This window comes from Halanaerobium saccharolyticum, assembly GCF_003259895.1.
Classification (GTDB): Bacteria; Bacillota; Halanaerobiia; order Halanaerobiales; family Halanaerobiaceae; genus Halanaerobium; species Halanaerobium saccharolyticum_A.
The window spans coordinates 1-57671 of sequence record NZ_QLME01000020.1; the positions used below are offsets into that span (position 1 = coordinate 1).

At 34.1% G+C, this 57671-nt stretch carries 50 protein-coding genes, 9 tRNA genes, 1 pseudogene, 1 riboswitch and 2 other annotated features (1 of these 63 running past the window's edge); of the genes and pseudogenes, 52 read left to right on the forward strand and 8 right to left on the reverse strand.

The window, feature by feature from the left end; all coding sequences use genetic code 11:
- Nucleotides 1-152 precede the first annotated feature (152 nt).
- Both C7958_RS11465 and C7958_RS11470 read left to right on the forward strand, forming a co-directional pair.
- On the forward strand, nt 153-1370 hold the full coding sequence (locus C7958_RS11465; RefSeq protein WP_111572821.1) for a TetM/TetW/TetO/TetS family tetracycline resistance ribosomal protection protein: 1218 nt from the start codon (nt 153-155) through the stop codon (nt 1368-1370).
- A gap of 43 nt (nt 1371-1413) precedes the next feature.
- Nucleotides 1414-2181: a nitroreductase family protein gene (locus tag C7958_RS11470; protein ID WP_166668534.1), complete on the forward strand. Its 768-nt coding sequence runs from the start codon at nt 1414-1416 to the stop codon at nt 2179-2181.
- A gap of 67 nt (nt 2182-2248) precedes the next feature.
- Here C7958_RS11470 and C7958_RS11475 read toward each other — a convergent pair.
- Nucleotides 2249-2336 (reverse strand) — tRNA-Leu (locus C7958_RS11475).
- Between the two features lie 183 nt (nt 2337-2519).
- Here C7958_RS11475 and C7958_RS11480 point away from each other — a divergent pair.
- From C7958_RS11480 to C7958_RS11575, 20 genes are all read left to right on the forward strand, one after another.
- Complete coding sequence (locus tag C7958_RS11480; RefSeq protein ID WP_243834336.1) at nt 2520-4028, forward strand: LCP family glycopolymer transferase; 1509 nt, start codon at nt 2520-2522, stop codon at nt 4026-4028.
- Nucleotides 4029-4213: 185 nt separating this feature from the next.
- A tRNA-Val gene (locus C7958_RS11485) sits at nt 4214-4289 on the forward strand.
- Between the two features lie 79 nt (nt 4290-4368).
- A tRNA-Asp gene (locus C7958_RS11490) sits at nt 4369-4445 on the forward strand.
- Nucleotides 4446-4449: 4 nt separating this feature from the next.
- Nucleotides 4450-4525, forward strand: a tRNA-Phe gene (locus C7958_RS11495).
- Nucleotides 4526-4531: 6 nt separating this feature from the next.
- Nucleotides 4532-4606 (forward strand) — tRNA-Gly (locus tag C7958_RS11500).
- 15 nt (nt 4607-4621) lie between these two features.
- Nucleotides 4622-4696: transfer RNA gene (locus C7958_RS11505), tRNA-Cys, on the forward strand.
- 218 nt (nt 4697-4914) lie between these two features.
- Nucleotides 4915-5003, forward strand: a tRNA-Leu gene (locus C7958_RS11510).
- A 62-nt stretch (nt 5004-5065) separates the two neighbouring features.
- A tRNA-Val gene (locus tag C7958_RS11515) sits at nt 5066-5142 on the forward strand.
- 14 nt (nt 5143-5156) lie between these two features.
- A tRNA-Leu gene (locus C7958_RS11520) sits at nt 5157-5245 on the forward strand.
- Nucleotides 5246-5362: 117 nt separating this feature from the next.
- Nucleotides 5363-5611 (forward strand) — a binding site (T-box leader).
- 61 nt (nt 5612-5672) lie between these two features.
- A complete protein-coding gene (gene thrS / locus C7958_RS11525; protein ID WP_111572823.1) occupies nt 5673-7601 on the forward strand; it encodes a threonine--tRNA ligase in 1929 nt (642 codons plus the stop codon).
- A 263-nt stretch (nt 7602-7864) separates the two neighbouring features.
- A complete protein-coding gene (gene infC, locus C7958_RS11530) occupies nt 7865-8419 on the forward strand; it encodes a translation initiation factor IF-3 (protein WP_111572870.1) in 555 nt (184 codons plus the stop codon).
- A 97-nt stretch (nt 8420-8516) separates the two neighbouring features.
- Nucleotides 8517-8711: a 50S ribosomal protein L35 gene (gene rpmI, locus C7958_RS11535; protein ID WP_111572824.1), complete on the forward strand. Its 195-nt coding sequence runs from the start codon at nt 8517-8519 to the stop codon at nt 8709-8711.
- A gap of 65 nt (nt 8712-8776) precedes the next feature.
- The gene (gene rplT, locus C7958_RS11540; protein WP_111572825.1) at nt 8777-9136 is read left to right on the forward strand and encodes a 50S ribosomal protein L20; all 360 of its coding nucleotides are present in this window, start codon (nt 8777-8779) and stop codon (nt 9134-9136) included.
- Nucleotides 9137-9140: 4 nt separating this feature from the next.
- Complete coding sequence (locus tag C7958_RS11545) at nt 9141-9944, forward strand: TrmH family RNA methyltransferase (RefSeq protein ID WP_111572826.1); 804 nt, start codon at nt 9141-9143, stop codon at nt 9942-9944.
- A gap of 112 nt (nt 9945-10056) precedes the next feature.
- Nucleotides 10057-10277 (forward strand) — a binding site (T-box leader).
- A gap of 64 nt (nt 10278-10341) precedes the next feature.
- Nucleotides 10342-11367: a phenylalanine--tRNA ligase subunit alpha gene (pheS, locus tag C7958_RS11550; protein WP_111572827.1), complete on the forward strand. Its 1026-nt coding sequence runs from the start codon at nt 10342-10344 to the stop codon at nt 11365-11367.
- 99 nt (nt 11368-11466) lie between these two features.
- Nucleotides 11467-13908: a phenylalanine--tRNA ligase subunit beta gene (pheT, locus tag C7958_RS11555; protein WP_243834339.1), complete on the forward strand. Its 2442-nt coding sequence runs from the start codon at nt 11467-11469 to the stop codon at nt 13906-13908.
- Nucleotides 13909-13980: 72 nt separating this feature from the next.
- Nucleotides 13981-14331 carry a cell division protein ZapA gene (locus tag C7958_RS11560; protein WP_111572829.1) on the forward strand — a complete coding sequence of 117 codons (351 nt, stop codon included), beginning with the start codon at nt 13981-13983 and terminating at the stop codon, nt 14329-14331.
- Nucleotides 14332-14823: a CvpA family protein gene (locus C7958_RS11565; protein WP_111572830.1), complete on the forward strand. Its 492-nt coding sequence runs from the start codon at nt 14332-14334 to the stop codon at nt 14821-14823.
- Nucleotides 14824-14886: 63 nt separating this feature from the next.
- Nucleotides 14887-16623 carry a DNA polymerase/3'-5' exonuclease PolX gene (gene polX, locus C7958_RS11570; protein ID WP_111572831.1) on the forward strand — a complete coding sequence of 579 codons (1737 nt, stop codon included), beginning with the start codon at nt 14887-14889 and terminating at the stop codon, nt 16621-16623.
- 102 nt (nt 16624-16725) lie between these two features.
- A complete protein-coding gene (locus tag C7958_RS11575; protein ID WP_111572832.1) occupies nt 16726-19101 on the forward strand; it encodes an endonuclease MutS2 in 2376 nt (791 codons plus the stop codon).
- 145 nt (nt 19102-19246) lie between these two features.
- Here C7958_RS11575 and C7958_RS11580 read toward each other — a convergent pair whose 3' ends face one another.
- Nucleotides 19247-21664 carry a penicillin-binding protein 1A gene (locus C7958_RS11580; protein ID WP_111572833.1) on the reverse strand — a complete coding sequence of 806 codons (2418 nt, stop codon included), beginning with the start codon at nt 21662-21664 and terminating at the stop codon, nt 19247-19249.
- Between the two features lie 89 nt (nt 21665-21753).
- On the opposite strand from C7958_RS11580, the gene tyrS reads away from it, so the two are divergent.
- The 4 genes from tyrS (at nt 21754) to C7958_RS11600 (ending at nt 28102) form a co-directional block, all read left to right on the forward strand.
- The gene (gene tyrS, locus C7958_RS11585; protein WP_243834337.1) at nt 21754-23034 is read left to right on the forward strand and encodes a tyrosine--tRNA ligase; all 1281 of its coding nucleotides are present in this window, start codon (nt 21754-21756) and stop codon (nt 23032-23034) included.
- Nucleotides 23035-23643: 609 nt separating this feature from the next.
- Nucleotides 23644-26280, forward strand: coding sequence for an alanine--tRNA ligase (gene alaS / locus C7958_RS11590; protein ID WP_111572835.1), 2637 nt, complete (start codon nt 23644-23646; stop codon nt 26278-26280).
- A 117-nt stretch (nt 26281-26397) separates the two neighbouring features.
- The gene (locus tag C7958_RS11595; protein WP_111572836.1) at nt 26398-26658 is read left to right on the forward strand and encodes an IreB family regulatory phosphoprotein; all 261 of its coding nucleotides are present in this window, start codon (nt 26398-26400) and stop codon (nt 26656-26658) included.
- Nucleotides 26659-26827: 169 nt separating this feature from the next.
- Nucleotides 26828-28102: a Gfo/Idh/MocA family protein gene (locus tag C7958_RS11600; protein WP_111572837.1), complete on the forward strand. Its 1275-nt coding sequence runs from the start codon at nt 26828-26830 to the stop codon at nt 28100-28102.
- Nucleotides 28103-28221: 119 nt separating this feature from the next.
- Here C7958_RS11600 and C7958_RS11605 read toward each other — a convergent pair whose 3' ends face one another.
- Nucleotides 28222-29055 carry an AraC family transcriptional regulator gene (locus C7958_RS11605; RefSeq protein ID WP_111572838.1) on the reverse strand — a complete coding sequence of 278 codons (834 nt, stop codon included), beginning with the start codon at nt 29053-29055 and terminating at the stop codon, nt 28222-28224.
- Between the two features lie 123 nt (nt 29056-29178).
- Between C7958_RS11605 and ruvX the strand changes: the two genes are divergently transcribed.
- The 6 genes from ruvX to C7958_RS11635 all read left to right on the forward strand — a co-directional run bounded on the left by ruvX (nt 29179) and on the right by C7958_RS11635 (nt 33194).
- The gene (ruvX, locus tag C7958_RS11610) at nt 29179-29586 is read left to right on the forward strand and encodes a Holliday junction resolvase RuvX (protein ID WP_111572839.1); all 408 of its coding nucleotides are present in this window, start codon (nt 29179-29181) and stop codon (nt 29584-29586) included.
- Nucleotides 29587-29676: 90 nt separating this feature from the next.
- Nucleotides 29677-29943: a DUF1292 domain-containing protein gene (locus tag C7958_RS11615; RefSeq protein ID WP_111572840.1), complete on the forward strand. Its 267-nt coding sequence runs from the start codon at nt 29677-29679 to the stop codon at nt 29941-29943.
- Between the two features lie 79 nt (nt 29944-30022).
- A complete protein-coding gene (gene mltG / locus C7958_RS11620) occupies nt 30023-31036 on the forward strand; it encodes an endolytic transglycosylase MltG (protein WP_111572841.1) in 1014 nt (337 codons plus the stop codon).
- 62 nt (nt 31037-31098) lie between these two features.
- Nucleotides 31099-31743, forward strand: a complete 645-nt coding sequence (locus tag C7958_RS11625) for an O-methyltransferase (protein ID WP_111572842.1) — start codon at nt 31099-31101, stop codon at nt 31741-31743.
- A complete protein-coding gene (locus C7958_RS11630) occupies nt 31736-32965 on the forward strand; it encodes a peptidase U32 family protein (RefSeq protein WP_111572843.1) in 1230 nt (409 codons plus the stop codon). Before C7958_RS11625 ends, C7958_RS11630 begins: the two co-directional genes overlap by 8 nt.
- 1 nt (nt 32966) lies before the next feature.
- Nucleotides 32967-33194, forward strand: coding sequence for a DUF4911 domain-containing protein (locus C7958_RS11635; RefSeq protein WP_111572844.1), 228 nt, complete (start codon nt 32967-32969; stop codon nt 33192-33194).
- Between the two features lie 95 nt (nt 33195-33289).
- Here the strand turns inward: C7958_RS11635 and C7958_RS11640 are convergent, their stop codons facing one another.
- Nucleotides 33290-35020 (reverse strand): methyl-accepting chemotaxis protein, encoded by a 1731-nt coding sequence (locus C7958_RS11640; protein ID WP_111572845.1) that lies wholly within the window; start codon nt 35018-35020, stop codon nt 33290-33292.
- A gap of 389 nt (nt 35021-35409) precedes the next feature.
- On the opposite strand from C7958_RS11640, the gene C7958_RS11645 reads away from it, so the two are divergent.
- On the forward strand, nt 35410-36102 hold the full coding sequence (locus C7958_RS11645; protein WP_243834338.1) for a cell wall hydrolase: 693 nt from the start codon (nt 35410-35412) through the stop codon (nt 36100-36102).
- A gap of 129 nt (nt 36103-36231) precedes the next feature.
- Here C7958_RS11645 and C7958_RS11650 read toward each other — a convergent pair whose 3' ends face one another.
- On the reverse strand, nt 36232-36486 hold the full coding sequence (locus C7958_RS11650) for an AbrB/MazE/SpoVT family DNA-binding domain-containing protein (RefSeq protein ID WP_108139784.1): 255 nt from the start codon (nt 36484-36486) through the stop codon (nt 36232-36234).
- A 202-nt stretch (nt 36487-36688) separates the two neighbouring features.
- Between C7958_RS11650 and C7958_RS11655 the strand changes: the two genes are divergently transcribed.
- The 18 genes from C7958_RS11655 to C7958_RS11740 all read left to right on the forward strand — a co-directional run bounded on the left by C7958_RS11655 (nt 36689) and on the right by C7958_RS11740 (nt 54967).
- Entirely contained in the window at nt 36689-37126 is a 438-nt protein-coding gene (locus C7958_RS11655; RefSeq protein WP_111572846.1) for a Fur family transcriptional regulator, read from the forward strand.
- 68 nt (nt 37127-37194) lie between these two features.
- A complete protein-coding gene (locus C7958_RS11660) occupies nt 37195-37887 on the forward strand; it encodes a Crp/Fnr family transcriptional regulator (RefSeq protein ID WP_111572847.1) in 693 nt (230 codons plus the stop codon).
- A 120-nt stretch (nt 37888-38007) separates the two neighbouring features.
- Nucleotides 38008-38910: a shikimate dehydrogenase gene (locus C7958_RS11665; protein ID WP_111572848.1), complete on the forward strand. Its 903-nt coding sequence runs from the start codon at nt 38008-38010 to the stop codon at nt 38908-38910.
- A gap of 32 nt (nt 38911-38942) precedes the next feature.
- Nucleotides 38943-39027, forward strand: a riboswitch (cyclic di-GMP riboswitch).
- Between the two features lie 170 nt (nt 39028-39197).
- Nucleotides 39198-40898, forward strand: a complete 1701-nt coding sequence (locus tag C7958_RS11670; protein WP_111572849.1) for a GspE/PulE family protein — start codon at nt 39198-39200, stop codon at nt 40896-40898.
- A gap of 23 nt (nt 40899-40921) precedes the next feature.
- On the forward strand, nt 40922-41983 hold the full coding sequence (locus C7958_RS11675) for a type IV pilus twitching motility protein PilT (RefSeq protein WP_111572850.1): 1062 nt from the start codon (nt 40922-40924) through the stop codon (nt 41981-41983).
- A 30-nt stretch (nt 41984-42013) separates the two neighbouring features.
- The gene (locus C7958_RS11680; RefSeq protein WP_111572851.1) at nt 42014-43261 is read left to right on the forward strand and encodes a type II secretion system F family protein; all 1248 of its coding nucleotides are present in this window, start codon (nt 42014-42016) and stop codon (nt 43259-43261) included.
- A 188-nt stretch (nt 43262-43449) separates the two neighbouring features.
- Complete coding sequence (locus C7958_RS16025) at nt 43450-43872, forward strand: prepilin-type N-terminal cleavage/methylation domain-containing protein (protein WP_111572852.1); 423 nt, start codon at nt 43450-43452, stop codon at nt 43870-43872.
- Between the two features lie 356 nt (nt 43873-44228).
- A complete protein-coding gene (locus C7958_RS11690; protein WP_111572853.1) occupies nt 44229-44972 on the forward strand; it encodes a prepilin peptidase in 744 nt (247 codons plus the stop codon).
- Between the two features lie 17 nt (nt 44973-44989).
- The gene (locus tag C7958_RS11695) at nt 44990-45487 is read left to right on the forward strand and encodes a type II secretion system protein (RefSeq protein ID WP_111572854.1); all 498 of its coding nucleotides are present in this window, start codon (nt 44990-44992) and stop codon (nt 45485-45487) included.
- 1 nt (nt 45488) lies between these two features.
- Entirely contained in the window at nt 45489-46262 is a 774-nt protein-coding gene (locus C7958_RS11700; protein WP_111572855.1) for a PilW family protein, read from the forward strand.
- A gap of 5 nt (nt 46263-46267) precedes the next feature.
- The gene (locus C7958_RS11705; RefSeq protein ID WP_111572856.1) at nt 46268-47965 is read left to right on the forward strand and encodes a pilus assembly PilX N-terminal domain-containing protein; all 1698 of its coding nucleotides are present in this window, start codon (nt 46268-46270) and stop codon (nt 47963-47965) included.
- A gap of 24 nt (nt 47966-47989) precedes the next feature.
- Nucleotides 47990-49081, forward strand: coding sequence for a pilus assembly protein PilM (pilM, locus tag C7958_RS11710; protein ID WP_111572857.1), 1092 nt, complete (start codon nt 47990-47992; stop codon nt 49079-49081).
- Nucleotides 49071-49598 carry a PilN domain-containing protein gene (locus C7958_RS11715; protein ID WP_111572858.1) on the forward strand — a complete coding sequence of 176 codons (528 nt, stop codon included), beginning with the start codon at nt 49071-49073 and terminating at the stop codon, nt 49596-49598. The genes pilM and C7958_RS11715 overlap by 11 nt, the downstream gene beginning before the upstream one ends.
- On the forward strand, nt 49591-50139 hold the full coding sequence (locus tag C7958_RS11720; protein WP_111572859.1) for a type 4a pilus biogenesis protein PilO: 549 nt from the start codon (nt 49591-49593) through the stop codon (nt 50137-50139). Before C7958_RS11715 ends, C7958_RS11720 begins: the two co-directional genes overlap by 8 nt.
- A 4-nt stretch (nt 50140-50143) precedes the next feature.
- Nucleotides 50144-50584 (forward strand): hypothetical protein, encoded by a 441-nt coding sequence (locus C7958_RS11725; RefSeq protein WP_111572860.1) that lies wholly within the window; start codon nt 50144-50146, stop codon nt 50582-50584.
- A gap of 32 nt (nt 50585-50616) precedes the next feature.
- Nucleotides 50617-52491 (forward strand): type II and III secretion system protein, encoded by a 1875-nt coding sequence (locus C7958_RS11730; protein ID WP_111572861.1) that lies wholly within the window; start codon nt 50617-50619, stop codon nt 52489-52491.
- Nucleotides 52492-52548: 57 nt separating this feature from the next.
- Entirely contained in the window at nt 52549-53766 is a 1218-nt protein-coding gene (locus C7958_RS11735) for an EAL and HDOD domain-containing protein (protein WP_111572862.1), read from the forward strand.
- Between the two features lie 109 nt (nt 53767-53875).
- On the forward strand, nt 53876-54967 hold the full coding sequence (locus C7958_RS11740) for a hypothetical protein (RefSeq protein WP_111572863.1): 1092 nt from the start codon (nt 53876-53878) through the stop codon (nt 54965-54967).
- 70 nt (nt 54968-55037) lie between these two features.
- Here C7958_RS11740 and C7958_RS11745 read toward each other — a convergent pair whose 3' ends face one another.
- A complete protein-coding gene (locus tag C7958_RS11745; RefSeq protein ID WP_111572864.1) occupies nt 55038-55811 on the reverse strand; it encodes a response regulator transcription factor in 774 nt (257 codons plus the stop codon).
- Between the two features lie 122 nt (nt 55812-55933).
- Between C7958_RS11745 and C7958_RS11750 the strand changes: the two genes are divergently transcribed.
- Nucleotides 55934-56512: a hypothetical protein gene (locus tag C7958_RS11750; RefSeq protein ID WP_111572865.1), complete on the forward strand. Its 579-nt coding sequence runs from the start codon at nt 55934-55936 to the stop codon at nt 56510-56512.
- Between the two features lie 122 nt (nt 56513-56634).
- On the opposite strand, the pseudogene C7958_RS11755 reads toward C7958_RS11750, so the two are convergent.
- Nucleotides 56635-57366: pseudogene (locus tag C7958_RS11755) on the reverse strand (IS3 family transposase); the annotation flags it as partial.
- A 146-nt stretch (nt 57367-57512) separates the two neighbouring features.
- Nucleotides 57513-57671 carry the end of a helix-turn-helix domain-containing protein gene (locus C7958_RS11760; protein ID WP_111572867.1) on the reverse strand. The gene runs 546 nt beyond the window's last position, so only the last 159 of its 705 coding nucleotides appear in the window; its start codon lies off the right edge, out of view; its stop codon occupies nt 57513-57515.

Consider the following 57671-nt stretch of genomic DNA (forward strand, 5'->3'; position numbering starts at 1 on the left):
TCCAAATGAAGCTTTTGAAGATCAACTAAAACAAATTCTATACAATTAAAATTATTACAGTTTGAAATTAGTTCAATTTAACATTGCAATTTAAGGATTTATATTTAAAAGAAAAAATTAATAAAAAAATATTTTTGGAAGAGATAAAGAAGATGATAATAAAGCGAAAAATTTTCATAGCCGGATCTGGTTCAGCCTTAAATGATCAGGGGGTAAAAGAATTTTTTGATCAACTGGCACTGCTGACTGATAGAGTTTGTTCGGCTCAGAATGGGCAGAAACTGCAGGCACTTTTATATAAAATTTCTCATGATCAGGATAATAACCGTGTGTCCCATATTAAAGTTGTAAATGGTAGTTTAAAAGTGAGAGAAGAGCTAGAATATGAGATAGATCAGAAATATATAACAGAAAAAATTACAGAATTAAGGATCTATAATGGACAAGATTATCATAATGTTAATCAGGTTAAAGCGGGAGAAATAGCAGGAGTTCTAGGGTTATCAAAGGTAGGAGCGGGAACTGCTTTTGGTGAATTAGATAGTTTAAAATCAGACCAGCATCAGACTGCTTTAAAATCAAAAGTAATTTATGATAAAGAAGTTAACACCCGAAGCTTGCTGAAATCTTTTAAAATTCTAGATGCAGAAGATCCTTCTCTAGAGGTGGGCTGGAATTCTAAAACAGAAGAAATTCAGATCAATGTAATAGGTACAATTCAGCTTGAAATTTTAAAAAGTTTAATTAAAGAGAGGTTTAATTTTGAGAATAGAGCCAGTACAGATGATTTAAACAGGGGACTACAGAATCTGGTTAAACAACATATTTTAGAAAGAGAACATAGAGGAATTTTAACAGGAAGTCCGCTAACAGATCTAAAGATAATTTTATTAACCGGCAAATCACATAATAAACATACAAGTGGTGGTGATTTTAAAGAAGCTACCTACAGAGCTTTAAGGCAGGGCTTAGAAAAGTCAAAAAATATACTTTTAGAACCTTTTTATGAGTTTAAGATCAAAATTAATTTGGATTATCTGGGAAGAGTTATTTCTGATATTGAAAAAGCAAAAGGAAGTTTTGAGCCACCTGATGTTAGTGGTGAACAGGCAGTAATCCGTGGCCAGGCTCCTGCTGCTACTTTTATGGATTATCCGCTTGAACTGAGAGCTTTTACCGGTGGTAAAGGAATTATAAATTTTAAATTTGGTGGTTATGATTTATGTCATAATAGTGAGCAGATCATTAAGGAAAGTAATTATAATAAGAATAAAGATGGAGAGTATTCTTCTTCCTCAATTTTTTGCAGCAGAGGAAAAGGTTATACCGTTCCCTGGGATCAGGCTGAATCAAAAATGCACTGTTTATAAATGATTAAGTTAGATTTAAAATTTTTAAGTGGAGGAATAGATAATGAATGAAACAATAAAACTGATAAATAAAAGAGCTTCTTTGCGTAAATATGCTGATAAAGAGATTAGTCAGCAAGACAAAGATACTATAATTAATAGTGCTTTAAGGGCTCCTACGGCTGGTAACATGATGCTTTACTCAATAATTGTAATTGAGGACCAGGAAAAAAAGAAGCTGCTGAGTAAAAGCTGTGATCATCAACCTTTTATTGCAAAGGCTCCGCTGGTTATGGTGTTTTTGGCAGATTATCAGCGCTGGTATGATTATTATAACTTATCTGCGGTTAAGGAATTTTGTTTAAGAGAAGATATTAATTATAGTAGTCCAAGCGAGGCTGACTTGATGTTGGCCTGCAGTGATGCCTTAATTGCTGCTCAAAATTCTGTTATTGCAGCAGAATCACTGGGGATTGGTTCCTGTTATATTGGTGATATTATGGAGAATTATGAAAAACATCAGGAAATTTTATCTCTGCCGGAATTTGTTTTTCCTATTTCGATGCTGGTAATGGGGCATTATCCAGAAAAAAGGCCTGGAATCAAATCTCGTTTTGATAAAAAGTATTTAGTTTTTGAAAATGAATATAGATCTTTGAATGAGGAAGAGTTAGACAATATGTTTGCTGAACGGAGTCAAAAATTTAACCCTGATAACTCATTTAATGCAGATAATTATGGTCAGCTAATGTATGCCAGGAAAACTGGAGCCGGATTCAGCAAAGAAATGGCCCGTTCTGTCCGAACTATGTTAAAAAAATGGCAGAAATAGAAAAACCCCCAAGAAACCTGCACTACCAGGGTAAACTTAGGGGTAAATTATCGTATTAAATTTAAAATGGTGCCGAGGGCGGGATTCGAACCCGCACGGTCTATTAGACCACTAGCCCCTCAAGCTAGCGCGTCTGCCAGTTCCGCCACCTCGGCATCACAATTATAAATTATACCATAAAAATTTACTTTGTCAATAAAAATCAGCAAATAAGTTTGGTAGATAAAAAATAAATAAAATTTAGATTTTTTAAAATAGACAAAGAAATTTCTTTCATGCAGGAATTGAGCCTATAATCACGAATATTATGAATATAAGGGAATAGGGAGGCAATAACATTGGCAGAAAAAAATACACAAGATAATCAAAAATCAAAAAAGAAACATAAATGGATAGGAGTTTTTCTGATAGCACTACTCTTATTATTTATTGGACTGGCTGGTTATTACTTAGAAAGAGATTTAGAACCAGTACCAGATAATCAGGTTGAGGAAAATGAAGTTATGGAGCCGAGTAAAGATAGTATTGATGAAGAGCCGGCTATGAATGGTGAAGAAGGCGAAACCCAGGTAACTGAAGAAACAGCTCCTACTGAAGAAAGTACAGATAGTGCTAAAAAAATAGAAACTGGAACAGAAACTGAAAAAGTTACTGAAAGTGAAGATACAGCGGCTACTTCAGATAGAGAAACCGAAAAAGATGAGGGGGATACAGAAAAGCCAGCCGAACAGACTGAAGAAAGTGATGCTCCTCCTGCAGAAGATGAAGATATAGTTGAAACTGAAACTGCGATAGAGTCTGAAAGTGATACAGCTGATGAAATAACTGATACCGGGAAAACCTCTGCTGTAGAGAGTGAAGAAGCAGTAAGAGATACTGCAGCAGAAGATGGTTCAGTGGAGACTGAAGAAAAAACAGCTAATGGTGATCAGAGTCAGAAAGCAACTCCAGAAACAGAGGATTCAATCCGATCAGATATTGAGCCGGAGAGTGAGGATGCTGTTGAAGAGGATGAGGCAGAAATAACTGCTGAGTCTGAGCCGGAAGAGGATACTGCTCAGGATAGAGAAGATCAGGTAGAAAGGGACGAGCAGTTAGAAGGAGACGCTGGAGTAGAGAGAGATGAACAGCTAGAAGACGAGACTCAGGATGATTTTGCTCGAGAATTGGAAGATCCATCTCTGCTGGATCGAATTTTATCTATTCTGGGATTATCAGAAAGCGATTTTACTCAGGATTTAAATATATTATTTGTTGGACTTGACAGTGAAGAAAGTGTAGCAATAGGTACTGTAGAAGCTGATTCAATAATGCTTGCTAAGTTAAGACCGGAGTTAAATCAACTGCAGATAGAACATATTGATGAAGATACTATCTATCAGGGTCAGTTATTAAGAAAATATCATAACGGTGATATTTCAACGGCTGTGGAAGATATTGCCGAAACTGAAATTGATTATTATGTTTATCTTAAGTACCAGGGTTTTGAGAAGGTAATAGACGAATTAGGTGGAGTACAAATATCACTTGAGGAAGAAATAGTAGTGCCTGGCCTGGGGCTTAATTTAAAAGAAGGTGATAATCTATTATCTGGAAAAGAAGCCTTAAATTTTGTTCGCTGGAGGAGTTCTGATTCCATGGATAGATTTGAGAGACAGAAATTATTAATTAATTCTGTAATCTCAAAGCTGAAATCTAATAATATATTATTTAATGTTAAAGAACTTTATAATACGATAGTTGAAAGTTATAATTCTATAGAAACAGACATCAACCCTGTACTGGCAGCGGAAATTTTTAATTATGTTAGAGAAAATGACGAATTAAAGCTAGAGTTTATTGAATAGAATAGAAAAAATAAGCTTTTGAGAAAAAATTATCTACAGTCGATTTTTTAAGTATTTAGTAGTATATTTAACATAAAATAATTTAATTACTGATAACAGTCTATATTGAATTTTGACTTAAAGTAGCTTTTTATATATACTAGTTATTGCTGATGCGGTAATTAAGCTTTTTGATTACTGCTGATGGGCGAATAGCTCAGTTGGGAGAGCACCTGCCTTACAAGCAGGGGGTCACAGGTTCGAGCCCTGTTTCGCCCACCATTTTTATTTGCAAATATAATAAAAGAAGTTTTGTTTGAAGTCTTATTCTGACTTCTTACTTTCTACTTCTTACCAACGCGGAGGTGTAGCGTAGCGGTTTAACGCGCCGGCCTGTCAAGCCGGAGATCGCGGGTTCAAATCCCGTCTCCTCCGCCATTTTGGTGGGATAGCTCAGTCGGTAGAGCAGTGGATTGAAAATCCACGTGTCGACAGTTCGATTCTGTCTCCCACCACCACTTTTTGCGGGAATAGCTCAGTGGTAGAGCATCACGTTGCCAACGTGAGGGTCGCGAGTTCAAATCTCGTTTCCCGCTCCATTTTATTTGCAGCCTGGCGGCATAGCCAAGTGGTAAGGCAGAGGACTGCAAATCCTTTATTCGACGGTTCAAATCCGTCTGCCGCCTCCAATTCATTATTACTGATATAACAGAGATCTTAGCTGTTATTCAAATCACTATTTTTTTATTTATTTGAAAAAAAGGTGCCGGATTTGGTGCCATTTTATTATTTTAAAAGCATTAAATGAAAGTTTATTAACAATTTAAATAATTTAAAATAATTATCTTGACAAATTTAAAAACCATTGATATAATACAAAATGTCGCAAGTTGAATATTACATATTTGCCGGGGTGGCGGAATTGGCAGACGCATCGGACTTAAAATCCGGTGGGAATTTATTCCCGTGTCGGTTCGAGCCCGACCCCCGGCACCACTTTTTTGCTTGCACATTTTTCATTTTAAGGGTGAGTTTAAAGTGCTAACTTAATATTTTAAGTTGGTATAGCTCAGTTGGTCAGAGCGCTACGTTGACATCGTAGAGGCCAGTGGTTCGAATCCACTTACCAACACCATTTTAATAATATTTGCCGGGGTGGCGGAATTGGCAGACGCATCGGACTTAAAATCCGGTGGGAATTTATTCCCGTGTCGGTTCGAGCCCGACCCCCGGCACCACTTTTTCCACAATTTTGTGGAATTTTCTGTTTTAAATAGTAGATTATAAAAAATAGAAAATATTTTTTGATTTGACTTTTTAAGTTTTTAGGAATATAATAATAAAAAATAAAGAAAATAAATGCCCTGATAGGGAAGAGTAAATTTATTTGTGAGTAAAAAGAGAATTGTGCCGGCGGCTGAAAGCACATAACTTATCATTAAATTGAAAACCACCCTGGAGCAGGTAGAAGGAATTAAGTATTTCTATCCGGTTAAGCCGTTATCTTATTAAGGGAATAATGATTTTAACTATTCTATTATTAATCTAGAATAGAGATAATTATTATTAACTAGAGTGGAACCGCGCAATCCGTCGTCTCTATAATGAGATGAGGGATTTTTTTAATTTTATAAAAGATTATCAGACCTATAAGGAGGATGTTAAATGGAAAAAGTTAAAGTAACACTGCCCGATGGTTCGGTTAAGGAATATGATGTTGGAACAACAGTAGAAGAAGTTGCTTATTCTATTGGCAGTGGTTTAGGGAGAGATGCCATAGCTGGTGTTGTTAATGGTAAAGAAGTGGATGCTTATTATCCAATTGAAGAGGATGTTGAACTTTCTATTATTACTATTGATAGTGATGAGGCCCTGGATATCATTCGTCACACTACTTCACATGTGATGGCCCAGGCGGTAAAAAGACTTTATGAAAATGTACAGGTTGCAATTGGACCTACAATAGAAGAGGGTTTTTATTATGATTTTAATTTAGAAGAAAATTTTAATGAAGATTCTTTGCTAGAAATTGAAACTGAGATGGAAAAAATTATCGAGGAAGATATAGAAATACAAAGGAAAGAACTTCCACGTCAAGAAGCAATTGAATTAATGGAAAAGAGAAATGAAAAATATAAGCTAGAATTAATTGAGGAACTGGATGATCAGATGATCAGCCTCTATTTTCAGGGAGATTATGTAGATCTCTGTCGGGGTCCCCACCTTCCTTCTACTGGTTATGTAAAGGCTTTTAAACTGCTTAATGTAGCTGGAGCCTACTGGCGCGGTGATGAGGATAATGAAATGCTGCAGCGGATTTATGGTACTGCTTTTGCCAGCGAAAAAGATTTAGAGAAATATCTGCACAGAGTAGAAGAAGCTAAAAAACGTGATCACAGAAAACTCGGTAAGGAACTTGATCTTTTCAGCATGCAGGATGAAGGAAGAGGTTTTCCTTTTTTCCATCCCAAAGGGATGGCTCTCAGAAACGAATTAATTGATTTTTGGAAAGAAGAGCACCGCAAGGCTGGATATGAAGAAATTAAAACTCCTATTATTTTGGATGAGTCCCTCTGGCATCAATCAGGACACTGGGACCACTATCAGGATAATATGTATTTTACTGAAATTGATGGAGAAACTCATGCTGTTAAACCAATGAATTGTCCAGGTGGAATTTTAGTTTACAAAGATTCGATGCACAGTTATCGTGAGCTTCCAATTAGAATGGCTGAACTGGGTCTCGTACATCGTCATGAAATGTCAGGAGCTCTCCACGGATTAATGAGGGTTAGAAGCTTTACTCAGGATGATGCTCATATTTACTGTCTTCCGACTCAAATTGAAGAAGAATTAAGCGGAGTTATTAAGCTAGTTGATAAAATCTACAGTGCCTTTGGTTTTAACTATAATGTTGAGTTAAGTACTAAACCCGATAAAGCAATGGGAGATGAAGCACTCTGGGATAAGGCAACTGACGCTCTGCGTAATGCTATAGAAAAAAATGGACTGGATTATGAAGTCAACGAAGGTGATGGGGCTTTTTATGGTCCTAAAATTGACTTTCATTTAGAAGACAGTCTCGGTAGAACCTGGCAGTGTGGAACAATCCAGCTTGACTTCCAGATGCCGGAGCGCTTTGATTTAAGTTATATCGGACAGGATGGAGATGAACACCGACCGGTAATGATTCACCGTGCAATTTATGGTAGTATTGAACGTTTTATTGGAATTTTAATTGAACACTTTGCAGGTGCTTTTCCAACCTGGATGGCCCCGGTACAGGTAGAAGTTATTCCTGTTTCTGATGATCAGATCGATTATGCACTTAAAGTTAAAGAAGATCTAAAAGAAGAAAATATTAGAGTGAAGGTTGACAGCCGTTCAGAGCAGGTAGGTTATAAAATACGAGATGCTCAGGTTAAACAGGTACCATATATGTTAATTGTTGGTGGACGTGAAGAAGAAAATGGAACTGTGTCTGTAAGGGATAGACGTGCAGGTGACTTAGGAACAAGTGATTTAGATGAATTTAAAACTAATATTTTAGCAGAAATTGAAGCAAAAGAAATTAATACAGAAGATGTCGAATAGATTTTTGTTAATTAACTTTTCTCCAGCTTATTCTGGAGGAAAGTTTTGAAATGTTTCTTGACACAGTCAGTACCCTATGCTATAATAATTAAGGAAAACAAAGTAGAAGCACCTGTTTCTCACCAGTCCTAAACTGGTTAATATCAGTTTCTCGTTTAGAATTTTAATTTCTGCGGGAGAAGTAGACTTATCTTGAGGGATAGTCTATCTTTAGCTGATCATTGTATTTAACGGGTGGTTTCTACCACTCGTTTTTTTGTTATATTGGTTGTTTTATATCACTCAGGAGGTGCATAAATATCGTTAATGATTTAAGAGTTAATGATCGCATTAGAGCAAGAGAGGTTCGTCTGATCGATCAAGAAGGAGAGCAAATTGGTATCAAGTCGCTGGATGATGCATTGGATAGAGCCGCAGAACAGGGTTTGGACTTAGTAGAAGTTGCTCCACAGGCTAATCCACCTGTATGCAGAATTATGGATTATGGTAAGTACAAGTATGAGCAGGCTAAAAAAGAAAAAGAAGCCAAAAAGAACCAGAATGTAATGAATGTTAAAGAGGTTCAGATGGGTGTTAAAATTGAAGACCATGATTTTAATGTTAAATTAAAGCAGGCTCGTAGATTCCTCAATGATAAGGATAAAGTTAAGGTAAGAATTCGCTTTAGAGGAAGAGAAATGATGCATAAAGAATTAGGATATGATCTGATGGATCGCCTAATTGAACAGACTAAAGATATTGGTAAGGTAGAAAGCAAACCCAAAATGGAAGGTAGAAATATGATGATGTTTCTAACTCCCGAAAGTGATAAACAGTAGTCAATTAAACAACTTAGAATTCACTTTAATAACTGGTTTTAATACGGAGTTATTTTAGAATGAATTTTTGATTATTACAGTATTAGGAGGTTAAATCATGCCAAAGCAGAAAACACATAAAGGAATTGCTAAAAGAGTTAAGACTACCGCTAACGGTAAGCTTAAGCATCACAAAGGATTTCACAGTCATATTTTAACTAAGAAATCTGGAAATAGAAAAAGACAATTACGTAAAGCTAAATTATTAAGCAAAAGTTATCAGAAGAAATATAAGAAATTATTACATGGATAAACAGCAATAATAAAATAAGATAAAAAATAATATATGTTAAAATTTTGGAAGGAGTGTCATTTAAGATGCCACGTGTAAAAAGAGGAAATAAGGCGCGCAAGCGTAGAAAAAAAGTTCTAAAGATGGCTAAGGGATATTTTGGTTCCCGCAGTAAGTTATATCGTCCTGCAAATCAGGCGGTAATGAAGTCTTTACATTATGCTTATAGAGATAGAAGAAATAAAAAGAGAGAATTTAGAAAGCTCTGGATTACAAGAATTAATGCTGCAGCTAGAAATGAAGGTCTTTCTTACAGCCGTTTCATTAATGGTTTGAGACAGGCTGATGTAGAAATTGATCGTAAAATGTTAGCTGACTTAGCAGTTAATGATTCTGATGGATTTGCTGATTTAGTAGATCTGGCAAAAGAAAAATTAGGAAACTAATTAAATGAATATAATCAGCAGTTCTCAAAATGATAAAGTTAAACATCTAAATAAGCTTTACCGCAGCAGAAATAGACGTCAGGAAGGTGTCTTTATTCTGGAGGGGAAAAGGCTTATTGAGGCTGCATTGGCAGGAGGAGCGGATTTTAAACAGGTCTTTCTCACTCCTGCTTTTTTTAAATCAGCTGCAAATGATAATTTACTGGCTGCTTTAAAATTAAAGGCAGAATTTATCTATATTGAAGAAGAACTTTTAAAAGAAACTGCTTCTACAGTTAATCCACAGGGAATCCTGGCGGTAGTAAATGAATCTGTTTTTAAAGGTGATGATTTTTATCAGCAGACCGAAAAAATATTACTTTTAGATAGGATTCAGGATCCCGGGAATATGGGAACTATGATCAGAACTGCTGTTGCAGCAGGTTTTGATGGTATTATTGCTCTCAAGGGTTCAGTAGATATTTATAATCAAAAAGTTATTAGAGCCACCATGGGTGGGATTTTTTCGATAGCGATCAGACAAAAGTTGAGTCAAAAAGATTTTCTGGAAGAAATTAAAAATGAGGCAGCAGAATACGAACTGCTGGCAGCAGATATAGAGGCTGAAGAATATCATTTTGAGCATCAGTATCAGGATAAATTGATTTTAATGATTGGAAATGAGGCAAATGGTCTGGATCAGCAATTATTAGAATCTGCTACTGCAAAAATAAAAATTCCGCTGGCTGGAGAAATTGAATCTTTAAATGCGGCAGTTGCAGTATCGGTAATTTCTTTTGAAATACTTTCTCAGCAGTTAAAAAGATAATGATTTAAGCTGATACTGCTGCTATTTTAATTTAAATTTGAAACAGAAATTTTTAACTTTTATTCTTGTGAGAATATTTTTTCTATGGTATAATCAAAAAAGAATAGTATATTTAATGGCTGAGAAGGAGAGAGTAACTAGAGATGATACTGGTAGAGATTAACTGCAGCAGCTGAAAGCAGTTAAATTATCAAATTTAGCGAAGTTCACTCTGGAGCTGAGGACTGAATTAAGTAGGTTTTTCCGGAAGCTAATGGCTTTCGTTAACAAAAGAAAGTGATTCCACATTTAGGTGGGATAATCAGGGTGGTAACACGGTATCTCGTCCCTTCAGGGCGGGATTTTTTTATTTTTAGAATAAAAAATTTAACATATATATAACATGGAGGTGTTAGTTTTGGATCTACTAGATGATCTAAAAAAGATTGAAAATGAAGCAGAAGAAGAATTAAAAGAAGTTGAAAGTCTTGACCAATTAGAAGAACTGAGAATAAAGTATTTAGGTAAAAAAGGGGCTGTCCAGTCTGTTTTCTCCAAAATGGGAAAAATTGAGGCGGAACAGCGGCCTATTGTAGGAAAAGAAGCAAATATATTAAAAAATAAAATTCAGAACTGGCTGGGGGAACATAAAGAAAGATTGGAAAAGCAAGCGGCTCAAAAACGTTTTGAAGCAGAAAAAATTGATGTTACTCTTCCTGGCGGCCGGGTAGAAGCGGGACGTTCTCACCCCTTATCTTTAGTAACTAAAGAATTAGAAGATATTTTTATTGGTCTGGGTTTTGAAATTGCCGAGGGACCTGAAGTAGAGAGTGAATATTACAACTTTGAAGCTCTAAATATTCCAGCACACCATCCGGCCCGTGATCTGCAGGATACTTTATATATTGATGATCACTATTTACTGCGAACTCATACATCACCGGTCCAGGTAAGAACTATGGAAGCACAGGAGCCTCCGGTTAGAATAATTGCTCCAGGCAGAGTTTATCGTTCTGACGAACTGGATGCATCTCATTCTCCTATTTTCCATCAGACAGAGGGTTTAGTTATTGACAAAGATATTTCTTTTAGTGATTTAAAAGGAACAATTGAGTTAATTGTAGAAGCTTTATTTGGAAAAGATAGAGATGTGAGATTTCGTCCCAGTTATTTTCCTTTTACAGAACCGAGTGCTGAGGTAGATGTTTCCTGTATTGTCTGCGGCGGAGAAGGATGTCCTTTGTGTTCCAGGACTGGCTGGCTGGAGATTATGGGGTCAGGAATGGTTCATCCAAATGTGCTGGAAATGTCAGGTTATGATAAGGATATTTATAGTGGTTTTGCCTTTGGAGTAGGTCTGGACCGTCTGGCTTTATTAAAATATGGAATTGATGATATTAGAGTGCTTTATGAAAATGATAAGCGGTTTTTACATCAGTTTTAAATTAAATTATAAAATTAATTATAAATTGTGAATAACATTTTAATTATTTAAGGGATTTATGCAGCTTTGAACACGCTGTTAATTTTAAAATTAGAAAGGATGATAATTTTGCAGATATCATATAACTGGTTAAAGAAATATATTGATATAAATTTTACTCCTGACGATCTTTCGGAAAAGCTGACTATGGCTGGTCTGGAAGTTGAGGGAGTTGAGTACTTAGGAGAAGGTTTAGATGATATAATTATTGCCAGGATTGAAGAGATTAAAGAACATCCTGATGCAGATAAACTTGTGATCTGTCTGGTTAAAACTGGATCAGATAAAGAACTAATTCCTGTTGTTACAGGAGCTCCCAATGTTGAAGTAGGACAGATGGTTCCATTTGCGAAAGTAGGATCAACTCTTCCTGGTGGAATGAAGATTGAAGAAGTTAAATTAAGAGGCGAACTTTCTCAGGGAATGATCTGTTCTAAAGACGAGCTTGGGCTGCAGGAAGAAAGAGCTGAAGGAATTATGGTCCTGGATGATGATGCTCCTCTGGGCGGCAGTTTTCTTAAGTATAAGCGACTGGATGATTATGTATTTAAGCTTGATTTAACACCTAACTATGCCCGCTGTCTGGGAATGATTGGTGTAGCTCGTGAGATCAAGTCTTTATATGCTCAGGAGAAGACTTTAAACACTCCTCCAATCTCATTCGAGGAGGCTGAAGAATTAGGAAATATTAATGATTATGCGCAAGTAGAAATAGAGGACCCGGATTTATGTCCCCGTTATACTGCCCGTCTGGTTAAAAATGTTAAAATCAAAGAATCGCCGGAATGGATCCAGCGCCGACTTAAAGCAGCCGGGATCAGACCGATCAATAATGTAGTTGATATTTCGAACTTTGTTTTAATGGAATATAATCAGCCACTTCATACTTTTGATTTTAATAAAATTAAAGATGGTAAAATTATTGTCCGCCGGGCTGATGCAGAAGAAAAAATGTTGACCCTGGATGAGGAAGAAAGAGTATTGGATGATGAAATGCTTGTTATTTCTGATCCAGAAAAAGCAGTTGCTGTTGGTGGAGTTATGGGGGGAGCCAATACTGAGGTAACTGAGGAAACTACCGATGTCTTAATTGAATCTGCCTATTTTAATCCGGTTAGCATTCGCAAAACTGCCAAGAAATTGGGAATGCATTCAGATTCTTCCCACCGTTTCGAAAGAGGTGTGGATATAGAAAAGGTGATAGAAGCCAACAACCGGGCCTGTCAGATGCTTGCTAAATGTGATGGAGCCAGAGTGGTTCCTGGCGTAATTGATAATTATCCTTTAAAATATGAACCAGCTGTGATTACTCTAGCTGCTAAAAGAGTTAATGAGCTATTAGGAATTAATTTAGAAGCTGCTGAAGTTAAAGAAAGTCTTGAGCGTTTGGGTTTTGAGGTTGAGCCAACTGCTAATGCTGATGAGTTTGAGGTTACTGTTCCCTCCTATAGAACTGATGTGGAGCAGGGAGCTGATTTAGTTGAGGAAATCGCCCGGGTTTATGGCTATAATAGAATTCCTTCTACCAGACCGACTTCTAAACAGAGAGGTAAAAGGTCTTCCAAACAAAAATTTGAAGCGAGAGTTAAAAAATTGCTGCAGGCAGGTGGGCTGGATGAAGTAATTACCTATAGTCTACAGGATAAAAAAAGTTATCAGGACTTAAATTTAACTCAATTTGAAGACTATGCAAAATTTGTAAGCATCAAAAATCCGCTGAGTGAGGCCTTTGGAATTTTAAGAACTACTTTGCTGCCGGGAATAATTGATGTTCTCTCTTCTAATGCCCGCCGTCAGGGTTCAGAAATGGCTGTCTTTGAAACCGGAACAGTATTTAGAAACAGAGGGGGCAGTAATCGTCCTGAAGAGCTAAATAAACTCGGAGGAGGAATCTTTGGACAGAGTAATAACCTCTGGCAGCAGGGAGCTCCTAACTTCTTTGCCTTAAAAGGGGTGCTGGAAATGTTATTTGATAGAGTCCAGCTGGAAAAGTACAGCTTCATTGCTGATAATGACAATCGAGATTTTCTGCATCCAGGCCGCAGAGCTGAGATTAAGTATGATCAAACTCAGACTTTTGGCTTTATTGGAGAAATCCACCCAGAACTTGCAGATCAGAATAATTTACCTGCCGGAACAACTGTTTTTGAGTTGGATCTGGATTTTCTGTTTGAAATCACTGCAGAAAAATCTTATCAATATCATAAATTAGTTAAATATCCTGTGCTGGCAAGAGATCTGGCAATTGTAATGGCAGAGGATGTTGCAGTTGGTGATATCCATCAGGCAATCAGAGAAAAAGGTGGTTCAATGCTTAAAGGTCTGGAGCTTTTTGATATATATCAAGGAGATCAGATTGAGGCTGGTTATCAGAGTGCTGCTTTTGAATTAAAATTCCAGGCAGAGGATAGAACTTTAACCGATCAGGAGGTTAATGAGCGTTTTAATCAGATAGTAAATCATCTCAAAGAAGAATATTCCGCAGAAATTAGAGGAAATTAAATTTTCAGGCAGGAATTTCGACTTTTGTAATGAATATAATAAAGTAGACTACTATAGTTGGAGATGTTGCTAATGATAGAGGAAAAAAATCAAGATAAGAAAAAATTCAAATTAAATATTTTGGGTGATCAATTTACTGTGACTGGAGATTTCAGTGAGGATTATATAAATAAACTTGCTGATCATGTGGAAAAAACAGGTCAAGAGATAAAAAATGCTTATCCTAAATTGCCCTTTAGACGTTTATCACATTTGACAATGATTAATCTGGCTGATGAATATTTTAAACTGCGCAGTCAGTGTGTTGATTTAAGTAAAGAAAAAGAGAGACTTAAAGAGGCAAATCAAAGCTTACATCAGGAGTTAAAAAAACTGCGTCAGGAGAATGAGGAATTAAATACTCTACTCGAGGAGGTAGATTAATTGGATATCATAAATTTCCTCGATGTTATAATTTTAGTAATTATACTCTTTTTTGCCTTTAATGGGTTTAGAAGAGGATTTATAGATCAGACAAGTACAATATTGGGACTGCTGGCTGCATTATTTGTAGCAGTCAGGCAGTATCAGTATTTTACCCAGTTTTTAGAGCCTTATCTGGATTTATCTATTTCCCTACTGCAGTTTATTTCTTTTGCAGTAATCTTTATTGTAGTAAATATTGTGATCCATGTTTTAGGAATTACACTTAAAAAAATTGTGGATTCTATTTTTCTACAGCCAGTAGATCGTGCCTTAGGGTTTTTGTTAGGCTTAGTAAAAGGTGGAATTATCATTTATTTGCTAGTTTTAATTCTGGCCCAAATTCCCTATCAAAAAATAAATGATGTTTTAAATAATTCTTTTCTGGCAAGCAGAATTATCGAAGCATCACCATTAATCCAATCAAAGATTGAAGAAATTTTTCGGCCATGAGATATTCATGGCCTTTTGGCGTCTTAAATGAAATTAAAGATCTTAATAGAAAGAGGTGTTACAATGCAGGAAATGAGCAATAAAGAAATTGCTAAAATCCTAACAGAGTTTGCTGATTTACTGGCAATTAAAGGTGAGAATGATTTTAAAATAAGAGCTTATACAAATGCTGCCCGTAAAATTGAATCCTATCCTGATGATATTTTTGAGCTGGCAGAAAAAGATAAACTTAAAGAAATAAACGGAATTGGCAGTGGTATTGCTGAGTCAATTACAGAACTGCTGCAGGATGGAATAATAGAGGAAATGGAAGCAATCAAAGCTGAACTTCCACCTGGTGTTATCGAGATGACCGATATTCAGGGTCTGGGACCAAAAACTGCTCATCGTTTTTATTATGAATTGGAGATTGAAGATTTAATTTCACTGGAGAAAGCTCTTAAAGAGGGCAAAGTTCAGGAACTTAAAGGTTTTGGTAAAAAGTCGGAAGAAAAATTATTAAAGGCTTTAAAGAATCATGAAAAATATGTAGATAAAATAAATCTGGCTAAGGCTTTAAAAACAGCTGGAGAGATAATAGAAACAATTAAAACTGAACTTGAGCCCGATCTTTTTGAGGAAATTGAAATCTGCGGCAGCAGCAGAAGAGCAAAAGAACTGACGGGGGACCTTGATATTTTGATAGCTACAGCAAAACCAGAAGAACTTTCTCAAAAGCTAAAAAATTTAAATTTTACTGCTGAAGTTATTGGTGCAGGAGAGACTAAAGTCAGTATTAGAACTGAGCAGGGAGTTCAGACAGATTTTCGTCTGGTAAGTAAGGAAGAATTCCCCTCTGCTCTTCATTATTTTACCGGTTCTAAGGCCCACAATGTCAGGATGAGGCAGCTGGCCAAAGAGCATAATTTAAAATTAAGTGAATATGGACTTTTTCGAGATGATGACAGCAAAGAAAAAATTGAATCTGAGGCAGATATATTTAAGATTCTGGGGCTGGATTATATTATTCCTGAACTAAGAGAGGATCAGGGAGAGATAGAAGCTGCTCAGAAAGGAGAACTGCCGGATAGTATTGAATTAGAAGATATAAAAGGTGATCTACATCTTCATTCTCGTTATAGTGATGGTGCTTTTTCAATCAGGGAGATGGCAGAGGCGGCTAAAGAACGAGGTTATAAATATATTGCCGTAACTGATCATTCTCAGTCTTTAACAGTAGCCAGTGGGATGTCAACAGAAGAGTTAAAAAAACAGCTCCAGGAAATTGATGAGCTAAATCAGGATTTTGAAGATTTCCGGATTTTTAAAGGTGTAGAGGTTGATATTCTTAAAAATGGTGATTTAGATTTTGAAGATAAGTTATTACAAGAATTGGATTTTGTTATTGCATCTGTACACAGTTATTTTAATCTGGAAGAAGCGGAAATGACAGAGCGAATTATCAGGGCAGTTAAAAATCCTTATGTTAAACTAATAGGACATCCCAGAGGTAGGATGCTTGAGGGAAGAGAGGCCTATGCAGTTGACTTAGAAAAAGTCATTAAAGCTGCTGCAGAGAATAATACCGTTCTGGAAATCAATGCTTCTCCTCAACGGCTGGATCTGGATGCAGAATGGGCACGGAAAGTTAAAAAAGCTGGTGCTAAAATTTCGATTAATACTGATGCTCATCATTACAAAGAGTACAGTGATATGGAACTGGGAGTTGCGACTGCCCGCCGTGGCTGGCTGGAAAAAGGAGACGTAATTAATACTTTTACTGTAAATGAACTGAATGAGTTTTTTAAATTAAAAAAGTAATAACAGGTTAGATTGATTTAGAAAATTGATTAATTTTAAGAAAGTGTTTTGTTTAATCTGTAATAAAAAGCGTAATAAAATTAAATTCCGGAGGTATTTAAGTTGAGAGAACACAGTCTGGAAGTATTGGAATATAAAAAAATAATAAAAATGACTGCCGAGAGAGCGGCAACTAAAATAGGGAAAGAAATTGTAAATAATTTAGAACCTGTAAGTAACAGCGATTATATTAAGCAAAGGCTGTCAGAAGTTACTGCCTTAAAATCAATGATGGACGAGTTTTCTACTCCACCTTTTGGTGGGGTGAGGGATATCAGAGATGATTTGAAAAAAGCAGCTAAAGGATCAGTACTCTCTACAGATGCTATCAGCAGAGTCAGGAGCACCCTCAGAGGGGTTTCAGAGCTAAAGCGTTATCTGGACGATATAGAGTCTAATTTGGATCCCCGGATAGTTGAAAGGGAATATCAAATAATTTATGATCTATGTGCGGATTTACAGAGCAGACCGGCTCTGGCCCGGGAGATTGATCGCTGTATTAATGAATATGGTGAGGTTGCAGATGATGCAAGTGCGAAATTAAAGTCTCTACGTTCAAAAATGGATTCTATAGAAAATTCTATTCGCGATAAACTGGACTCAATTATAAAAAGTAAACACTATGAGGATATGCTGCAGGAAAATATTGTAACAAGAAGAGAAAATCGTTATGTGGTGCCCGTGAAACAGGAACAGCGCAACAATTTTGATGGGATTGTGCACGGACAGTCTGCCAGTGGTTTAACTCTCTTTATGGAGCCAATGTCAGTAGTTAGATTAAACAATGAACTGCGAGAGGTTAGAGCTAAAGAGAGCGCAGAAATCCAGCGTATCTTACAGATGCTCAGTTCAAAAATAGCTCAGTCTGAAGACATAATCAAAAAAGATTTAATGATTATCAGCAGGCTGGATAGTATTGCAGCTGCTGCTAAATTCAGTCTTGATTTTGAATGTAATGCACCTGAAATTAACGACCAGGGTCTGATAGAACTAAAGCAGGCTCGCCATCCCCTGTTAAAAGAAGATCCGGTACCAATTGATCTTAAACTGGGAGATGATATCTCAACTCTGGTAATTACAGGACCGAACACTGGAGGTAAGACTGTCTCCCTTAAAACCGTTGGTTTATTAACTCTGATGACTCAGAGTGGTCTGCACATCCCCGCTGCAGCTAATTCTACGGTATCAGTGTTCAAAAAGATATTTGCCGATATTGGGGATGAACAGAGTATTGAACAGAGTTTGAGTACTTTTTCTTCTCACATGACCAGGATTAGAGAGTTTCTGGCAGAATCAGATAATTCTACTCTGGTTTTAATGGATGAACTTGGAGTTGGTACAGATCCGGAAGAAGGTGCTGCTTTAGGAATTTCAATTTTAGAAAAACTGCAGCAGAAAAATGCAGTTACAATTGCTACTACTCATTATAGTCAGTTAAAAAGTTATGCTTATACTACTGATGAGGTAGAAAATGCTTCAGTTGAATTTGATATTGAAACTTTAAAGCCCACCTATAAATTAATAATGGGGGTTCCAGGTGGTTCTAATGCCTTTGAAATTGCTCTCAAACTGGGAATTCCGAGAGAAATAATTGATCGAGCCAGAACTCTTTTAAGTGATGAAGAAATTAAAGTTGAAGATATTATCAATGAGTTAAATCAGGAAAGAAATCGTTATCAAAAACTGCGGCAGGAAATGGAAGAATTCCGCAACCGTGAAAAAGAGTTAAAAGAAAAATATGAGAGAATGATTGAGGAACAGCGGCAGAAACACGAAGAAGAGATGAAGGCTGCTCGTGAGGAAGCAGAAGAAATTGTGGAGAAAACTAAAAAAGAAGCCCGTAGAATTATCTCTAACTTAAAAGAAAAAGATTTTACTAAGCGTTCGGAAGTTGATCGAGCTCAGACTTCTGCTAATCAAAATTTAAAAGAATTAAGTCAGATTTTAGAAACAGAAAATGAAAAAGAGAAAGAAAAAGTTTCGGCAGCTGACTTTAAGGTTGGAGATCAGGTAAGAGTGCGCAGTATTGGTCGCAAAGGTGAGATTACTTCTATTGATCGAGATAAAAAGGAAGCTCAGATTCAGGCTGGAATTATGCAGGTTACTGCTTCCTTAACTGATCTTGTCAAGGTTGACATTCCGGAGGAGAATGAAGAAAAACAGCTTAAAAATTACAGAGTCCAGAAATCACAGCATGTTTCTCCAAAACTTGATCTCCGGGGAGAAAGATATGATGCAGCTCAACATAAGGTTGATAAATATTTAGATGATGCTTTTCTAGCTGGCTTAAATGAAGTAGAAATTGTTCATGGTAAAGGAACGGGAGCTCTGCGTCAGGCTGTGGAAGAAGTTTTAGAAAAGAATTCTCATGTTAAAGATTACCGACTTGGTAGACAAAAAGAAGGTGGAATGGGAGTTACAATAGTAAAGGTTCAGTAAAAAATGAGTTTGATTTAAAATAGACAGCAGATTAATCAAAATATTTGAGATATAAAAAGGGATTTCTCCACTTTTAAATGGAGAAATCCCTTTTTAATATATATTTAATTTAATATTATTATTTTAAGAGTATAACTATTTTAATTTAATCATTACCGAAGATATCAAATAGACTTCTGATAGAATCCTCTGACTCCTCAGAACTGTCATCTGAATCAGATTCTGTACTGGTATCTGCATCTTCAGTCAGCGGCTGACTGGCAGGATGCAAATTACAAATTCTATTTGGCTTATTTTCATAACGCGGATTACCATTTCTCTGCACCTTGGGAATTCCGTATTCATGATCAATCTGCTGTACAGGTTCTCCTGCTTCAATTGTATAAGTTCCTCTTACCAGATCTTCTGAGCTTTTACTGGAGTTAACCTCTCTAAATGTTTTCTGTGTTGGTCCGATTCTAATTCCTGAATCAGAAATGTAATGTCTTTCTTCCACCTGATCAGCCGGACAATTTTCTGTTGCCAGCAGACCACTTTGACGGTCAACACGAACAGTTTTTACAGGTCCATGTAGACTTTCCCTTTCAGTTGGTTCAGTACCATTAATATAGGGCAGCACATCAATTCTTGGTGAATATTGATTTGAAAGCAGTCCTGTATAAGGATCAACATCCACTTCAATTATATTATCTGGCTTCTGGAAATTGATAACTGGCATATCTTTTACTGCTTCTCTCATATAATCTCCCCAGATTTGGGCTGCTTCCCCACTCCCCACTGTTTTAACATCATACTCCATTGAGCGATTTGTATCTTCACCAATCCAGACACTTGTTGCAATCTGAGAAGTAAAACCTACAAACCAGGCATCAGTATAGTCATTTGTGGTACCAGTTTTACCACCGACATCGCGGTTCATTTGAGCTCTGCGCCCGGTTCCATTGTCAACAACACTCTTTAACATAGAAGTAATTAAGTAACTATTGTCTTCTGACATAACCATTTTACTTTCCGGCTGGGCTTCATAAATTAAATTATCGTGTTTATCATAAACTTCAGTTATAGCATGCGGTTCGGTATAAATACCCTTATTGGCAAATACACTGTAAGCAGAAGCCATTTCTATTGGAGTAACTCCCCGGTTTAAACCTCCAAGTGCAAGTGAATAATGATCATTAAGCCCATCATTTTTAGTAAAGGTTGAAATACCAAGGCGTTCTGTAAAATCAATTACACTCTTAACTCCAACATCCTGAATTAATTTTACTGCTGCTACATTGACCGAATTAGTCAGAGCGGTATTTAAATTGATTAAGCCTCTGTAGCGGTCTCCATAATTTCGAGGCCAGATGCTTAATTTATCACCTTTGCCAGTCTCGGAAGCAAGCATTGGTAAATCGTTAATTACAGTACCAGTTGTATAATCTCCCTCAATTAAGGCAGTAGAGTAGACAAAGGGCTTAAAAGCAGAACCCGGCTGTCTTACAGCCTGATAAGCCCGATTAAATTGATCAGTTCCACGTCCCCCAATCATTGCTCTGATTGCACCGCTATTAACATCTAAACTGACCAGTGAGAGCTGGGGTTGTAAATTTTCGCTCTGACTGCTCTGAAAGGAAGGAATAAATCCATTTTCAATCTTATTATTTATAGTTTCTTCTGCTAAATCCTGCATTTCTGGATTTAATGTGGTATGAACCTTTAATCCCCCACTGTAGACCATGGAAGCTCCAAAACGATTAATTAGCTGATCCCTGACATAAAGGGTAAAATAATGAGCTGAATTATCTTCACTTTCCTCTACAGTATCCAGATTCAACTCGGCATTTTTGGCCTGATCTCTTTCCGCTTCCGTAATATATCCCAGTTCGTACATCCTATCTAAAACTACATTTCTTCTCCTAATTGCACGTTCTGGATAACGAAGGGGGGTATAATTATTTGGAGACTGGGGTAAACCAGCAATTAATGCTGATTCTGCCAGAGTCAGATCTTCAACACTTTTACCAAAATACTGCAGAGAAGCTGTTTCAACTCCATAAGCACTGTGACCTAAAAAGATTTCATTTAAATACATTTCTAAAATCTCAGATTTGGTATATAAGCGTTCAAACTGAATGGCCAGATATGCTTCCTGAATTTTTCGCAGATAATTTTTATCTAAAGTTAAAAAAGCATTTCTTGCTAGCTGCTGGGTTATTGTACTTGCCCCCTGATCAAGTAAATCTCCTTTCATAATATTATTTATCATGGCCCGCCCAATTCCCCAGAAATCAATACCGTGGTGCACATAAAATTTAGTATCTTCAATAGCTACAATTGCGTTTTTTAGATCTTCCGGCATTCTTTCCAGGGGAACATAAACTCTATTTTCCTTAAATAATTTTGTTAAAAGCTCACCGTCAGCATCGTAAATTAAAGTTGCTTCACTTGAACCTTTATAATCTGTGATATCAGGAGTATCCTGAATTATCCAGGTGACAGCACCTAAGATAGCGCCTGTTCCCAGGGCAAAAATTAATAAAAAAGTTATTAAAAATATTGCCTTTGTTCTTTTCTTCATTACTTTACCTCCCGTCAATAAAATATTATAACATAAAACAGCTGTTTATGGTACCCCTTGTTACTAATTAATCTATCTGTTATAATTAAATGACAAAGGATACAGGAGGTGAAGTACCTGTTGCCTACAGCAAGGGACAGGTGTTTTTTATGGAAATTAAGGAACAGATAAAGATATTAAAAAGAGGGATAAGTGATCTTATCTCTGAGGAAGATCTTAAAGAAAAATTGGTGGAAGCAGAAAAAGAAGGAAGACCTTTAAAGGTTAAGCTTGGACTTGATCCATCAGCCCCGGATATTCATCTGGGACATACAGTGGTACTTCGCAAGTTAAAGCAGTTTCAGGATTTGGGGCACGAAGTTTATTTAATTATTGGTGATTTCACCGGAATGATTGGAGATCCAACCGGTAAATCCGAGACCAGAAATCAGCTGACCAGAGAAGAAGTTTTAGAAAATGCCCGTACATACCAGGAACAGTTTTCTAAAGTGCTGGATCCCGAAAAGACCAGAGTGGTTTTTAATGGGGACTGGTTAAGTGAAATGGATTTTGCTGATGTTTTAGAATTATCTGCTCATTATACTGTGGCGAGAATGCTGGAGCGTGATGATTTTTCTAAACGTTATAATTCCGGAAAGCCAATTGGAATTCACGAATTTTTCTATCCCTTAATGCAGGGATATGATTCTGTAGCAATTGAAGCCGATGTAGAATTAGGCGGAACAGATCAGCGTTTCAATTTGTTAGTTGGGCGTAAATTACAGCAGGAGTATGGTCAGGATGCCCAGGTAGTTTTAATGATGCCTTTACTTGAAGGTTTAGATGGTGTCAATAAAATGAGTAAGAGTTTAAATAACTATATCGGTGTTTATGATCAACCAGCTGATATGTTTGGTAAAGTAATGTCAATTCCAGATGATATGATCCTCCGTTATTTTGAACTTTTAACTGATGTTTCAATTGAGCGTTTAAATGAAATGAAGGAAAAACTGGATCGCGATGATTTTAATCCAATGGAGTTAAAAAAAGAACTGGCGCATGAGATTGTAACAGAGTATCACAGTGAAGAAGATGCAGTTGAAGCCCGCCAGGAATTTGAAAGTGTATTCTCCAAGGGTAATCTACCAGAAGATATTCCGGTAATTGAGATTTCAGAATCAGATTTAGAAAATGGTGAACTCTGGATAGTGAAGCTGGTAGCTGCAACTGGACTTGTTGATTCCAACAGTCAGGCCCGGCGGATGATTAAACAGGGTGCGGTTAGTATTAATGATGAGAAATATGAAAAAATTAATCTGGATATTGAGGTTGAGGATGGAATGATTATTCAGATTGGTAAACGCCGCTTCGCTAAAATTAAATTAGTTTAGACAGCAGCTGAAATTTATTTTTCTGCTTACTTTAAAGTATAGATATTTTAAGAATCTAAAAATCAAATTGAACTCCAGATCAATTTTTAATAAACTAAGATTCGTATTTGCAGCTAAATCAGCTTTCCTTCCCGAAGGAACGTCCTGTTCCTCGGTCAGCTCAGAGCATCCATGCTCTTCGAACTGATTTAGCCTTAATATTCATCAAGTTTATTTTTAAAAATTGCTAAAGTCATTAAATTTGATTTTTAGATTTGAAAATTATATTTTTAAAAGCAGAAAAATAAATCCATCTTTTAATAACCAATTAAATTTTAACTCAGCAGTTATTAGAAGGTCAGCTGCATTAGTTATTAGGAAAAGAATATAAACTTAAACAACAAGGATTAGGATAAATTTTTACTTTCTCTCAGATATTTTAAATCGGAACAGCTTTGAATAGAATTAATTATGAAATAGATTGTTCAATGTCTGACTGAGCCCTGTTTGTTATTTTAATTATTACCAGGGCGAAGGAGTTAGAACAATCCATAATTAATTCTTAATGAAAAGCGTTGTGGAGATTAATATCTGAGAGAAAGAAATAAATTTATAGAGAGGAAGGTTTAAATGATTAAAAGTGGAGATGAAATAAGACAGGCTTATCTTGATTTTTTTAAATCAAAGGGACATTTGATTTTAGATAGTGCACCTCTGGTTCCTAAAAATGATCCAAGTCTGTTGTGGATAAATGCAGGGATGGCTCCCTTTAAGCCATATTTTGACGGCAGTCTTGAGCCACCTAAAAATCGTATTGCTACCAGTCAGAAGTGTATCCGTACAAATGATATAGAAAATGTGGGTAAAACAGCACGCCATCATACCTATTTTGAAATGCTTGGTAACTTTTCTTTTGGGGATTACTTCAAAGAAGAGGCAATTACCTGGGGTTGGGAATTTGTAACGGAAGTACTGGAACTGGACGAAGATAAGCTCTGGATTACAATTTATGAGGAAGACGAAGAAGCCTTTAAAATCTGGCATGACCAGGTTGGTCTGCCGGAAGCAAGAATTGTCAGAATGGGTAAAAAAGAAAACTTCTGGCAGATTGGAACTGGCCCCTGTGGCCCCTGTTCTGAAATTCATTATGATCGGGGAGTAGAAGCCGGTGATAGTGAAGAAGATGTGCTTGGTGGTGAAGGTGATAGATATTTAGAAATTTGGAATCTTGTCTTTACTCAGTACAATTATACTGAAGCCGGAGAATACAGAGAACTACCCAATAAAAATATAGATACCGGGATGGGCCTGGAACGAGTTGCTTCCATTTTACAGGAGACGGAAACCAATTTTGAAACAGATTTGATTAAACCGATTATTGATCAGGTAGTAAAAATGACAGGGATTTCCTATCGGCAAGATGAAGAAAGTGTAACAGCACATAGAGTTATTGCTGATCATATCCGTTCAGCTTCGGTTGCTATTTCTGATGGAGCTTTACCTTCTAATGAGGGTCGTGGTTATGTAATTCGGCGTCTGATTAGAAGAGCTGCCCGTTATGGACGTAAACTTGGTTTTGAAAAACCATTTTTATATAAATTAGTAGAAAAAACAGCTGAGATAGTAAAGGGAGTAGCACCTGATCTCAAAAAACAGCTGGCCCATGTTAAAAATGTTTTGAAATCTGAGGAAGAAAGTTTCTTAAAAACTTTAGAACAGGGCTTAAATATGCTAGAAGATATGTTAAGAGAACTTAAAGCAGAAAATAAAACTGTTCTGGCAGGTAAAGAGGCTTTTCGTTTATACGATACCTATGGTTTTCCACTTGATTTAACTGAAGATATTGCCGCTGAAGCCGGAATTAAGGTTGACGAAAAAGGATTTGAAAAAGAAATGGAAGCTCAGCGTAAACGGGCTAGAGAAGCCAGAGAGGAAACTTCTTTCAGCAGTGGTGAGGTAGAAAAACTTTATGCAGAATTTAAAGATCAGATTGAAGAGGATAATTTTACCGGCTATCATTCTTTAAAAGAAAAAACTAAAGTTATAGGTCTGCTTAAGGATAATCAGAAAGTCAAAGAGCTTGTGGAAGGTGAAGAAGGAGATCTTATACTTGCTAAAACTCCATTTTATGCAGAAAGTGGAGGTCAGATTGGTGATGAGGGTATAATTAAGAATGATAATTTTGAAGTGGAAGTTAAAAATACAATTAAAAAAGCAGAAGTTTTTGTACATCAAGTTGAGGTAAAGGATGGTCGAATAGAAGTTGGAGCTGAGGTAGAGGCAGTTGTTTATCACAACAGACGCCAGGCAACAGCAAGACATCACTCAGCTACTCATCTGCTGCACAAAGCTTTAAAAGAGGTTTTAGGTGAACATGTAAATCAGTCTGGATCTCTGGTGGCTCCGGATCGACTGCGTTTTGACTTCACACATTTTTCTGCGCTGACTGAGGAAGAATTAGAAACAATTGAAAGAAAAGTAAATCAGGCGGTAATGGAAAATTATAATGTCGAAACTGAAGTTAAGGGAATTGATGAAGCTAAAGAAATGGGAGCAACTGCTCTCTTTGGAGAAAAATATGGAGAAGAAGTAAGAGTTGTCAAAATGGGTGATTTTAGTCTGGAATTATGTGGGGGAACTCATGTGGAGGCAACTGGAGATATTGGGGTTTTTAAAATTATTTCTGAAAGTGGAATTGCAGCTGGAGTCAGAAGAATAGAAGCTGTGACTGGGGAATATGCTCTGGATTATTTTAATTCTAAGCTGGAACTTTTAAAGCAGACGGCAGCTGAGTTAAAAACTGAACCGGATAACCTCTTACAGCGGGTAAAACAGCTTCAGAAAGAGCAGAAAGATTTAGAAAAAGAATTAGAAGCATTAAAACAGAAACTGGCAGGTTCTAAAAAGGATGAACTTATCGATCAACTGCAGCAAATTGAAGGTGTTAATCTGCTGACAGCAGAACTTGAAGATCTTGATAATTCAGCTTTGAGAAACTTAAATGATCAGCTTAAAGATAAAGTTGATTCGGCTGTAATTGTTCTGGCCAGCAAAGGTAATAATAAAGTAATCTTTGTTGCTTCTGTGACTGAAGATTTAATTGCAAAAGGATTTAAAGCTGGAGATATTATTTCAAAAGTTGCCAGAATTGCCGGAGGTGGTGGTGGTGGACGTCCTGATATGGCCCAGGCAGGAGGTTCAAAACCGGATAAAACTTCTGAAGCACTGGCAGAAGTAGAAAAAATTGTAAGAGAAATTGCAGGTTAATTGAATAAAAGCTTAAAACTTAATTCAATGAGGAAAAATCACTGATAAAAACAAGGAATTTAAAGCTGACTGCAGAAATAATAAAATAGGGCAAATTTAAATACGGGATGTGATAATATGGCCGCAGAAGATTTTAATGATAAAACGATGCGATTTAAGATTAATAAAGAAGAATTAAGTGAAGCAGCATTTGTTCTCAATAAGGTGTCTAAGGCCCTGGAAGAAAAAGGGTATAATCCAATTAATCAAATTGTTGGCTACTTACTTTCTGGTGATCCTGCTTATATAACAAGTTATAAAGACGCCCGGACAATGATTAGAACTATTGAGCGAGATGAAATAATTGAAGAATTACTGCGCAGTTATCTCAATAACTAGCAGCCTCTGTTTTAAAGCAGCTGATATTTTATCAGCTGCTATTTTTTTGCTCTAAATATCAAAAAATGTAGAATTTACTTTGAGGAAAACAATAAATGTCTTGTTATTAATCTTTTTTTTATATAAGATTTGTTTAGAATCAATTAAATAAATTTAGGAGGAATTTTTAATGAGATATGCAGTGATTGGGACTGGTTCCCGCTCAGCGATGTATTATGAAGCATTAGTTGAAAATGAAAAAATTGCAGCAGAAAATGAACTGGTTGCTTTACTTGACTTAAATCAGACAAGAATGGACTATGTTAACGAAAGATTGGGATTGGATCTACCCACTTATCAGCCGCATCAGTTTGAAGAAATGATTGAAAAAGAAAATATTGAAGGAATTGTAGTTACCACTAAAGATTCACATCATCATGAATATATTATCAAAGGTTTAAAAAATGATCTTAAAGTGATCACAGAAAAACCAATGACCACAAATGAAGAGAAAAATCAGGCTATACTGGATACTATGGAAGAAACAGGGAATGATTTAACAGTTACTTTTAACTATCGTTATTCTCCTTATCGTTCTAAAGTTAAGGAAATGCTGCAGGAGGGAGTAATTGGTGAAGTTACAATGGTCGAATTTCACTGGTATCTTGATACCACCCATGGTGCAGATTATTACCGCCGCTGGCACGGAGAAAAAAGAAATTCCGGTTCTCTCTGGGTACATAAGGCAACTCACCACTTTGATTTAGTTAACTGGTGGCTGGATTCTGCCCCCGAAGAAGTTTTTGCTTTTGGTGATAAAAGATTTTATCAACCCGAAACTTTTCCTTACAGAATGAGATGTAAGGATTGTGATGCTACAGATGACTGTAAATTTGTGCTGGATATGAGTTCTTCTGATAAACTTACAGCGCTTTATCTGGATGCAGAGCATGAAGATGGTTATTTTAGAGATCGCTGTGTATTCTCGCCAGAAATAAATATCTGGGATACAAGGGCTCTTACAGTAAGATATCAGAACCGGGCTCTATTAAGTTATTCACTCAACAATTATGCACCTTATGAAGGCTATAAGGTTGCTTTTATTGGAACCAAAGGTAGAATTGAACAGGATGTTGTAGAGGCTTCCTATATTAGTGGTCATGATGGAGAGTTAGAAAGACAAACTCCAGACAATAATATCCGGCTGGAAGTTTTCCCACTCTTTGAAGAATCATATACACTTGATGTTGAAGTAGAAGAAGGCGGTCATGGTGGAGGAGATAAGCGTTTATTAGAAGATATTTTCCTCGAAAATCCGGAAGCAGATCCTTTAGGACGCCAGGCCGGAGGCTATGATGGTGCCATGTCAATCTTAACCGGTATTGCAGCCAGACGCTCAATCGAAAAAGACCAGCCAATTAAAATTAAAAATCTGGTTGAATTTCCTTCAGCATTAAATAAATAATTCTCAATTGATAATTTAAAGTTAACTCCTTATTAAATATAATTAAGGCTTCTGATTAATTTCAGGAGCCTTAAAAATTATCTGGACAAAAATTAGGAGTGATAATAAATTCCAGTTTATTATATTTCTTTAACTTTTCGGTATTCAAGCGGTGATAAATCTGTAAATTCTTTAAAAATCCTGCCGAAGTGAGTTATATTGTTAAAACCAACCTCAGTTGCAATTTCTGTTACAGACAGATTACTCTGCTGCAGCAGTTTGCTGGCTTCCTTAATCCTGATATTATTTTTATACTCCACAAAATTAAAACCTGTAACTTCTTTAAAAGCCCGACTTAAATAGGCTGAGCTGTAATTAAATTTGGAAGCAAGTTCACTTAAAGTTAATGATTTTTGATAATTTTGACTTATATAGGCTGCTATTTTAGATATGTTTTTATGTTTTTGATCTGGATAATCAAGGTTTTTGGAAGCTGATTTCAAAGATATTCTTTTTATAAAAATTAAAATTTCAACGATCATCATCTTGATATATAATTTGTTTTCAGGTGTGTTAGTTTTCTTGTTTTCTGCAGTTAGCTTAAACAGTTCTTCTTCCAGCCAGAGCTGCTGTTCGGGATTGAGACTTAAAACATTTTCTTTTTTCTTGAAAATTTTAAATAATTCTGCTGCTTCCATTTCTGGTGCCAGAGATGAAAAGAAATTCTGATCAAACTGAATTAAAATTCTTTCATGTTCAGGATTTTCCTGATCAATAGTACTTGTTTTATGTAAAATATTTTTATTGATTAAAACAAGATCTCCTTTTTTGACATGATAACTCCGCTGATTAATAAAATAATTGCGCTCACCTTTTAAAAGGTAGTAAATTTCAAATTGATTATGGTAATGACGCTGTTCCATATTGAAAGGTTCCGCGTCTCTTTTTACATGGGTAATAATTGTTTTATTCATAATTTGCCTCCAGAGTTAAATTAAAATTGACTAAATTACTTATAATTGAACTCATAAATTTGCTTATTTACTAAAATGATTATATAATATTTTATTGAAGAAAGAAAATTGGAGGCAAAAGATTTGAGAATTTTAGCTTTAGATTATGGTAATAAAAGAGTAGGAGTAGCAGTAAGCGATGCTCTTGGCTGGACAGCACAGCCGCTGGCAACTCTTGAGATGCACGGCCATCAGGAATTACTGGCAGAAATAAAAGAATACATAGATAAATATGAGGTGGAAGAGATTGTAGTGGGAATGCCCTATAATATGGATGGTACAATGGGTAAAAGGGCAGAAATAACTCAGGCTTTCATTAATTTTTTAAGAAATAATCTTGAGCTTCCTATTCAGATTCAGGATGAACGATTGACAACAAGTCAGGCAAAAAATATACTGCTGGAGGCTGATGTCAGCCGAAAAGGAAGAAAAAAAGTGATAGACAAGCTGGCTGCTTCTTTAATTCTACAGTCTTATCTTGACTCACAGTAAAAAATTATAGGTACCAGGTATAAATCAATTGATTTGTACCTGGTACAGAGGAATTAATTCACAAACTAAGAAAATGGAAGGGGTAATATGATGAGTAATGGCAAGTTTTGGATTGATGAAGACGAAAAGGAACTGGTTTTATCTGATGGAACAGGGGAGAGCCGCTTTATTATAGAAGATGATCTGGTGATCGACGGCGTAAAATACTTAATCATTGTTGATGCCAGAGCGGGAGAAAATGCTGATGCAACAGTAGTTAAAATTATCAATGAAGGGGAAGAAGAAATTATTATTCCTGTTGAAGAAAAAGAAGAATTCGAAAAAGTTCAGGCTGCATATCTAGAAGATATGGAATAAAACAACCTGATTTTTGAAAACTGTCTCTACAATTTTTAATTAATCAATCAATTTAAATTATGAGAGGAAGATTTTGAAGTTGAAAAGAACAGCTTTTATATTTTTGATCTTTATTATAATACTCAGCTTTTCACTGAGGGCTTATTCTTTAATTGAGCCAATAAATCCTGTTGATCCAAGAGATATTATGGTAGAAATAGAACAGGGGATGAGCGGCAGAGCAATTGCAAATCTGCTGGAGGAAGAGGAAGTTATCAAATCCTCTACTATGTTTTATTTGCTGCTCCGATTTAAACAGGTAGATAATCTTCGGGCAGGTTATTACCGCTTTTCAACTTCAAATACTCCTCTAGAAATCATCGATAAATTGCAGCGGGGAGAAGAAGAGCAATTTAAAGTTACTATTCCGGAGGGTTTTACTTTTGAAGAAATTTTAAATAGATTTTCCGCTTTAGAAATGCCGGAATATGAGCGAGAAATATTGAAAAACGAAATTAATAGGGAACTTTCAAAAATAGAGATAGAAAGAAATTTTGAAACAGAAGAGTCTGGGTCGGGAAAATTTTATCCTGCAGAAGGTTTTATTATTCCTGACACTTATAATTTTCCAATGAGCTATGATGAACAGGATATAGCAGAGTCATTAATCAATTACTTTATAGCTCAGAGACAGCCAGTTTTAAAAAAAGCAGCAGAGGATAATAGTTATTCTGCTTACGAGCTTTTAATAATCTCTTCTTTAATTGAAGAAGAAGGCAGATTAGATTCAGAGAATAAATTGATAGCTTCAGTAATCTATAATCGTTTAGATCGTGGAATGCCTCTGCAGTTGGATGCAACAGTTCAGTATGCTCTACCAGAAAGAACCGAACGAGTGCTCTATTCTGATCTAGAAATTGAATCTCCTTATAATACTTATTTAATCAGAGAACTGCCTCCTACACCAATAGCAAATCCGGGTGATCGGGCTGTTGAAGCAGCAATTAACCCTGATCAAAGTGATTATTTATTCTATTTTGCTCGTGAGGATGGCAGTCATGTTTTTACAGAAAGCTATGAGGAGCATCTCCAAAAACAGCGAGAGTTAAATTAATTAAGATTTAGGGATTTATTAATTTGAATATAATTATCTATTAAGCATAAAGGAAGTAGATTATGAAGATCACTAATATTAACAGCAAATTTTCTAAAAGCAAATATATAGACCAGCAATTTGCTGAAATTGAAAAACACTGCAAAGAAATTCATATTCCAATCATTGATCGAGATGCAGCTGATTTATTAAAATTACAGTTGAAACTAAAAAAACCACATAAAATTTTAGAAATAGGTACCGCACATGGGTTTTCTACACTTTTACTGGCAAAATACAGCCCGGAAATGTCTGAGATTACAGCAGTAGAATTGGATCCTGAGCGGGCCCAGAAGGCTAAGAAAAATTTTTCGAAATTTAATTATCAGGAAAAAATTGACTTAAAGGTTGGAGATGCCTTTGATGTTTTGCTCTATTTAAAAAAAGATTATGATTTTATTTTTCTTGATGCTGCCAAGGGGCAGTATTTTTATCTTTTTGAATATTTAATGGAGCTTTTAGCCCCGGGAGGACTTCTAATTTCGGATAATGTACTATATAAAGGCAAGATACTTGCAGAAGCCGAACCAGAACATAAGATTAGAACAATAGTCACTAACTTAAAAAAATATTTAAAATTAATTATGAACCATCCAGAACTTGATTCAACGATAGTTACAGCAGGTGATGGGATGGCGATTAGCAGGAGGAAAGATATAAATGAATAAAGTAGAATTACTGGCACCAGCAGGAAGTTTAGAAAAATTAAAAACGGCCATTTTATTTGGTGCTGATGCTGTATATTGTGGAGGTTTAAACTTTGGTTTAAGAGCCGGAGCTGATAACTTTACTGTCGAGGAGCTCAAAGACGGAATTGAATTTGCCCATCAACGGAATAGAAAAGTATATATGACCCTTAATATGATTCCTCACAACAGGGAACTGGCTCAACTTCCAGAATATATAGAAAAAATAAAAATACTCAATTTAGATGCTCTTATAATTTCTGATCCAGGTGTTTTTGCTTTTGTCAAAAAAGAAATGCCGGAGATGGAGATTCATATTAGTACTCAGGCCAATAATGTTAACTGGGCTTCTGCTCTTTTCTGGGCAGAACAGGGAGCTGAACGGATAATTCTAGCTCGAGAATTAAGTAGAGATGAAATCAAAGAAATTGCAGACAAAACAGAGGGAAAAATAGAACTAGAATACTTTGTTCATGGGGCAATGTGTATCTCTTATTCTGGACGCTGTCTGCTCAGCAATTATTTTGTGGGCCGGGATGCTAATAAAGGAGACTGTGCTCAGTCCTGCCGCTGGAAATATCATCTGGTAGAAGAAAAAAGGCCCGGTGAGTATTATCCAATTGAAGAAAATGATCAGGGAACCTTTATTATGAACTCCAGAGATTTAAATCTGGCTGAAGAAATTCCAGAACTAATAGAGCTGGGTTTAAGCAGTTTAAAAATAGAGGGCAGAATGAAAAGTGTTCATTATGCTGCCACAGTTGTTAATACATATCGTCAGCTAATAGATCAATATTATGAAGCCCCCGAAAATTTTGAAGTTGAGCCGGAGCTTTTAGAAGAGCTTAGAAAAATAAGCCACCGCGATTATACCAAAGGTTTTTATTATGGAAAACCTGGAGCCGAAGGTCAGAGATACGAAAGTTCTTCCTATTTAAGAACTTATGATTTTATGGGAGTTATTAGGGATTATGATTCCACTCAAGCAGAAGCAGTTGTGGAGGTTAGAAACAAGATTTTTAAAGGTGATCAACTTGAATTAGTAGTTCCCGGTCAAAAATCATTTACGATCACTGCTGATTATCTTTTAAATGAAGAAGGCGAAGAAATTGAGGCTGCTCCTCATCCTAAACAGTTAATTAGAATTCCTTTTGCTTCAGGAGTTCCTGCGGGTTCTTTGCTGAGGCGTCAGAAGGAGAATTAAGATGAAAAACACTCTAAAACTTAGGTATGAAGTTGATCTAAAGCAAATTAATTATATAGATATGATAATTAAAGCTTACGAGGGAATTGGTACTGTTAACGTGGATCATGATAATCCAGGAGAGATCTGGATTGATGTTACAAAAGGAACTAAAGCTGAAGTTAAAGAAATAATGGCTGACCTTGGTAATCAATTTGAGATTCAATTTTTATCGGAAGAAAACTATTAAATTTAACTAGCTTTTAAATATTAAAATGAATTAAGCAAAACCCTCCGTTATTGTGCTGACGGAGGGTTTTGCTATTTTTATATTCTTTAATTTGACTACACTTTAAAAGTTCTGACATTGTTCATTAAATTTTCAGCCATCATTGCCAGATTGGTAGAACTTTCTACTATTTCTTTAATTGATTGTTCCTGTTCCGAACTGGCGGCTGCAACTTCTTCGGCGTTATGTGCTGATTCCTGGCTAACTGCAGCTATTTCTGTAATAGCCTGCTTAACAAAGTCACTGTTGTTATCCATTTCTTTAGCTTCTTCAGTGATTATTTTAATATAATTGGTTAGCTGGCTCATTGCCTTGTTAATTTCAGTAAATGAGTCATCAGTAGATTTAATAACAGCAACACTATTTTCAACCGACTGATTAGTTTCGTCAATTTCTGAAACTGCTGCCTGTACTCCATTTTGAATTTGATTAATTAGGCTGGCAATTTGTTCAGTTGCCTGGGAAGACTCTTCAGCTAAATTTCTAATCTCATCGGCAACAACACTAAATCCTCTTCCAGCTTCCCCGGCTCTTGCTGCTTCGATTGCAGCATTTAAAGCCAGCAGATTTGTCTGGGAAGAGATGCCGCTAATTAATTTAATGATATTCCCTATTTTTTCGGAGAGTTCCCCCAGCTGATGTATTTTTTCAGTGACAGTAATTGTTTTATTTTTAACCTCAGCAACTTGATTAATTGATTTATTAATAGATTGATTACCCTGATCAAGATAATTAATTACATTACTGGCCTGCTGATTCATTTTTTCTGTATTATTTTCAACTAATTTAATTTCTTCCATTAAATTGTCAATATTATTTTTGCTTTCGTCAACCTGAGCTGACTGTTCTTCAGCCCCCGAAGCAATTTCCTGAACAGAGCGTCCAACTTCTTCAGCAGAAGCAGACATTTCTTCACTGGAAGCAGACAGTTCTTCACTTGAGGCAGACAGATTAGAAGAAATGTTTATAACATTACCGATAATTTGAGATAATTTATTTTTCATTTCATTTAAATCGTTGAGCAGTTTACCAATCTCATCTTTGCGATTTAAATACTTGTCTTCAATTTCTATACTCAAATTTCCACTGGCAATTGACTGCAGATATTTTTCGGCTGCTGATAGCGGTTTAGTAATACCTGTAATAATAATTAAAGCCAGCATGGTATTGACAATAGCCAGCACAATAATAATAATTAAAATTGTTGTATATGACTGCTTAACAGTCGAGCTGGCTCTATTTTCTTCCTGTTCTGCCCCCTCAACATAAATATCCTGAACCCTATCTAAAATACTGCGCAGGTCTGTAAAATATTGTTCTTCTTTAGAAAGTAAATTATTTGCCTGATTATAATTACCGGAGTCAATTTCCTCCCAGATTAATTGAGTCTGGGTCAGATATTGATTATAATTATTAGCAAAAATATTTTTTAATTCTACTTCTTCCTCTGAAACAGAAGCAGTAGCAGTATAACTTTCAAAATTTGTTTTAGTCTGCTCAATATTTTCATTAAAAATAGATTTTAAACTCTCTATTCTGTTCTGATAATTTTCATTTGCAGCTTCAATCAAAGCAACTCTTGCCTGCTGCAGGTCTCTATCAGAGCTTAAAGTACTGCTGATACTGGGTACATAATTGCTATTATAATCTGTTATTATGACTCCTAGAGTTCCAATCTGATTGTAAGCGATAATCCCAATAATTATTGTTCCTAAAATCAATAAAAAAGTAAGACCAACTAATTTAAACTTAATACTGATATTTCTTAAAAGTAAAAACTTATTCATTAAACCCTCTCCCTATTTTTTTATAAATAATTATCATCAATCAGAATAGAATGTAATCAAATTGATAAGCTTTTTACTAAGATGATAATTATTCTTGTTTAAGTATATTTTAACCAAATATTATTGTCAAGTAAAGTGTTTTACATTATGACTGTTTTTGTTATATTTTTTAAAAAATTTGTAATTACCATCAGTAGTGGAAACACTATTTGAGTGAAAAATTGTAAAGAATGAACATTTGACAATCAGTCAGTAATTGTTTATTATTAACTTGAGATTAAACATAATTATTAAATTAATAAGTTTATAAGAAGATTTTTGTTGGAAAAGTAAAGGGAGGAAAATTAAATTATACATTTAACTAGCAGTGAACAACAGGGAGGTAATTTATGATGCTGAGCAAACGTAGAGTTCTAATCTCGGTAATGTTACTCCTTATAATGGTGACTTTTGTCAATCTCGAAGAAGCAGCAGCTCTGGATCTGTCTGAATTTGGAAGTAGAGTAATGCGCAGAGGAGACGAAGGAATAGATGTAGCAGTATTACAGCAGAAGTTAAGGCAATTAAATTATTATAATGGAAATTTAGATGGATTATATGGAAGTGGAACAGCAGCAGCAGTGAAAAGATTTCAGAAAGATAATGGACTTCAGGTAGATGGTGTTTTTGGTGAGAGTTCTTTAGCAATAATTCCTGATTTAAAAGCGGAATTAAATTATAACATATCAAGAGATGATATAATTTTACTGGCCCGAATCATTCATGGAGAGGCCAGAGGGGAAGATTTTAAAGGTAAGGTTGCTGTTGGTTCTGTAATTTTAAATAGAATTAATAGTCAGCAGTTTCCTAACTCAATCAGAGATGTTATCCTGCAGAAGGGACAGTTTAGCAGTTTGATGGATGGTCAGGCTAATTATTATCCTGGTGAAGAAGAACTGCAGGCAGCAAGAGCTGCATTGCTTGGCTATGATCCAACACTGGGTTCGATTTATTTTTATAACCCAGAGATAGCAACTAATACAGCCTGGATATCGAGAAGAAATTTTGTAACAAAAATTGGTGGTCATGTATTTTTAAGATAAGTTTAAAGACTGTCAGAATATAAATTAATTAAATCAAAATAAAATATTATTGCAAAAAAAAGAATAGCACCGGTTAAGGTGCTATTCTTTTAGAAATTAATATCCAATTTTTGTTATTTGGGTAAAAATTTATTTTTCTTCCTGTAATTCCTTCATGTTATCCATACATTCACCACAGATGGTTCTACCTTTATATTCGATAGTGTCATCTGCGCTGCCGCAGAAAATACATGCTGGCTCATATTTTTTGAGAATTATTTTTTCTTCATCAACGAAGATTTCCATTGGGTCTTTTTTATTGATATTCATAGTTTTTCTGAGTTCGATTGGAATTACCATTCTACCCAAATCATCAATTTTACGGACGATACCAGTAGATTTCATATTAATTCTCCTTTCATAACAAATTTCGACAAATTATTCTTGTTTATTACATTATATAATCAATTAGAGCTATAGTCAATACCCAAATGTTATTTTTTAAAGTAAAAAATGGATATTTAATCGAAAAAATTCAAAAAACTTATTAATATTTGTTTAAATATATGATAAAATATAAATAGTCATCTAAAATGAGGTGTTTTTAATGGAGAAATTAAAAGAAAAGTTTAAAAGAAAGTTAGCAGAAAACAATTATAAATTAACAAAACAGAGAGAAATTATCCTGGATACAATTCTTGAAAAAGAAAACTGGCATTTTACTGCCGAAGATCTTTTTGCAGCTGCACGAGAAAAGGATAGGGATATAGGTATGGCTACAATTTATAGAACTCTCGAATTAATGCAGAATTTAGATATTGTGCATGTACTGGATTTTAATGATGATTCTCGCAAATATGAAATCTATTTAGAAGAAGCTCATCACCATCATTTGATCTGTAAGGGATGTGGCAAATTGATTGAGTTTAGTGATCAAGATATCGATTATTTTGAATCAGAGCTGGAAGAAAAATATGATTTTGAAATTACTGAACATAAATTAAGATTTTATGGATATTGTAGTCAGTGTAAAGAAAGTAATTAAGAAAAAAGGAATTTTTCCATCAATGAAGAATACTATATATATAGCAATAAAGAGAGGCAGGTTGAGCTATGGAAGAAACAAAACAGTGTTTAAAAGATTTAATTGTATTTCAGAATCTGGATCCAGAAGAATTAGAACTTTTATGTCAAAACTCCTACGCTAAATTATATGAAAAAGATGAGGTTATCTTTTTTGAAAATGATAGTGTAAAAAAATTATATTTTTTGGTAAACGGTAAGGTCAAACTTTCTATGCTTTCTGCAGAGGGCAAGGAAAAAGTGCTGACAATTCTGCAGGAAGGGGATATTTTTGGTGAACTTTCTCTATTTGATGAAGATCCTCATCCCTTGACTGCTGAGGTAATGGATGATGCTCGTTTGTTAATCATTCCCTGGAATGAAATGGAAAAAATGATTATTGAACGTCCTTCACTGGCGATTAAAATTATTGAAGCACTATCTAAAAAGACAAGACTTTTAACCAGTCAGGTTAGAGAATTAGTGTTTCAGGATGCTGCTGGAAGATTGGCCAGTTTGCTATCGCGTCTGGCAGAGGATTTTGGTCGTGAAATTGAGGAGGGGACAGTTATTGATCTGGTCTTAACTCACCAGGAGATTGCTAATTTAATTGGATCCTCCAGAGTTACAGTTACTAAGCTGATCAATAAGTTTATCGATGATGGAATGATTACAATTAAAAAGAGAAAAATTATTATTACAGACTTTGAATCTCTGGGAGAAAGACTGCAGACAATTTTTTAACTTCCAGTGAAATATTTCTTTGTGGTCTGAAATAATACATAACCGACACGCTGGCGGTATCATACTGGCGTGTTTTGATTTTTTTAATATTTTTTAATTTAAGATTTTAGGAGGTAGAAGATGAGTATTTTTATACCTAATAGCGAAACAAAATTATATGGTTTGCTGGGAAAAAGCCTGAGTCATTCTATTTCTCCATCTCTACATAATAACGGTTTTAGAGATTTAGGGATTAATGCAATTTATTTGATGCTGGAGACTAAGGATCAGGATCTGGAAGAATATATTAATTCTCTAAAAAATTTAGGCTTTGACGGCTGGAATGTAACTATCCCTCATAAAGAAAGTATTATACCATATTTAAATGGATTTTCATCACTGGCTCGCGCTTCAGGTGCTGTTAATACTGTTTTAAATAGAAAAGGAAGACTAACTGGTTATAATACTGATGTTATTGGATTTCAGCGTCAGGTTGAGGAATCAGGTATTAAAGTTAAGGACAAAAGAGCTGTGGTCATTGGTGCTGGTGGAGCTGCCAGAGCAGTCATTGCAGCTATGGTTCAGCTTGATCTGGCAGATGTTACTATTATTAATCGGACAGTAGAAAATGCGGAAGAACTGGCCAAACTTTTTAGAGAAGAAAATTCTAAGCAAAACTTTGATTTCTGCAGTCTGGATGAGCAGGAATATGCAGAACCCTTAAAAGCAGCAGATCTGGTGGTTGATACAACTCCGGTAGGAATGTATAGTAATAATATTGAAAATATAGTAATCAATCCTGATTACCTGCATGAAGACCAGCTGGTAATAGATTTAGTTTATAACCCGCTTAAAACAAAAATTTTAAAAGAAGCAGAAAAAAGAGGGGCCCAGACTGGTAATGGGCTGCCAACTTTGATTTATCAGGCTGAGGCGTCTTTTAAACTCTGGACACAGGAGATGCCGAAAAAGAAAAAGTGGTATCAGATAGCAGAAGCAGCTGTGCAGGATATAGAAGCCAGGCATGAGGAAGAAGAAAACTAAATTGAAGAGTAAAATTAAATAAATAACCTATTAAACTACAATCGCAAAGCAGTTGAAAGGCTGTGACGCAAAGACATAAATCTAAGGGGGAGACCTATGATTGTTATGTTTGCCTCAGGTGGAAAATTGCCAGTGTTTTAATCATAATGGCAATTTTTTGCATTATAAGCTTAGATTAAGCAAATAGTATAATTAGAATAAAGCAGGAATCATTATTCTTTTAGCGAATCATATTATATTAATACTAAATAATGACAAATTTCGGTAATGATAGTGGAGGTGAGGAAATGACAGCAAAAAACAGAAAAAAATTAGGAGAACTATTAGTAGATCATGAATATATAAGCAGAGAACAGCTTCAGGAAGCTCTAGATAGATCGAAAAATTCAGATAAAAAACTTGGGGAAATTTTAGTTGATCTGGGTTATGTGAAGGAAGAAGATTTGATAGAAGTTTTAGAATTTCAGCGGGGCATTCCCCATGCCGATCTTGATAAATATTTCTTTGATCCTTCTCTAGCAGAGCTAATACCTGAAAATATAGCCAGACGTTATTTAGCCGTTCCCATTGAAAAGAATAATCAGGGCAAATTAAAAGTAGTGATGGCTGATCCAACTGATTTAATTGCAATAGATGATATAGAAATGTTGAGTAATCTGAGTGTTGATCCTCTGTATGGTGCGCCCAGGCAAATCCGTTCGGCAATTGACAGACTTTATGGGAATGATGATATCGATATTTCTAATATTTTCGAAGATTTTAATCTTGAGGGAATCAAAGATGTTTCGGATAATCAAAATGAACAGATTTACGAAGAAGAAGAGCTCCGGGAAATGGTCGATGAAGCACCAATTATTAAACTTGCCAATTATATCATCAGTAAAGCCTATCAAAAGGGAGCCAGTGATATTCATATTGAACCTGAGGATGATAAAATTAGGGTTCGTTTTAGAATAGATGGAGTTTTAAAAAAGGAAATGACAGCTCCTAAATCTTCACATCGGGCTTTAGTTTCCAGAATTAAAATTATAGCTAATCTGGATATTACGGAGCAACGAGTTCCTCAGGATGGAAGAATCAAAATGATTTTTAAGGGTGAAAAGCTTGATATGCGAGTTTCTACCCTGCCGACAATTAAAGGAGAAAAGATAGTTATTCGGCTTTTAGCCCAGAACACTAATCTTCTTGATTTAGACAATTTAGGTTTAACTGATTATAATAGAAAAAAATTGGGGGAGTTAATAAAAAAACCAAACGGAGTTTTATTATTAACAGGACCTACAGGTAGTGGTAAATCAACTACACTCTTTGCAGCTCTAAATGAACTTAACAGTCCCCAGATTAATATGGTCACTATAGAGGATCCGGTTGAGTATCAAATTGCTGGTATTAATCAGGTACAGGCAAAAGAAAAATCAGGCCTAACCTTTGCTAAAACCTTACGCTCGATTTTAAGGCAGGACCCAGATATCATAATGATTGGTGAGATGCGGGACCAGGAAACAGCTGAAATTGCTGTTCGATCTGCTTTAACAGGACATCTTGTTTTCAGTACTCTCCATACAAATGATGCTGTAAGTTCTATCACCCGATTAACTGATATAGGTTTAGCGCCATATCTGGTTGCAGCTTCTTTAAATGGAGTTGTTGCTCAGAGGCTTGTACGCAGGCTTTGTCCTTACTGTAAGGAAAAGAGAAAATTAGAAACAACAGAATTAAAATTTTTGGATAATCCAGATTTTGAAGTAGCATATTTTGCGGTTGGCTGTGAAAAATGTAATAATACCGGTTATGATGGTCGACTTGCAATTCAGGAAATCTTTGAAGTTGATAGTCAGGTTAAGGAAATGATCAGTAATAATCTTTCCAGAGAAAAAATTAGTGAATATGCTAAGAATAAGGGAATGATCACTTTAAAAGAAGATGGAATTGTAAAAATTAAAGCTGGAGAAACTGATGTTTCAGAACTTGAGAGAATAATATATTAAAGCTAGATTGAGGAGTGATCTGATTGGAATTTGAAGAATTATTAAAAATAGTATCTCAGGATGATCAGATTTCTGATCTCCATTTAACTGTTTTTTCGCCACCATATATTCGAAAAAACGGGAAATTAAGACCTTATGAAAAATATGATGGAGAATTAAGTGTCGAAGATACTGAAAAATTAGCTAAAGAAATGATGAATGAAAAACAATATAAAGAGTTTAAGGAAAAGGGAGAATTAGATTTTTCCTATAGAATCCCGGGCACATCTAGATTTAGAGTTAACGCCTATCATCAAAGAGGTAGTGTGGGAATAGCACTGCGGATTATTCCGAGTGAGGTACCTTCAATTGATGAGATGGGTTTACCAGAGGTTTTCAAAAAACTTGCCGGCCAGAGAATGGGCTTGATCTTAAGTACTGGTCCTACTGGAAGTGGTAAATCGACTACTCAGGCAGCAATTATAAACGAAATAAATCAAAATAGACAGGCCCATGTAATGACCCTGGAAGACCCAATTGAGTATTTGCATAAGCATAATCAGAGTCTGGTTCATCAGCGTGAAGTGGGTAGTGATACAGATAATTTCAAGAGAGGTTTACGGGCCTGCTTGCGTCAGGATCCGGATGTGATTCTGGTTGGAGAAATGAGAGACTTAGAAACGATTCAGATTGCACTGGAGGCAGCAGAAACAGGACATTTAGTTCTGGCAACACTGCACACTAATAGTGCTCCAGCTACCATTGACCGGATTATTGATGTTTTTCCTGCAACTCAGCAGGATCAGATTAAAATCCAGCTGGCTTCAGTCCTCAGTGCGGTTATTGCGCAGCAGTTAATACCGACTAAAGATCAGAGCGGTCGGGTGGCTGCTTTTGAGATTATGATGGCTACTTCAGCCATTAGAAATATTATCCGAGAGGGTAAAACAAATCAGATTTATTCTGCTATTCAGACAGGTGGCCGCTACAATATGGTTACTATGGATAATTCGCTTTTAAAATTATATCAGCGGGGAAAAATATCTCAAGAATCAGTCTTACACCACTGTAATGATATAAAATATGTGAATGAAAAATTACGTTAAATTTAAGTAAAGAGATAAGGGAGGTGCAAAATGGCACAACTTTATAGTTATAAAGCTCGCGGTCAGTCCGGTCAGATCTTAAATGGCAGTATCGAAGCAGCCAGCAAAAAAGAGGTGGCAAAAGAGCTTCGGGATAAAAATTTACATGCTGTTTCCATTCAGGAGATCGAAGCTAAAGAAAAGCAGAAAAAAGACTCTAAATTTTCGCTGGCTATGGATATTTCAGAGATAAATATCTTTGGTGGTGGCTATAAGATTGCGGAGTTGGCTAATTTTGCGCAGAGGCTTTCTGTTTTGATTGCTGCAGGAATCCCTCTGGTCAGATCGCTGAGTATTATTAAAAACCAGTCAAATATAAAACATGAAAAGGAGATGCTGGGCAAACTATTATCCAATGTAGAGGCAGGAGAAACTCTGTCTTATGCTTTACAGGAGCATCCTAAATATTTTCCTAAATTATTTGTCCATTTGATCAAAGCAGGAGAAACTGGTGGAGTTCTAGATGAAGTATTATCAGAATTAGTAGAATATTACCGCAAACGTGATAAAATTAATAAAGAAGTTAAGTCAGCATTATATTATCCGATAACTATAGTTATTGTAGCTATAGTAGCTGTCTTTATCCTGATGGGCTTTGTACTTCCCAATATTTTAGATATGCTGGTAAACTTTGGTGGAGAAATTCCGCTGCCAACTCAAATCTTAATTTTTGTCAGCAATATTATTTCTTCTTACTGGTGGGCAATCTTAATTGCTGCAGCTGGAGCAGGTTTTTTACTGAATTCTTATTTTAAAACTCCCAAAGGTAAATTAAGAAAAGATAAGTTTATGTTAAAAATACCTGTTATTGGTGATTTAATCAGAAAAGTTGTTATTGCCAGATTTGCCAGCACATTAGCTCTCTTAATTAAAAGTGGAGTTAATATCATAAATGCGCTGCCGGTAATCGAAGAAGTTGTAGAAAATGAAGTCTTTGCAGATATACTATTAGAAACCAGATTGAGAGTTAGAGAGGGTTCAACACTTTCGGAACCAATTAAGCAGAGTGGAGAGTTTCCACCAATGGTGGTTCAGATGCTCAAAGTTGGAGAAGAGAGTGGTAATATAGAGGATATGTTAAATAAGATTTCTAATTATTATGACATGGAAGTTGAAAATGCAATTGAGGGAAGTATCTCCTTAATTGAACCGGTTATGATAATTGTTTTAGCTGTAATTGTTGGTGGAATTGTAGCTTCGGTTATCTTACCGCTGTTCAGTATTTACAGCAGTTTTTAAATCAGAGTATTATTTAGCGAAAACTAATTTATGTAGCTCACTTAATTGTTTTTTATTTTTTGTAATGCAATAATTGAACAATACGAAAAATAGTTGTTGAATTTTGAGGAGGTGGTGCTTAAAACAAAAAAGATTGTCATTGAAAGATTTTTATTAAATTTTTAAAATTATATGAGGAGGAAGAAAATATGAAAAAAATAAGAAATATTTTTAGTGGAAATGAAGGTTTTACTTTAATTGAATTGTTGATTGTTATTGTGATTTTAGGTGTGCTGGCAGCGATAGCAGTGCCAAACTTAGCTGGTTTGACTGATACCGCTGATGAAGCTGCGGTTAAAGCCAATATGCGGACTCTAATGACAGAGTTAGAAGCTCAAAAGGCTCAGGATTATGATTTTTCAACATTAAATACTAATGATGTTGCAGGATTGGCAGGTACTGGCGACTTTGCTGGAGCTGAAGCACTGGCTGATCAGGAAGTAAGTTTTGGTACTGAAACAGTTACTGTAGCTGAAGGGGATTTAACAACTTATACAATTACTACAGATGAAGATTACGAGGATGGAGAAATAACAATTAGTGATGGTGCATTAACTCAGACTCAGGAATAGATGTTTACTAGGTGATTTTAGTCGGGAGGTTAAGAAAAAAATAAATATTTTAATAAAATCTTGGCCTCCTGAGTTATATTAATAAAATTTTTAGAGAAAATTAAGATTGAAATTTATATTTACAAGTATAAAATCTATTGAGTAGGAAAATTTTTTAAGGAGAATGAAAATATTTAAAATTTGAATTTTACAGAAAGTATATTGATATTAATTGGAAACTAAATTATTTATAGTCGGGAGAAAATTTGATAAAAAAAGCTTTAATATTTAATTGTTTGAAATTAAAATTATATAGATTTAAAGGTTATTTAAGCTTGGGTTTGGGATAAAAATAGTGAGTGATTGGACGTGAAATTATGCTGATAGTTTTTTTTCTGATAGGTTTAGTAATCGGCAGTTTTCTAAATGTAGTAATTTATAGATTACCTGAAGGTAAATCAATTATTTATCCACCATCTCATTGTTCGGATTGTGGACAAAAGTTAAGCCCACTGGAACTAATTCCAGTTTTAAGTTATATTTTTTTAAGAGGTAAATGCAAAACATGTGGAACAGATATTTCAATCCGATATCCTATTATTGAATTATTAACCGGAATTATATTTATTATTAATTATTTTTGTTTTTCTGATTTGATTATCTTGGCTGCAGGTTTGATATTTTCTTCTTTATTAATTGTTTTAACTATGATTGATTTTGATCATCAAATATTACCTGATAAATTGACATTAGGTGGACTTATAGTAGGATTATTATTTAGTTTTTTTAGATCTGATATATCTGTAATTTATTCTTTAGCGGGGATAATGGCAGCCGGAGGTTTATTATTTTTAATAGCTTATCTAAGTAAAGGTGGTATGGGTGGAGGAGATATTAAAATGATGGCAATGGTTGGCAGTTTTACTGGGCCAATAATTGCTGTTAGTGCAATTTTTTTAGGAGCTTTAATTGCCTTGGTTGCCCATCTACCTGGTGTTATTTCTGGGGAAACTGGTATGAAAACTAAATTACCTTTTGGACCATTTTTAGCTGTGGCTTCTTTAATACTCTGGTTTTATTCAGAGGAACTATTTGCTATGTATTTATCACTTATTCTTTAATGAGAGGAGAAGCCTAAATGAAGATTTTAAAAAATAATCAAGGATTTACATTAGTAGAAGTTATATTAGCTTTTACAATAATAATTCTCTTAATTACAACATTTGCTGGTGCTGTTCTTGTTGGATTGAGAAGTGAAAGAACTACAAGAAATATAGATCTGGCTTCTTCAATGTCTGCAAGCATATTTGATTATTTAGCTAATTCTAAAAATCTAAAAAATATTATAAATTCAGGTGGAGTTGATTTAAGCAGTGGAAGTTATTCAAATGATATAAGAGGTTTTATAGAAGGTGATTTAGATACTGTTTCGCCATCTGTAATTAAAGATCAACTGTCAGATATTTTTGATGATTATTTAGATAATAATAGATTTAATTATTTAGAAAAGTCAGAAATAGAAATTTCTGATTCAGAAATTATTGATGATTTATATAATATTAAATTAACTATTTTTTGGGCGGAAGAAGAGGGAGAAGGGACATACGAAATCGAAACAATGATGGGTGCTGATTAAAATGAAAAATAATAGAGGCTTTACTTTAGTTGAAGTGCTAATTACCTTTACAATTTTGATAATTGTTCTGACTTTGATGGGCACTATTTTAGTTCAGTCATTCGATATTTTTAGAGATAGTACAGAACGGGTTAGTAACAATCGTTTAACTCAGATTATGATTGAAGATATTAGTCAAAATATTAGAGAGTCTAAATATTTTGATTTTACAACTACTGATTCCTGGAAGTTTTGGTATGATGAGATTAATGGTGATACTGAAAAAGCAGATTTTGAAATCTCAAAAAATAATAATGAATTTGAATTGAAAAAGAAAGAAACTGAAGATAGTAATTTAAAAATAGAAAGAGTCCTAGAAAATGTACTAGAATTTAAATTAAAAAATTATGTAAGTGAGAAAATTATTCTTTATAAAATGGACAAAGATGGAACTGGTAATATCGAATTTAAAAATGGAAACACAATAGGTTTTGAAGATGACAAATTGAAATTCACTGATGATATTAAAATAGAATATGTAGATAGTAGTGGTACTAATCAAGAAAAAAATATTACAGGCGGGACCGAAATAAGGCTTATTGAAGGTAATGAGATAAGATTGGAAGATAACACAAAAATACATCGAGATAATGTCAGGAAAATTATAGTTGATGGTACAGAAATAAATTTTAATAATAATGCATTTGAATTTAAAATAAGGATAGATTTAGGAAATAATAATGTTATTGAAGAGTTAAAAACTGTGTATCCTCGTAACTTGAGTTTTTGGAGGTGATCATTATGAAAAAAATTATTAAAAATAATGAAGGTATAGCTTTAGTAATGGTTATTTTATTATTAGCTTTGGTTGGAAGTTTAGCTACCACTATGATGCTTATGTACTCTTCCAATATAGATTTGGTACAGGATGCAACTGCACGAAGCCAGGCATTTTATGCAGCTGAAGGAGGAGTGAATTATCTTGATTTAAAATTGAATGAGTTTTATCAAGATAATATTGCTGGTATAGGTTTTTTCTCAGCTGAAAAAATTTATGAAAAGCTGCAGGATTTAGAAAGTCAATTTGAAGATGATAATCTTAGAGTTGCAGGTTATGATATTAGTATTGAATTTAATCCTGCTCCAAATTATGAAGAGTCGAATATATATATTTATAAAATAACAGCTGATAATGGAAGTGAAAGTGAAACTATTACTGTTGAATATCTAATAGAACATTTAATAGATTACTTTAAATATTCTAGGTTTGCAAATAAAGTAAATATCGAGGACTCTTATATTGGATATGAATTTTCTTGGAATCGTCGACCTCGATATTATAATGATAATAATATAGATGATCACGCATTTGGAACTGCAGAAGTTTCATATAGTAAATGGTCTAACAAATCTTCTTATTTTGAGGGAGAGTTAGTAGTTCATAATAATAAAGTTTATATTAGTAAAAATGATTACTCATCTAATGAGGCAGTAGAACCAGGTGAAAATAATTGGCAGAACAATTGGCGAATTGATAATTTTTTTAAAGCATGGGACACTAATAAGTCTTATAAAGCAAGAGAAAAAGTTATTTATGATAATGAAATTTATACCAGTAAAATTAATGATAATTTAACTGAACCAGATCTAGATAATTTTAATAGTAATTATTGGGAAATAAATGACCCAGATTTAGCAAAACAGGATTTTTCAGCTAGTAAAGTTGATTATAGTCAAATGGCATTACCTAGTCCTGATGATTATGATTATCAAGAAAAAATAATAGAAGCATTCAAACAAAAGCTTAAAGATAAAGGAGGATATACTTATAAAGACCTAGAGCCTGATACAAACAAATACCCTCAATATGATCCTAATGAGAGATATTCTTTAGATGATATGATGATTTACGATAATAAAGTATATAAAGCAGTTAGAAGAGATGATAATTATAATTCAGCTGTTTGGAAAGAACAATCTGCTTCACAATTGTTTTTAGATGATACTGATTCTAATTTTACTGAAGGTAATTATGTTTATATAAAAGGTGATTTTGATCCTAGTTATGAAGAAATAAAATATTTTAATAAAACAGATGAAGTAATTCATATTTTAGTAGAGGGAAAAATTAGCCCACAAGCAAATGTTTCTTTACGAAATAATGCTAATATTATTTTTTATACTACTTCAGATAGTGTTTCTTTTGAAAATGGTTATATTACAATGCCATCAAACTCAGATATTAATTTAGCTTATTTTGCTCCTTTTGCCACTTATACAAGTAATGGTTTTTTCGGTGGATATGCTTCTTCAATGATTTTTAATGAAATTAATTTAAAAAATGAAAAAATAACATCTGTTGAAACTTATAGTGAAAACAACCCATTACGCGGAGGAATAGATCCAGATATTGCAAAGTTAACTAGAGCTCATGGTGATCCGGACTATGAAATTGATAAAACCGGACCTAGTAGAGTATATTGGTCTGTAATGCGATAAATAAAATAGAAAGGAGATGAGCATATGGCAGTAAGCCCATTATCATTAATCAGAGGAATAAAATACACAAGCATTGATTTTGGTCATAACAGCATCAAATATTTAAACAGCAGAGTAAAAAACGATAAGTTTAAATTACTTGCTTCTGGACGCAGAGAACTTCCAGCAGGTACAATATCTGATGGTAAAGTAGTTGATACTCATCTTTTAACAAAAATTATAGCAGATATTTTTAACGAAAAAAATATGGACCCTGGAGTTTTAATGCTTACTCCTGCTTCCGGACAGGAATTTGTCAGAAACATCAAAATGCCAGTAATGCCGCGAGAGGAACTAAAAGAAGCATTAATCTGGGAGGTTCAGGATTTCCTGGATTTAGAAGCAGAAAAGATTGCTTTAGATTATATTATTTTAAACGAAATGGAAGGCCAATATGAGCTACTGGTAACAGGTATCTCTAAAGATATTTTAAATGGTTATTTAGAGATTTTTGAAAATAATATGTTAAAAGTTAAAGTTTTTAATTTAGAAGATATGGCATTAATATCATTATTAACTAAAAAAAATAAATTAGAAAGCCCATCATTAATTTTGGATATTGGAGCCAGCAGTTCTAAGATTTTAATTGCAGCAAAAAACAAGTTATTTTTAAGCAGAGAAGTAGATACTTCTGGTAATAATTTCAGCAACTTATTTTTAAATGAAGAAATCAATCATGAAGAAGCTGAAATTGAAAAAAAGAAGTTTAAATTTTTTCCCGGGCAGGCAGGAGAAGAAAATCTTGACTTAATGCTTTCAGATATTAATACTCCCAATACACTTCAGAAAAAGGTTAAAGATCTTGCAGACGAGATAATTTTTGAGGTGAATCGTTCTCTAGAATATCATAACGAAAGACACTCAGAAAATACAGTAGATGATATTTATTTAACTGGTGGAGGATTACTTTTAAATGGATTAGTTGATTACTTTAAAGAAGAGATAGATAATAAAATATTTGTTATTGATCCTCTAAAAGATTTTCAAATAAAAGAAAATTCTAATCAAATAAATAAGCACTTTTTAGCTACTGCTGCTGGTACTATTATGAGTGAGGTGATGCATAATGAGAGTTAATCTCCTGGAAAAAGATGAAGGTTTAAAAATTCAGTGGCTGGAAATTGTAGTGGTTTTAATTATTATTTTTACTTTTGCAGCACCTGCTTTTAATTATTATCTTAATTATGTAGAAGTAAAAAATTTAGAGCAGCGTCAAAGTAATTGGGAAACTAGACTGCAGGCTTTAAGACCGGAAGAAGATCGTTATTACCAACTGGAGGAAGAGATAGCCAATTTTAGTCTTCCAGAAAGGGTAGAACTCGAAAAATACACAGTGTCGCCTTTTTTCTTAGAATTTTCTGAAATAATTGGTAATGATATTAATTTTAATAACTTAGATTACAGCAGTGGTCAGATAAATATTACTGGTAATGCAGAAGATCTTAGATCTTTATTAGATTTTAGTTCTCGTATTTTTAATTCAGAAGTTTTTTCTATTATTTCCTTAGAGAGATTTCAGAATAATGAGCAGTTAGAATTTAATCTGGTAGTAGAACTTGATAATAGGGAGAGAGGGGTGATTTATAATGAGTAATTTATCCAGAAGAGAGAAAATACTGCTTTTTATTTTATTTGTAACAGTAGTATTTTTTGCTTATTATTATCTGCTCTATCAACCTATTCAGGCGGAACAGCAGAATTTAGAAAATCAAATAGCTAATACTCAGAGCGAATATACAACTGTTCTCTCGCGAGTTAATCAAATTGAAGATTTAGAAAGAGAATTGGCAAATTTAAAGAGGGAAAGAGAAGAGCGGCTGGAAGTTGTGGTCAGGGAAGCAGAAGAGATTCTGGCAGCTATTGATTTTTTTGCAAGAGAAAGTGATGTTGAGATTAGAAGTTATCAAAAAGGAGATGCTGAAAATGGCTATCCCTTTACTTTTAATCTGGAAGGTGAATATTTTGAATTATTATCCTTTTTAAAAATGCTTGATAACTGGGATTATCGTTTAGTTGTAGAGAACCTATCTGCTAATAACATTCAGCAGGGAGAAAATTTAATAGGGGTAACTCTTAATTTATTTTATCACCAATCAGATGAATTAAGAGATTTTATAGAAAGAGCTGCGGGGTGATTAAATGAAGCACTTAAAATTGTTACTTTTTATAGTATTATTTATTACACTTAATAGCACTGCCTTTGCTTTAAACCTTGATGTGGATAATGATTTAAATAATTTTGCTAAGGAAAATTTAGTGAATGAAAATCTAACTCAAAATTTAAATAACCCATTTTTTCTAAAAGAGGAGGAAGTTGAATTACAAACTCCTCCACCAAATATGGCTGAAAATAATCTTGAGATTAGTGAAGAAATTGAGGAAGTAGATGCTGATCCTGAAATCACAATAAATGGTGTTATATCAGCTTCTAATTCGAGATTGGCTTTACTTATTAGCTATCAGCAGGAAAAACACCTGCTTGAAATTGGAGAGAGTCTTGATGGTTATAAATTAACAGCTTATCAGAATGGAGAAGCTACATTTATAAATGAGGGAAGAGAAATTATAGTTTTATATTAAATTCTAGATGATATTGATTGGAGGCAAGGTTAATGATAAAAACAAAAAAAGTTTTAATATTATTTTTATTGATCATGATTTTTTTCTCAGCAGCAGCTGCTGCCGGACCCCAGGATAAAATAGAAAATTTAAATTTTAAAAACACAGATATTGTTGATGTTTTGAGGGCAATTGCAGAAGTGGCAGATGTTAATTTAATTACTGACAGTGAAATTTCTGGAAACATAACAGTTAATTTAAAGGATATTACTTTTGAAAAAGCTTTAGATTTAATTACTGAAACCAGGGCAATCAGCTATAAGTGGGATGATAATACTGTAGTGGTAGCCTCACCTGAGAGACTGGATAGTATTTATGCTAATATTGTGACTGAATTTGTAGAAGTTGATTCCAGTGACTTTGATAACATAGGTACTATGGTCAGAGAACTTTTCCCGGAAACACAGATTACTTTAGATCCTACCCGCAGACAGTTTATATTAAAGGGAGAAGAGGAGAATATTGAAGAAATCAGGGAAATGATAAATCGGTTAGACTCTGCTAGAACTTTGGAAGAAATTGAAAGTAGAGAGAGAACACAGGAATTTGAAGAAAAAGAAATTGAAATTTATAGTGAAAGTTATAGCGTTTTAAATTCAGAGTTAGAAGATCTGCACTCCAAATTAAGAACTGTTAATTCAAACTTGACTTATAAGATTAACCCTTTAACAGAAACAATTACAATAAGTGGAGAAAAATTTCTAGTTAAAGAAGCTATCTCCATGGCCCAGACCTATGATCAGAGTTTAGAGCCGGAAACAAGAAATATTAGAGTTGATTATGTGGATACTGAACAGATAACTGAGATAGTTGGTAAATTTTATCCTGAGATTCAGCTTCATGTTAATGCCAAGCGTAAAGAAATTATTATTAATGGATCTAAAAATAAGCTTGATGGAGTAGCAGGATTGATTAAAGAAATAAATAGGCCTCAGTATCAGGTTGTAATTGAAACCAGAGTAGAGGAAATATCCTCAAATTTAACAAGAGAAATTGGAATGAATTATTCTGATTCAATGGGTGTAGGTATTGGTGATATTCTAATTGAACGAAACACAGATCTTGATAAAATAGAAAGTTTAACTTATAAATGGCCTGAAATTTTTAGATTGCTAGATACATCTTCTGACTCTAAAACTCTAGCCAGACCTAGTTTAATGACTCTAAATGGAGAAGAGGCTAATTTATCAATAACTGAAGAGGAACCCTATGCTATTCAAGAAGAAGAAGATGGAGAAATTACAACTACTTGGGAATATGTTGAAGCAGGAGTGAAATTAACTTTTACCCCCTGGATTACAGAAAATGATGAAATCGAACTCAAAATTGCACCAGAAGTAAGTAGTTTTTATGAAATTAATCCAGATAGATATTCAAATATTGATACTACACCACCTCCAGCAACTAAAACTAGAAGTGTAGAAACGACTTTACGCCTAAATAATAATGAAACATTCGTTATTGGTGGGTTGATTCAGACTGACGGAGATGGAACTATCACTAAAATACCAATTTTGGGTGATATACCAATTTTGGGTGAACTCTTTAAATCTAGATCAAAAAGCACATCTACTAATGAATTATTAATTTTTGTTACACCAAGAATAATAAAATATGGTGAAGAAATAGATAATAGAAATATAATTAAAAATGAGAGTATAGATCTAAAAGCTCAATTTAAAAATTCTAAAGAAAAAACACAGGAAAATAACATAAAAACAAATAATGATCAAAAAATTATTCAAGAATATCTTCAAGAAAGAAATAAAACCAGAAAAGAAATTCTCGAGTCACTAAAAGACGATAACCAGGAAAAGGAATATCAGGAATTAACCTCTGAGGAGTTAGAAGAAATTCTAAACAACTAAATTTTAGAGGCTGATTTTTCAGCCTCTATTCAATAATATTATCACAAGGGTGAGTTTATGGCTGCAGTAGTAGCAAGACAACCAATATTGGATAAAAATAAAGATGTATTTGCCTATGAATTATTATTTAGAGGTGGAGATCCTACTTCAGATAACTTTGATGGCGATAAAGCAACTGCCCGGGTAATTTCGAGTGCACTGGAATCAATAGGTTTTAAAAAACTAACTGAAGGCAAACCTGCTTTTATTAATTTTACAGATAAATTATTAAAGCAGGGAATACCGGATCTATTAGCACCTGGAAATGTTTATCTGGAGATTCTCGAAGATATAAAAGTTGATGATCATCTATTATATGCTCTTAAAACTTATAAAGAAATGGGATTTAAAATAGTACTTGATGATTTTATTTTTTCGGAAAATCTAATTTCTTTAGTTGAATTAGCGGATTTTATAAAGATAGATTTCTTAGCTATTAGAGGTTCTGCAAGAAAAAATATAATTGAAACCTGTCAAAAATACAATTCTAACCTTAAGTTTCTGGGAGAAAAAATTGAAACTCATGCAGATTATATTATGGCGGTCAATCTGGGATATGATTATTTTCAGGGTTATTTCTTCACTAAACCTGAAATTATTCAGACCAGGGAAAGTAACTCTTATGAATTTAGTTTTTTCAAAATGATGGAAGAACTAAATAAAGAGGAGCCTGAATTTAAAACTTTAGAAGAAATAGTTAAGTCTGATTTTTCAATGTCTTACAGTTTGTTGAGAATTATTAATTCAGCGCATTTTGGTTATGATGTTAAATCAATCAGGCAGGCTATAGTATTACTTGGTGTTGATAAATTAAGAAAATGGAGTTTACTTTATTTTCTTAAGGGTTTAAATAGCAATAAGCCTGATATTTTGTTTAAAACAGCAGTATTACGAGCAAATTTTGCAGAATCATTATCTAAATATTTTTGTGATGATAAGTCCAGTAATCTTTTTGTTTTAGGATTATTATCGGTTATAGATGGTTATTTAGATAGAGATATTAAAGATATTTTAGAAGAAATTTCTCTTTTTGGGGAATTTAAACAGGCATTAATCAGTAGAGAAGGTAAGTTAGGTGACCTGCTGAGTTTGATTGAATCCTTCGAAAAGCTAAATTTAAAGCAGTGCCAGCAATATTTAGCTAAATATTCTTTAGACTATAATACTTTTTCTCGTAAATATATTAATTCTCTGGAGAAAACTGAAGAAATAATTAACGCTTTTGAGAACTACTAAATTTTATTACCTTTAGATAAGATGAAACAGATAATAAATTTTTGATTATTGTAACAAAGATATGTTACAATTAATCCTGATCAATCAACTATGATTTAAAGGAGATATTATGAAATACAATAATCAAGATGGGGTAACCCTGGTAATGATTTTAACATTATTAGTTGTTGCTTCAATTTTAATTGGATCACTATTTACTGTAGTTAGAAGCCATATTAATACAGTTTCCAGGGAGGAAGCTAATGTAAAAGCTTTTTATAACGCTGATTCTGGAGTAGAGTTTGTAAGAGCAAGTGCCGAGGATATTAATTTTACCTCTTTGAGTGCAAATCAAAAAGAGTATTTACAATTTAATGAGGATAACAATTTGGTGTTTGATAATCCTGAATATTTTTTTGATGAAAATAATTTAGATTTAAATAACTCAAAGCTTAAATTTTCTTTAAAAGCAATAAAAAATAACGATGTTATTAATTTTACTTCAAGGGGAAGCTATCAAATTAATGGTGAGGAAATTACAAAGGATATTAATTTTGAGCTTGAATCTAACAGAGAAAATTTCAATAAACTATTCAATGTTAGGCCAGCTAGTGATGATCTAGACTTAAAAGGAAAAGCATCAAGTTTAGATGATATACTTCTTAATCTGTCTGAAGAAATCTATCCTGACTGGGATGACTGGCAGATTCTGAGAGATAAAGCTGATAACTGGTCTAATATAAAGAAAAATGGTAACTGGAACACCTATACGAGTGTTATTGCTAAAACATCCGGGAATTTAAAATTGAATAATAAAGATACTTTTGTTAATTCTATAATTTTTATAGATGGAGATCTAACTATTGGACCACAGACCGAGTGGGAAAACTCGCTTATTATTATCAATGGGAATTTAAAGGTAAATGGATTTCCTACTCACGGAATAAATAATTCAGTCTTTTTCACTTACAATACAGATACTCTGCATTTAGCTGGTAATTTTCCAGATGATATTGAACTGGGAATTGACTTCAATAATTTACCGGCTGAATTTGATCAGGTAAAAGATAAACTGTTGATTTTTAGACTTGAAACTTTTTCTATTGAAAAAGATGATGACTCAGAGCAAGAAAATCTGTATATTATAACTATAGAGAAGTGCAGACAGGAAATTTGTGAAGAAGATGTAACCTTAAGCCAGCAGGTTCTTCGTAGAAATTGAGTATTTTAAAGTATGAATTTATATTAAATATTAAGAGATGCCTGCTTATTTAGTTAAAGCATCTCTTTTTTTAATGTCTAAAAATTAAACTAACTAATTCGGTTCTGCTGTTCACCTCAGTTTTATTAAAAATATGACTGAGGTGTTTTTTTACTGTATTAATAGAAATAAATAAATTTTGGGCAATTTCCTGATTATTTTTACCTTCAATCAATAACTTTAACACTTCTTTTTCCCTTTCGGTTAGCTGAAATTTATGGCTTGTGTTATCTAGAACTTGGCTTCTATTTTTTTGAATTTTTATTTCTAAATTATTTATGATAATTAATTTATTAAGCTGGTTAGAACACTGCTGGCTAATTAATTTTAGATAGAGCAAATCTTTAAGCGAAAAATCATTATCGTTCTGGTCTCGAAATAGGCTTATTGTACCCAGCAGCCGTTTTTGATGATGAATGTCAATTCCACAGGAATAATATAGATGGTTTTTACCCAGGAAATCAGTGAAATATTCTGTATTAACCCATTTAGTATAATCCATAAGATCAGAACTCCTGCTGGGCTCTATTTTATTAAAAGCTATCTCCCGGATTGAATCAATTTTGTAATAGTAATTATTGTAAGCAGTAAGATTCTGCTCACTTACATTAAAGCAGACCGGGCTGTTAACTATCTCTTCATTTTCATCAAAAAGGAAAAAATTAGCTGCATAAAAAGGTATCAATTCATTTAATTTTTGCAAAAAATAATAGGAATAGTTATTTAAATTAGTGATTTTTCCTGTTTCATAAATAAACTCAAAAATATTTTCCCAGTCGATTTTATAATTGCTATTATTTTGCAAAATAGATCCTCCTCAATATTATACTTTTGGGTAATATAAATCATTTTCAAAAAATGTTATTCTAAATATATTATACAGGATTTTCGATAAAATTCCTGCAAAAAATTAAGGGGGAAGTATTTATGAGTAGAAAAAGTTTTGTGGTGGGATTAATTTTAGTTTTTGTGTTTGTTTTCAGTAGTGGAGTTTCGGCACAATTGTCAAACTTTTATGGTTTAGATAATATGCTGATGTCCGATTGGCAGTTAGATTACATTAGGCCTTTAGATCCAGGTGAATTAAAAAAGGGGGAATTTAGATTGAGTCCTGTAATTGGCAGAATTACTGATAATTATGATCAAAATAATATTGATGGCGATTATGATGGTGACTATGATAATAGTACAATGGCTTACATAATGATTTTTGATGCAAAATTTACTGATAAATTATCTCTTCATTCAAAATTTGCTTATCAACCGTGGGAAGAATATGACTCAAGATATCTTAGTGGTAATAATGAAAGTAGATCAACAATGACTGATTTATTTTTTAATTATGAATTTAAAGAAGATAGGACAATGTTTTTTGGTTATAATAGATCTCTAAATAAAGAAAAAGAGTATGATGAAGCAAATATATTAGAAGATGAAATAGAAAAAATTAACAATATATATTACTTAGGATTTGAAATTCGCGGTTCATTTATGGGTAAGAATTAATTAATTTAACTTATAAAAAAATATTTTAGCTGAGTTATCCCCTTATGGTAAATAGATTAAATTATAAAAATCTGTTCTATGAACTGACCCTTGTCAAGTAGACAGGTAATTTAATTAAAATATTATGCACATCTGGATGTATGGTTGCGATATTCTATCGGAGCCATACATCCTAATTTTTTTTGAAATCTTCTTTCATTATAAAATTCAATATAATCAACTATTTTTTCTGCTAGATTTTCAAGAGATTTAAACTTCTTTCCATGAAACATTTCAGACTTTAGTATACCAAAAAAGCCTTCCATAGGACCATTGTCAATACATTTTCCCACCCGTGACATACTCTGAGTCATTTCGGATTCTTCAATCTTGTTTTTAAAGACATTTCCAGTATACTGAAAACCTCTATCACTGTGAAATATTGGTTTTGCATCAGGATAAATTTCAATTGCTTTATCAAACATTTTAAATACAAGCCGGTTATTATTTCTAAAAGAAAGTTCATATGTAATAATACTATTATCATAAAGATCCATAATAGGACTTAAATAAAGCTTTCTGTTATCCCCAGGAATTGAGAACTCAGTTACATCTGTAAGCCACTTTTCATTAGGAGAATTAGCAGTAAAATCTCTTGATAAAATATTTTCTTTTACATAATCTGGCTTTACTCTTTTTCGATTAACTTTTTTCCTTCTTATTCTAGCTTTAATTTTTAAGAGCTTCATAAGCCTATGAATATATCCTTCCGAAAATGAAAAATGGTTTAATTTATTTATGTACATTGCCATTCTTCTATATCCTAAAATGCCATCAAATGTTGAGTGATATTCTCTAATTAGTGAACATATTAATTCGTCCTGTTTTTCTTTTTAGGGTTTAATCCTATTTTTATGTTTGTAATATGCACTTCGGGCAACACTTAAAACTTCACACAGCATAGTTACTGTGTATCTTTTATTTCTAAAAAAGTCTATTGTTTTATATTCGGCTTCCTGTCTTACTTTTGAGAGTGATATTTTTCCTCGAACTCTTCTTTTTTTTTAAGAACTTCAAGTTCAAATTCTCTTCTTTTTCTTAATGCTTTTTCTTTTTCTAATTCAAGCTTTAACTTTTCTATTTCAGTTAAATTACTTTCATCAACCTCAGACTTTGATTT

Excerpts from the sequence above, each read along its gene's own strand:
- C7958_RS11465 (WP_111572821.1), top strand. The coding sequence starts at position 153 with ATGATAATAAAGCGAAAAATTTTCATAGCCGGATCTGGTTCAGCCTTA.
- C7958_RS11470 (WP_166668534.1), top strand. The coding sequence starts at position 1,414 with ATGAATGAAACAATAAAACTGATAAATAAAAGAGCTTCTTTGCGTAAA.
- thrS (WP_111572823.1), top strand. The coding sequence starts at position 5,673 with ATGGAAAAAGTTAAAGTAACACTGCCCGATGGTTCGGTTAAGGAATAT.
- rpmI (WP_111572824.1), top strand. The coding sequence starts at position 8,517 with ATGCCAAAGCAGAAAACACATAAAGGAATTGCTAAAAGAGTTAAGACT.
- rplT (WP_111572825.1), top strand. The coding sequence starts at position 8,777 with ATGCCACGTGTAAAAAGAGGAAATAAGGCGCGCAAGCGTAGAAAAAAA.
- C7958_RS11545 (WP_111572826.1), top strand. The coding sequence starts at position 9,141 with ATGAATATAATCAGCAGTTCTCAAAATGATAAAGTTAAACATCTAAAT.
- pheT (WP_243834339.1), top strand. The coding sequence starts at position 11,467 with ATGATAATTTTGCAGATATCATATAACTGGTTAAAGAAATATATTGAT.
- C7958_RS11560 (WP_111572829.1), top strand. The coding sequence starts at position 13,981 with ATGATAGAGGAAAAAAATCAAGATAAGAAAAAATTCAAATTAAATATT.
- polX (WP_111572831.1), top strand. The coding sequence starts at position 14,887 with ATGCAGGAAATGAGCAATAAAGAAATTGCTAAAATCCTAACAGAGTTT.
- C7958_RS11580 (WP_111572833.1), bottom strand. The coding sequence starts at position 21,664 with ATGAAGAAAAGAACAAAGGCAATATTTTTAATAACTTTTTTATTAATT.
- tyrS (WP_243834337.1), top strand. The coding sequence starts at position 21,754 with ATGACAAAGGATACAGGAGGTGAAGTACCTGTTGCCTACAGCAAGGGA.
- alaS (WP_111572835.1), top strand. The coding sequence starts at position 23,644 with ATGATTAAAAGTGGAGATGAAATAAGACAGGCTTATCTTGATTTTTTT.
- C7958_RS11595 (WP_111572836.1), top strand. The coding sequence starts at position 26,398 with ATGGCCGCAGAAGATTTTAATGATAAAACGATGCGATTTAAGATTAAT.
- C7958_RS11600 (WP_111572837.1), top strand. The coding sequence starts at position 26,828 with ATGAGATATGCAGTGATTGGGACTGGTTCCCGCTCAGCGATGTATTAT.
- C7958_RS11605 (WP_111572838.1), bottom strand. The coding sequence starts at position 29,055 with ATGAATAAAACAATTATTACCCATGTAAAAAGAGACGCGGAACCTTTC.
- C7958_RS11615 (WP_111572840.1), top strand. The coding sequence starts at position 29,677 with ATGAGTAATGGCAAGTTTTGGATTGATGAAGACGAAAAGGAACTGGTT.
- C7958_RS11625 (WP_111572842.1), top strand. The coding sequence starts at position 31,099 with ATGAAGATCACTAATATTAACAGCAAATTTTCTAAAAGCAAATATATA.
- C7958_RS11630 (WP_111572843.1), top strand. The coding sequence starts at position 31,736 with ATGAATAAAGTAGAATTACTGGCACCAGCAGGAAGTTTAGAAAAATTA.
- C7958_RS11635 (WP_111572844.1), top strand. The coding sequence starts at position 32,967 with ATGAAAAACACTCTAAAACTTAGGTATGAAGTTGATCTAAAGCAAATT.
- C7958_RS11640 (WP_111572845.1), bottom strand. The coding sequence starts at position 35,020 with ATGAATAAGTTTTTACTTTTAAGAAATATCAGTATTAAGTTTAAATTA.
- C7958_RS11645 (WP_243834338.1), top strand. The coding sequence starts at position 35,410 with ATGATGCTGAGCAAACGTAGAGTTCTAATCTCGGTAATGTTACTCCTT.
- C7958_RS11650 (WP_108139784.1), bottom strand. The coding sequence starts at position 36,486 with ATGAAATCTACTGGTATCGTCCGTAAAATTGATGATTTGGGTAGAATG.
- C7958_RS11655 (WP_111572846.1), top strand. The coding sequence starts at position 36,689 with ATGGAGAAATTAAAAGAAAAGTTTAAAAGAAAGTTAGCAGAAAACAAT.
- C7958_RS11660 (WP_111572847.1), top strand. The coding sequence starts at position 37,195 with ATGGAAGAAACAAAACAGTGTTTAAAAGATTTAATTGTATTTCAGAAT.
- C7958_RS11665 (WP_111572848.1), top strand. The coding sequence starts at position 38,008 with ATGAGTATTTTTATACCTAATAGCGAAACAAAATTATATGGTTTGCTG.
- C7958_RS11670 (WP_111572849.1), top strand. The coding sequence starts at position 39,198 with ATGACAGCAAAAAACAGAAAAAAATTAGGAGAACTATTAGTAGATCAT.
- C7958_RS11680 (WP_111572851.1), top strand. The coding sequence starts at position 42,014 with ATGGCACAACTTTATAGTTATAAAGCTCGCGGTCAGTCCGGTCAGATC.
- C7958_RS16025 (WP_111572852.1), top strand. The coding sequence starts at position 43,450 with ATGAAAAAAATAAGAAATATTTTTAGTGGAAATGAAGGTTTTACTTTA.
- C7958_RS11690 (WP_111572853.1), top strand. The coding sequence starts at position 44,229 with ATGCTGATAGTTTTTTTTCTGATAGGTTTAGTAATCGGCAGTTTTCTA.
- C7958_RS11695 (WP_111572854.1), top strand. The coding sequence starts at position 44,990 with ATGAAGATTTTAAAAAATAATCAAGGATTTACATTAGTAGAAGTTATA.
- C7958_RS11700 (WP_111572855.1), top strand. The coding sequence starts at position 45,489 with ATGAAAAATAATAGAGGCTTTACTTTAGTTGAAGTGCTAATTACCTTT.
- C7958_RS11705 (WP_111572856.1), top strand. The coding sequence starts at position 46,268 with ATGAAAAAAATTATTAAAAATAATGAAGGTATAGCTTTAGTAATGGTT.
- pilM (WP_111572857.1), top strand. The coding sequence starts at position 47,990 with ATGGCAGTAAGCCCATTATCATTAATCAGAGGAATAAAATACACAAGC.
- C7958_RS11715 (WP_111572858.1), top strand. The coding sequence starts at position 49,071 with ATGAGAGTTAATCTCCTGGAAAAAGATGAAGGTTTAAAAATTCAGTGG.
- C7958_RS11720 (WP_111572859.1), top strand. The coding sequence starts at position 49,591 with ATGAGTAATTTATCCAGAAGAGAGAAAATACTGCTTTTTATTTTATTT.
- C7958_RS11725 (WP_111572860.1), top strand. The coding sequence starts at position 50,144 with ATGAAGCACTTAAAATTGTTACTTTTTATAGTATTATTTATTACACTT.
- C7958_RS11730 (WP_111572861.1), top strand. The coding sequence starts at position 50,617 with ATGATAAAAACAAAAAAAGTTTTAATATTATTTTTATTGATCATGATT.
- C7958_RS11735 (WP_111572862.1), top strand. The coding sequence starts at position 52,549 with ATGGCTGCAGTAGTAGCAAGACAACCAATATTGGATAAAAATAAAGAT.
- C7958_RS11740 (WP_111572863.1), top strand. The coding sequence starts at position 53,876 with ATGAAATACAATAATCAAGATGGGGTAACCCTGGTAATGATTTTAACA.
- C7958_RS11750 (WP_111572865.1), top strand. The coding sequence starts at position 55,934 with ATGAGTAGAAAAAGTTTTGTGGTGGGATTAATTTTAGTTTTTGTGTTT.